Source organism: Streptomyces sp. NPDC002742, from assembly GCF_042888885.1.
Taxonomy (GTDB): domain Bacteria; phylum Actinomycetota; class Actinomycetes; order Streptomycetales; family Streptomycetaceae; genus Streptomyces.
This window is the reverse complement of the sequence record NZ_JBIAQF010000021.1, coordinates 56,267-112,490: the sequence shown is the minus strand read 5'-3', so window position 1 is coordinate 112,490 and position 56,224 is coordinate 56,267. Positions and strand designations below refer to the sequence as shown.

Below are 56,224 nucleotides of genomic sequence, written 5' to 3'. Positions count from 1 at the left end.
GTTCTCCTCACGGTGGATATGGCCCGGCGCCAGCCTACGGGGTACGACCGGGCCGCCTCCGCCACCCGGTCCTGCCCCCTCACCCGGACCCGCGGGCCCCGTCGGGGGGACCTTGAGTCTGGCCCCGTCCGGTCCTTGAGTCTGGCCCCGTCCGGTCCTTGAGTCTGGCCCCGTCCGGTCCTTGAGTCTGGCCCCGTCCGGTCCTTGAGCCGGGCCCCGTTCGGACCCTGAGCCTGGCCCCGTCCGGGCATCCGCCGGGTCCCCCTCGGTGACCCCTCGGAGGGTCGCCCGGCCCCCCGCCAGGGGGACCCGTTGGGGGCCTGCCCCGCCGGGCCCGCCGGGACCGGCCGGCCGCCGTGCCCGGCGGTATCGGCAGCCCCCGGCACGCCCGCCGGGCGTGTTCAATGGTCGCCCCCGGCCGCCCCGCTCGGCGTGCTCAACCGTTGACCCCGGCCTACGCTCGACCCATGCCTCGCCGTCACGTCCGCGTCACCGGTGCCCCGGAGGCCCCGCTGCGAGCCGCCCTCGGCGCGTTGCGGGTCGCGCTCGGTGTGCCCGGGAGCTTCCCCGCCGAGGTCCTCGCGGAGGCCGGGCGGCCACCCCGCCTGCCCTCGGACGACGCGACGGACATCCCCCTCTTCACCATCGACCCGCCGACGTCCGACGACCTCGACCAGGCGATGCACCTGTCACGCCGCGAGAGGGGCGGCTACCGCGTCCAGTACGCCATCGCCGACGTCGCAGCCTTCGTGACGCCCGGCGGAGCCCTGGACGCCGAGGCGCACCGGCGCGTGACGACCCTCTATTTCCCGGACGGCAAGGTCCCCGTCCACCCGCCCCAGCTCTCGGAGGGCACCGCGAGCCTCCTCCCGGACCAGACCTGTCCGGCCGTCCTGTGGACGATCGACCTCGACCCGGACGGCCGTACGGAGACGACCGGCGTCCGCCGCGCCCTGGTCCGCAGCCGAGCGAAGCTGGACTACGCGGGGGTGCAGGGGCAGATCGACGCGGGCACGGCGGAGGAACCGCTCGCCCTGCTCAAGGTCATCGGCGAACTGCGCGAGGCCCTGGAGGTCGAACGCGGCGGCATCTCGCTCAACGTGCCCGAGCAGGAGATCGTCGAGAAGGACGGGACGTACGAACTCGCCTACCGGGCCCCGCTGCCCGCCGAGGGCTGGAACGCGCAGATCTCCCTGCTCACCGGGATGGCCGCGGCCGACCTGATGCTCGCGCACGGCACGGGAGTACTGCGGACGCTGCCCGCCGCGCCGGACGGGGCGGTCGGGCGGCTGCGCCGCACCGCGCGGGCCCTGCGCATCGACTGGCCGCACCACGTCTCGTACGCGCAGCTCATCCGCTCCCTCGACCCGCACCGGCCGCACCACGCCGCCTTCCTCCAGGAGTGCACGACGCTGCTGCGCGGCGCCGGGTACACCGTCTTCCGGGACGGGGTGCTCCCCGAGGTCACCGCGCACGCCGCCGTCGCCGCGCCCTACGCCCACTGCACGGCCCCGCTGCGCCGCCTCGTCGACCGCTACGTCTCGGAGATCTGCCTCGCGGCCGCCGCCGGTGGGCCGTCCCCCGAGTGGGTCCTCGCGGCTCTCGACGCCCTGCCCAAGGAGATGGCGGAGGGCAGCCGGCGCGCGGGCACCGTCGAGCGCGAGTGCGTCGACCTCGTCGAGGCCGCGCTGCTCAAGGACCGGGTAGGCGACCTCTTCGAGGCCTACGTGGTGGACGTACAGGAGCACGAACCCACGGTCGGCACCGTGCAGTTGGAGTCCCCGGCGGTCTTCGCCCGGATCGCGGGCGGCACGACGGAGCTGCCCCTGGGCGAACGCCTCCGGGTCCGGCTCACCCAGGCGGACCCCGGAACGGCGAAGGTGCAGTTCGCACCCGCTTGATCCCGGGAGCGAACGCAGGCATGGAAACGGGGGACGCGCGTGTTCACCTCCTGGGAGCGACCGCACAAACGCGGCGGCGAGGGGGAGAGGCGGCCATGGCCGGACGGGGAGAGACGACCGCGACCGTACGGCGGGGGCCGACGGCGTCCGTGCCGCACGGGCCGACCGTGTCAGCGAAGGCACACGCGGGAGCACCCGTGAAGGAACCGGCAGAAACAGCAGTGAAGGAACCGGCAAAAACACCCGTGAAGGAAGAGGCCCGCTGGACCCGGGCCATCCTCGGCCGGGACGGCCGGCCCCTGGATCTGCTGACCGCCCGCTTCGACCGGCACCGCTACGCCCCGCACACCCACGACGAGTTCACCATCGGCGTCTGCGTCGGCGGCTCGGAGATCATCGACTACCGGGGCGGCCACATCCGGACCGGCCCGGGGTCCATCGTCGTGCTGGCCCCCGGCGAGATGCACACCGGCGGTCCCGCAGAATGCGACGGCTACGCCTACCGGGCCCTGTACGCGGAGCCGTCCCTGCTCTCCGAGGGCGCCGTCGGCGGCCTCCCGCACTTCCGCGAGCCCCTGCTCGACGACCCCGAACTCGCCGCCGCGCTGCGCGCCGCGCACACCGAACTGAGCGCCTGCCCCGACCCGTTGGAAGCCGAGTCCCGTTTCCCGTGGCTGCTCGCCGCGCTCGCCCGGCGCCACTCCACGGCACGCCCGGACCGCGACGAGATCCCGGGCGCCGCGCACATAGCCGACGCGGTACGGGAGCGCCTCGCCGACGAACTCCAGGACCCGCCCTCCCTCGCCTCCCTCGCCACGGACCTCGGCCTGTCCCGCTACCAGCTCCTGCGTGCCTTCCGTACGGCCATGGGGATACCGCCGTACGCCTGGCTGGCCCAGCACCGGGTGAACCGGGCCCGCCGTCTCCTGGAGTCCGGACTGCGCCCCGCCGAGGTCGCCGGGATCGTGGGCTTCGCGGACCAGGCGCATCTGACCCGCTGGTTCCGCCGGGTGCTCGGGGTGACACCGGCGGCGTACCGCGCGAGCGTGTTCCGGTCGCGGTGAGGCAGACGGTCAGTCGCCGTCGTCGGCGCGCAACAGCGTTCAAGACGCCCCACCCGACCGTGACCCAGACTGCCGCCATGACTGCACGCGGCTGGTTTCTGTTCTCCCTGATGGGAGTGATCTGGGGCATCCCCTATCTGATGATCAAAGTGGCGGTGGACGAGGTGTCCCCGTCGGTGGTGGTGTTCACGCGCTGTGCGGTCGGCGCGCTGCTGCTGCTCCCCTTCGCGATCCGCCAGGGCGGCCTGACCCGGACCGTACGGGCCCACTGGCGCCCGATGCTGGCCTTCGCGATCATCGAGATCATGGTCCCCTGGTGGACCCTGACGGACGCCGAACGCCACCTCTCCAGCTCCACCGCGGGCCTGCTGATCGCCGGGGTGCCGATCGTCGGCGTGGCCGCGGCCCGCCTCTTCGGCGACACGGAACGCCTCGGCACCCGGCGCGTCGCGGGCCTCGCGCTCGGCCTGACCGGCGTCGCGGTCCTCACGGCCCCGCACCTGACCGGCGGCGACGCCCGATCGCTCGTAGAGGTGCTGCTGACGGTCGTCGGCTACGCCACCGCGCCGGTCATCGCCGCCCGCCACCTCAAGGACGTGCCGTCGCTCCACCTCACCGCCCCCTGCCTGGCCCTGGCGGCGCTGGTCTACGCCCCGGCGGCGGCGGCCACCCGGCCGGAAGCGATACCGTCCGGACAGGTCCTGGCCGCCCTCGCCGGCCTGGGTGTCGTCTGCACCGCCGTCGCCTTCGTGGCCTTCCTGGAACTGATCAAGGAGGCGGGTCCGACCCGGGCGACGGTGATCACGTACGTCAACCCGGCGGTCGCGGTCGCGGCGGGAGCCGTCTTCCTCGACGAACGCCTGACCCCCGGAATCCTCGCCGCCTTCGCCCTCATCCTGGCGGGCTCGGTCCTGGCCACGGCGACCGCCGGTCCTCGGCGTCCGGTCCGCCCGGTACCATGGTCGACACGGCAGACGAGCCGGGCGGACGGCCGCGTGGAGGTTCTTGTGGACCTTCCCGAGGAACGTCCGGGCTCCACAGGGCAGGGTGGTGGCTAACGGCCACCCGGGGTGACCCGCGGGACAGTGCCACAGAAAGTAAACCGCCGAGAACTCCGGTTCCCGGTAAGGGTGAAACGGTGGTGTAAGAGACCACCAGCGCCTGAGGCGACTCAGGCGGCTAGGTAAACCCCACCCGGAGCAAGGTCAAGAGGAGCCGCTCTCCCGGAAGAGAAGGCGGCTCTGCGCGGACGTTCGAGGGCTGCCCGCCCGAGTCCGCGGGTAGACCGCACGAGGCCGGCGGCAACGCCGGCCCTAGATGGATGGCCGTCTCCCCGGCCGCCGCGAGGCGACCGGGCGACAGAACCCGGCGTACAGCCCGACTCGTCTGCCCTCAGGGCTCCGACCTGGTCCTATGACCTGGGTCGGGGCCCTTCGGCATGTCTGGGGGTTTCCTGGCTCCTGGCCGGCAGACGGACTTCCCCTCGGGTGCCGCCGCTTCCTCAGTTCGTGACCGTGAACCAGGTGGCCCGGGACTTCTTCCACTCGGCGTGGGTGAGGTCCTTGGCCTCCGTGCCGTCGCCGTACAGATCGGCGGAGCCGTCGTCGGTGATCAGCTGGGCGCGGGCGCCGGAGACGGTGAGGTCGGGGACGTCGACGATCGCCTCCCAGCCGCCGGGGTCCGAGGTGGGCAGGTCCAGGCGCTTGACCGGCGCGTGCGCCGGGTCGCCGTCCCAGGAGTAGAGGGCGTACGGGTCCGAGTTGTCGTCGGCGGCCCAGGAACCGGCCACGATCAGGTACTGGTTCGACGCGTTCTTGCGGATGTCGCGGATCGCCAGACCGCCGAGGTCGAGCTCGATCGGCGTGCCGAAGGTGGCCGCCGTGCCGCTGCTCAGCACCTTGTCGAAGTTGGTGACCGGCACGATGAGGGCCTTGCCGCCGGTCACCGCGGGGGCCAGCGGGGCGCGGAAGCCGACGTAGGCCGTGGTCGTCGAGCCCGGCGCGAACTCCAGGCCCTCCACGTTGAACCCGTTGATCTCCTTCGGGATCTCGCCGTCCGCGGTGCCCGCCGCGAAGCCGTAGCGGTTGTTGTTCGCCTTGTCCCAGGCGACGAGGTTGTCCCGCAGCTTCTTGTACGAACGGCCGTACGTCAGGGCGGTCGAGGCGCCGGAGCCGGTCACCGTCGTGGTGAAGACCGTGTTGCGGTCCGCCTTGTACTCGCCGTCCTTGTTGTTGCCGAGCGAGCCCGTCCAGTAGATCGTGTTGCCGACGCGGGTGGCGGCCTCGATGTCGATCTCCTTGGAGGCGCCGATGTTCGAGGAGAAGTCCCAGGTCTTGACCGGAGCGCCCGACGCGGAACGGTCGTACAGACGAAGGACGTTGGACTCGTCGTCCGCGACGACCGTGTAGCCGCCGCCCGCGTCGACGGCCGCCGAGGCGTCGCTGGAACCTGTGAAGTACCGGCTTTCGGAGGCGAGTTGGACGGCGGCCGACGCGGCGTAGTGCAGGGTCTTGGTGGCCGTCTGGCCGTCGACCCCGGTCACCTTCACGGTGAGGTCGGTGTAGCCCTCGCCGCGCGCGGCGACGACGACCTTGCGGGTGGCGCCCGTGCCGGTGACGCTGACGTCCGCCGTGGTCGCCACCGCGGTCTTGCTGCTCTTGGTCACCGTGACGGTGAGCGCGGCGGCGTCCGCCCCGCTCTGTGCGACGGTCACGTTCACGGCCGGATCGCCGGTCGCGCCCACCGCGCCCGACAGATACGTGGCCGACAGCGAAAGGCTCGGCGTGCCGTAACTCGCCGCCTGTGCCTGGCTTCCCAGACCCACGGCCGTGAGCGTCAGCACACCACCGATCATGGCGACTGTCCTGCGGCCTGTGGTGAAAACGTAGTCCTGCACGGGGACCCTTTCGTCGGCTCTGCGTCGACGAGAAGGCTGAGCTGTGATCGCCAACTCCACACCGCGCGTACGCATCCGCGGAGTGAACACTTCCGGTCACCGCAGACACGGCGCCGAACCGGTCCGGCGAGTCCCTTTTCCCGTCAGGGAGTCGGGGGAGTCGGGGGAGCCGGAGGCGTACCGAGCGAGCGGTCGGCGAGACGGACGCCAGGTGGGCGTTGAAGACCTCGCGCGCGTCCGGCACGAGCGCGCGCAGGGGACTCCTACTCGTCGAACAGGGCTTCCTGTTCCCCCTCGCGCGCCTTGCGCACCCGGTTGTTCCGGGTGCCCACGACGACCGCGGTGACCGCCGCCGTCGTACCGAGGGCGATCGGCACCATCCAGCCGCGGTTCACCGCGTGGCCCAGCAGATGGTCGAGGGACAGCCGGCCCGGACCCGTCACCGCGAGGCCCGCCGCGGCCAGGCCGAGCGACGCCGTGTACTCGTAGCCGCCGTTCATTGCGAAGAACCCGTTCGGTACGTGCACCGCCGCCGCGCCCGCCATCGCGCCGGCCGCCGCGGCGCCCGCCGCGGGTGTGGCGAGGCCCAGCGCCAGCAGCGTGCCGCCGCCCGCCTCCGCGAGGCCCGCCGCCCTGGCACTGGTCTTCCCCGGCGAGTAGCCCATGGCCTCCATGGCCGCTCCGGTGCCTTCGATGCCGCCTCCGCCGAACCAGCCGAACAGCTTCTGCGCTCCGTGCGCGGCCAGTACGCCGCCCGTGCTCAGACGGAGCAGCAGCAGTCCCAGATCACGCCGGTCGATACAGGTCACGGTGACTCCCAGTGCAGACAGCGGCAACGGTTCCCTCCCCGGTGACCACCGTCGCACCGATCGGACGGACCCGGCGTGCCCGCGCGGCTGTTCGGGTGGCGGGCGTCCGGGACCGGTGTGAGTCTGGCTCCCATGACAATCCAGGTAGCGAAGCTCAGTGACCCGGCCGTCCGGGCCTTCGTCTCCGCGGTGAACGCCCATGACCGGAACGCCTTCGAGGCGCTTCTCGCGCCCGGCGCCACCATGTCCGACGACGGTTCCGACCGTGATCTCACCGACTGGACCGACCGGGAGATCTTCTCCTCCCGCGGCTACATGGACGTCGACAACGAGTCCAACGGCGGGCGTTCCCTCCTCGTGCGGTACAGCAACGACACCTGGGGCGAGATGAAGACGAAGTGGAGCTTCATCGTCGACGACGGCGGCAGGATCAGCCGCTTCGAGACCGGCCAGGCGTAACCGTCCGCCGTACCGGCGAGGCGCCGGTACGGGCTTCCGCCCGGTTGCGTGGTCGCCCGGTCGCCCAGGCCGAGGAGAACGCGGGGGGCGATCGCCGAGGGCCGCTCACTGCCGCGCGGTTGACCGAGGTCGACGGCGTGCTCGGACGGTGAGCGGCCCGGGGGCGTACGGAGGACGCGTCGGGCGTACAGGAGGCGCGCGGAGCGTACGGAGGCGCGTGTTGGAGGCGCGGGGCGTACGGAGGGCGCGTGCTGGAGGTGCGTGACGGCGGCCGGGGGGCGGGGCTCGGTGGCCCTGGGCCGGCCGCTGTCCCGGGTCTCAGTAGCCCTGAGCGGCACCGAACTGCTGCGCGTACTGCTGCTGTTCCGGCGCCTGGGCGGACGGTCCGGGGGTGGCCCGGCGGGCGCCGCCCTGCTCGGTCAGGCTGATCTGCCCGGCCTTGATGGTCGCGAGGCGCGGGGCGCGGCGGGCGATGGAGGAGTCGTGGGTGACCATGATGAAGGTCAGCCCGTACTCGTGCCACAGCCCTTCGAGCAGGCCCATGATGTCGTCGCGGGTGCCTTCGTCGAGGTTGCCGGTCGGCTCGTCGGCGAGCAGCACCTTCGGCTTCTTGACCAGTGCCCGGGCGATGGCGACCCGCTGCTGCTGACCGCCTGACAGCTCGGTCGGGACGTGTGTGAGCCGTTCGCCGAGGCCGACCGAGCGGAGCGCCTCGGCGGCCCGCTCGCGCCGCTCGGCGGGCTTCACGCCGAGCGGGACGAGGGCGGTCTCGACGTTCTCCTGAGAGGTCAGCGTCGGGATGAGGTTGAACGACTGGAAGATGATGCCGATCTTCTCGGCCCGCAGCCGGGTCAGCTTGGCCTCGCTGATGGAGGCGAGGTCCACGCCGTCCAGCTCGACGCTGCCTGCGGTCGGCCGGTCGAGTCCGCCGATCATCTGGAGCAGCGTCGACTTGCCGCCGCCGGTGGGGCCCTGGATGACGAGCTGGTCGCCGTCCTCGATGGTGAGGTCGACGCCGCGCAGCGCCTCGACCGTCTCCTTGCCCCGCGTGTAGCGCTTGGTGACGCCGGTGAGCTTGTACATGAGGTTCTCCGAGGATGAAGGGGAGGGGCGCCGCGGCCCGGGGGGAGTGGACGCGGCGCCCCGGCTCAAAAGGGGGTGGCCCGGGGGCGGGTTACGCGACGCTGCGGAGCGCGTCCGCCGGGCGCATCCGGGAGGCGCGCCAGCCGCCCATCGCGCCGGCGATCAGACCGCCGGTGATGGCCAGGCCCGCGGCGAGCGCGATGGTGGTCATCGAGACCGGCGCGGTGAGGGCGATGTCGATGGTGTTCTTGGCCGCGGAGGCCGCCTGCTGGCCGGGGCCGCCGCCACCGGGGCCGCCGCCCATGCCGCCACCGCCGCCGGTGGAGCCGAGCTCAGCCGTCAGCTTCGGGCTGATCGCGGTGACGGTGCAGGCCGCGCCGAGGCCCAGCGCGATGCCGAGCGCGCCGCCGAGCAGTCCGTTCACGATCGACTCGCCGACGACCTGCCGGGTGACCTTGCGGGACGGCCAGCCGAGCGCCTTCAGGGTGCCGAACTCGCGCACCCGGCGGGAGACGGCGGAGGAGGTGAGCAGCGCCGCCACCAGGAACGCGGCGATCAGGACCGCGACGGACAGCCACTTGCCCACGCTCGTCGCGAGGTTGGAGGCGGTCGACAGCGAGCCGGAGACGGTGTCCGCGAGGTCGGCGGAGGTGGTGACCGTCGTCCCGGAGATGTTCTTCTGGATGGCCGCCTTGACCGTGGCGATCTGCTTCGAGTCGGTCGCCTTGACGTAGATCGTGGTGACCTGGTTCTTGGCGTCACCGAGCGTCTGGGCCTGCTTCAGCGGCAGGTAGACGTCGGTGGTCGACTCGCTGCTGTCGGGCGTCGCGATACCGATGACCGTGTACTTCGTGCCGGAGATCTTGAAGGTCTTGCCGACCGTGTACTTGTTCTGCTTGGCGTACGACTTGCTGAGCACCGCGACCTTCGCGGAGGTCTGCGCGGCCGTGAACGTCTTACCCGTGGTGATCTTCGAGGTGGCCAGCGGGCCGAGGTCCTGGTGGGTCACGTCGACGCCCGCGACGGAGTACGAGTTCACGTCGAAGGAGGCACCGCCGCCCTGCACCTGCGGCGCACCGGTGCCGCCGCCGTTCTGGCCGCCGGGGCCGCCCTGCTGACCGGAGTTCGACGTCGAGGACTTCGCCTTGCCCTGGGTGAAGGAGCCGTTGACCTTGGTGACGTTCAGGCTCAGCGCGCCCACCGCGCTCGCGACCCCCTTCTGCGCGGCGACCTCGGTGACGAGCGAGGACTTCAGGGACTGTCCGCCCTGGGTCATCACCCGGTCCGAGCTCTGTGTCGTGCTGCTGTCCGACTTGGCGTCGAAGTCGAACTTCGGGCGGCCCGAGGAGCCGCTCGTCGGTGCCGTCCGGGCCTTGGTGACCGTCATGTCCGTGCCGAGCCCGTACAGCGACTTCAGGACCTTGTCCTGGGCCTGCTGCATGCCGGCCGACACCGAGTTGACGGTGATGACCAGCGCGATACCGAGCGCCAGACCCAGGGCGATCACCAGCGCCGCCTTCTTGCGCCGGCTCAGCTCACGCTTGAGATAGATGCCAAACATCCCGTTCCTCAAAGGTTCTTGGCGCCCCAGTGGGCGCGGCCAAAAGCTATGGAGGAACCTTTGAGCCGGGCTGAGTAAGAGATGTGTGAAGGCTGAGAATCCGGACCTCGGAATCAATATTGGGTCAGACAGCCCATTCCCAGGCTTTCAAGGGCTGATTGCCAGGAAGGGCCTGTTGAGTGGCCCCGCGGTGGAGATCGGCGGGCCCGCCTCACGTGTGTCTCCCGGTGGGACGGCGGACGGTGCCGAGGGGCGGGTCCGCGCCAGGTCCGCCCCCGCGTGCCCTGTTTTTGCCGCCGCTTTGGAATCGGCGTTCCCTGTCTTTGACACCCCGCCGTCAGGCTTCTCGGAGAGACTTTGTACGGTCCCGGGATGCGTGATTCTTCCGGGCTATCCCGTCGTGCCGCTCTGGGCCTCGCCGCCGCCGTACCCCTGGCCGCCGCGACGGCCACGACCGCGTACGCCACCACGACGATCGGCGGCGCGAGACTGGCCCGCGCCGGGATCCAGGCGAGCGGCGGGTCGGGGCTGCCCAAGAGGCTCACCGCCCGCTCCTGGCTGGTGGCCGACCACACGAGCGGCGAGGTGCTCGCCTCCTACAACGCGCACGTGCGTCTCCCGCCCGCCTCCACCCTGAAGATGCTCTTCGCGGACGCCGTGCTGAAGAAGTTCGAGCGCGCCCGAACGTACAAGGTGGTCGACGCCGACCTCGCCGACGTCCCCTCCGGTTCCAGCATGGTCGGCGTGAAGCCCGGCATCACCTACACCGTCGAGCAGTTGTGGCAGGGCGTCTTCCTGCGCTCCGGCAACGACGCGGTGCATGTGCTCAGCCACATGAACGGCGGCATGGCGGCCACCGTCGCCGAGATGCAGGCCCTGGCGAAGGACCTGCAGGCCCTGGACACCCATGTGGTCAGCCCCGACGGCTTCGACCACCCGGGCCAGCTGTCGTCAGCGTACGACCTGACGCTCTTCGCCCGGCACGGCCTCGCGGACGCCGACTTCCGCGGCTACTGCTCGACGAAGACCGCGGACTTCCCGGCCGGGGGCAAGAAGACCTTCCAGATCCAGAACACCGACCGCCTGCTGACGGGCGCCTGGGGCGTGCGGCCGTACGACGGCCTGATAGGAGTGAAGAACGGCTACACCAGCCACGCCGGCAACACCTTCACCGGCGCGGCGACCCGTGACGGACGGACCCTGCTCGTCACCGTGATGCACCCGAAGAGCGGCGGAAGCGGCGTCTACGAGGAGACGGCCCAGCTGCTCGACTGGGGTTTCGGCAAGGGGGCGCACGCCGAGCCGGTCGGCACGCTGGTCGATCCGCTCAGTGAGGGCGGCGCGAGCGCGGCGCCCACCCGGAAGGCGGCCAAGCCCGCGGCGGGTGCTCCGGCCGCGGCCACGACGTCGGACGGCACGCCGTGGGGACTGGTCGGCGGGGCCGGGGCGGCGGCGGTCGCGCTGCTCGCGGGCGGCGCGTTCGCGCTGCGCGGCCGCAGGCGCCGGTCCGGCGAGGAGCCGGCCGAGGCGGAAGGCGGCCGTCGGCGCCGATGACGGGACAGCCGCTTCGCGGTCCGGCGCACACCTCGCGGTCCCGCGCGAGGTCCGCCCCCACCCGGGCCGCGGAGCGACTGCCACCTCCCCCCTCGGTGTGGACCGTGGTCGTACCGAAGTCCTGTGCTTCAAGTGTGAAGCTCTGGTGGGGGAGATGCTGAGCATAAGCGCACTAACGTCTTATATGGTCCGGAGGTTCTGCCTCCGTTTGTGTGGATCGAGTCGTTGACTGTTTCTTGGTGAACCGCCGACGCTCGCCCTACGTGGGAGGGAGCCGCGCCAACGTAGGTGCCAGCCCCGTCCGACGTAGGGCATGGCCGTCGCCGGCACCGTCGCGAACTGCACGTTCGCCTCCAGCGGCCGCTCGGCCGTGTGCCGGGCCGTGCGCGCCACGTCGGCCGCATCGGCCACATCCATCACCGGTTCGACCGCCGGTTCGACCGCCGGTTCGAGTGCCACCGACCAGCCGGTGCGCGGCAGTTCGGCGGCCACCGCGCGCCCGGTGCGGGCGCCCGCCCCGGCCCGTCCTAGGCGTTCGCCTCGCCGGGGTAGCGGACGCCGATGCGGTCCCGGATCGTGTCGAGCGTGCGCATCACGGCGAGGGTGCCGTCGAGCGGGACGAGCGGGGACTCGGTCTCGCCCGCGCGCAGGGCACGCATCACCTCGGCGGCCTCGTGCTTGAGGCTGTTGCGGGGGCCCGACGCGGGGTCGGCGCGGAAGACCTCCGGCTCGCGGCCGTCGCGGTGCAGGACGAAGTGGTCCGGGAAGAAGAAGCCGTCCGGGACGTCGATGCGGCCCGCGGAGCCGGTGACGGAGGCGGCGACGGGGGTGCCGCCGTTGATGGAGCAGTGCACCGAAGCCAGAGCGCCGCTCTCCCAGGAGAGCAGTGCACCCGTCTGGAGATCGACGCCCTCGTCGGAGAGCACCGCTCTCGCGACGATGTCCGAGGGCTCCCCGAGCAGCAGTTGCGCGAACGACACCGGATAGACGCCGAGATCGAGCAGCGCACCGCCGCCCTGCGCCGGGTCCCGCAGCCGGTGCGAGGGCGGGAACGGGCCCGCGAGCCCGAAGTCGGCCTGCACCGTGCGCACTTCACCGATCACGCCGTCGTCGACGAGCGCCTTCAGCCGCCCGACCAGCGGATTGCAGTACATCCACATGGCCTCCATCAGGAAGCGGTCGTGCCGCCCGGCGAGCGCGACCAGCTCCGCGGCCTCGCGCGCGTTCAGCGTGAACGCCTTCTCGCACAGCACATGGCGCCCCGCCTCCAGACACATTCCGGCGGCCACCCGGTGCGCCGAGTGCGGCGTGGCGACGTACACGACGTCCACGTCCTCGTCGGCGGCGAGCGACGCCCAGTCCCCGTACGCCCGCGGGATCCCGAAGCGTTCCGCGAACGCCTTCGCCGAGGAGTCCGTCCGTGAGGCGACGGCCACCACCTCCGCGTCCGGCATGTCGACCAGGTCCGCCGTGAACGCCGCGGCGATCCCGCCGGTCGCAAGAATTCCCCACCGCACGCGTTCGCGCTCGCCCGTCATGCCAGCCCCTTGATCCGTGACCCCGAACACGCTGTTCGAACTGAGAGCATAGGGCTCGCATCTTTCGGAGAAGGGGGGCACATGCCCGAGCGTGGCCGCGTCACGCGGGACCAGGAAGGCCCGCGAGGGCACATACCGAACGCGGAGGGCGCCGACACCCCGGCGGTCGCCGAGGCCGCCCGCCCGGTCGCCGAACCGGCGTCCGGCTCCGTGCCACGTCAGGCGTCCGGCGCCCGGTCGCGGACGGCCACCGGCCCCGGCGCCGCGGGCCGCACCGGACTCCTCGTCACCCTGATCCTCGGCGGTCTCACCGCCACACCCCCGCTCGCGATGGACATGTACCTCCCCTCGCTGCCGCAGGTCACCCGGTCGATGCACGCCCCGGCCTCCACCGTGCAGCTCACGCTCACCGCCTGCCTCGCGGGCATGGCGCTCGGGCAGCTCGTCGTCGGGCCGATGAGCGACCGATGGGGCCGCAGGCGCCCGTTGCTCGCCGGCCTCGCCGTCTACGTCGTCGCCACCGTGCTGTGCGCCCTCGCGCCCGGCATCGGCCCGCTGGTCGCCCTCCGTCTCCTCCAGGGCCTCGCTGGCGCGGCCGGGATCGTCATCGCCCGTGCCGTGGTCCGCGACCTCTACGACGGCGTGGCGATGGCCCGCTTCTTCTCCACCCTCATGCTGATCTCCGGCGTCGCCCCGGTCGTCGCTCCGCTCATCGGCGGACAGACCCTGCGCGTCACCGACTGGCGGGGCGTGTTCGTCGTCCTCACCGTCGTCGGCCTCGCGCTGACGGCCCTCGTCTGGGCGAAACTGCCCGAGACCCTCCAGCCGGCGGACCGGCACGGCGGCGGCGTCGGCGAGGCGCTGCGCGCCATGCGCGGACTGCTCGCCGACCGCGCCTTCGCCGGGTACATGCTCGCCGGCGGCTTCACCTTCGCGGCCCTCTTCGCCTACATCTCCGCGTCCCCGTTCGTGATCCAGGACCTCTACGGCGCCTCCCCGCAGACCTTCAGCCTGCTCTTCGGCGTGAACTCCGTCGGCCTGGTGATCGCCGGGCAGATCAACGGCAAGCTGCTGGTCGGCCGGGTCGCCCTGGAGAAGGTCCTCGCCACCGGCCTCGCGCTCGTCGTCCTCGCCGCGGCCGCGCTGCTGCTCATGTCCACCGGTGTCCTCGGCCCGGTCGGGCTCGCGCCGGTGGCCGCCGCGCTGTTCGTGCTGATGTCCGCCATGGGCCTCGCTCTGCCCAACACCCAGGCGCTCGCCCTCATGCGCGTGCGGCACGCGGCCGGTTCCGCCTCCGCGCTGCTCGGCACCTGCTCCTTCCTCGTCGGAGCGGTCGCCTCACCGCTCGTCGGCATCGCGGGAGAGCACACCGCCGTCCCGATGGCCGTCGTCCAGCTGACGGCGGCACTGGTGGCCGTCGCCTGCTTCGTGGGACTGTGCCGTCCCCGGCGGACGGGACGCCCTGCGAACGGAAAGGCGGCGAAGAACTGAGCGCGCCAAGACTGCGGACCGGCACACCCGAGCGGGCCGGTCTCGACGCCGCTGAACTGCGTCGGCTCGTCCACGAGGTCCGCGCCCTCACCCGCGGGACCGACCCCTGGGCGGCGGGCGTCGTGGTGGTCGCGGGGCGGGGCCCGGTCATCGCCGTCGAGGAGGCGGCGGGGTGGGCGGTTCGCTACGCGGCCCACGACGAGGAGAAGGGCGCCGGGGTCGAGCTGCCGCCGGGAGCGAGTGTGCCGATGACCGTGCACACGCCCTTCGACCTGGCTTCCCTCACCAAGCTGTTCACGGCGGTCGCCGCCGTGCAGCAGCTTGAGCGGGGCACGCTCGGCATCGAGGCACTGGTCGGCGCGTATCTGCCGGAGTTCCGCGCGGCCCGCGACCACGGCATCACCGTACGGCAGCTGCTCACCCACACCTCCGGGCTGCGCCCCGAACTCCCGCTCCACGACTGCCCGGACGCCGCGGCACGGCTGGCGCTGCTGAGGGCGGAGGCGCCGTCCTCCGAACCGGGCGAGTACCGGTACTCCGACGTCAACCTGATCCTCCTGCAGTACGTGCTGGAACGCGTCACCGGCCGGGGGCTCGACGTCCTCGTCCGGGACGGCATCACCCGCCCGCTCGGGATGAACGCCACCGCCTTCGGACCCTGCCCCGGCGCGGCGGCCACGGAGGACCAGCGGCGGCCGTGGGCCAAGGCGGACCGGGGCATGCTGCGGGGCGTGGTGCACGACGAGAACGCCTGGGCGCTCGGCGGGGTGGCCGGTCACGCCGGTCTCTTCTCCACCGCGCGCGATCTGGCCGTGTTCTGCCGCACCCTGCTCGCGGGCGGCTCGTACGGTCCCGCCCGCATCCTCGGCCCCGACTTCGTCGAACTCCTCCTCACCCCGCCCGGACTCGGGTTCGCCATCGACCAGCCCTGGTTCATGGGCGCCCTCGCGGGCCACGGCGCGGCCGGCCACACCGGGTTCACCGGGACGTCCCTCGCGCTGGACCCGGCGACGGACACGTTCCTGGTACTGCTCGCCAACACGGTCCACCCCCGGCGCCGCCCGGCGGACAACGCGCCCCGGGCGGCGGCGGCCACCCGGCTTCGGCGGGCGGTGCGGGGCACCTGAGGGGATCGCCCGTCCGGCGGGGGCGGGCGAGGGCCGTCTGAAGGTTCGACCGGCGGGCGCGCGCAGGTGGGCACCTGAGGGATCGCCCGCCCGGCGCGGACGGTCCGAGGCATCTGCGGGGTCGCCCGGCGGGCGCGGGCGGTCCGAGGCATCTGCGGGGTCGCCCGGCGGGCGCGGGCGGTGCGGGGCACCTGAGAGAATCGGGCCGTGAACGCCCCCGTACCCCCCGCCGACACCCTGCGCAGTTCCCTCGCAGGGCTCCTCGACGGTCTGCCGCCGAAGGCCGCCGCGCAGGCGGTCGAGCGGCTGATCGCGAACTACCGGGGGGCCACCCCGACCCACGCGCCGATCCTGCGGGACCGCTCGGACGTGGCCGCGTACGCCGCGTACCGGATGCCGGCGACGTTCGAGGCGGTGTGCGCCGCCCTGGAGGCCTTCGCGGACGCGGTGCCGGACTGGGCGCCGGGGAGCCACGTGGACGTCGGCGGTGGCACTGGCGCGGCCACCTGGGCGGTGAACGCGACCTGGGAGGGCACCCGCCCGGTGACCGTGCTCGACTGGGCCGAGCCCGCCCTCGCGCTCGGCCGGGAGATCGCCGCCGCCAACCCGGAGCTGGCGGGTGCCGCGTGGCAGCGCTCTCGTATCGGAGCGGCGCTCACCATCGAGAGCACTGATCTCGTCACCGTCTCCTACGTTCTCGGCGAGCTCACCGAAGCCGACCGCGCCTCGGTCGTGGACGCCGCCGCGAGCGCCGCCCGGGCCGTCGTGATCATCGAGCCCGGCACCCCCGACGGCTACACCCGGGTCCTCGCCGCCCGCGAGCGTCTGATCGGCGCCGGATTCCACGTCGCCGCGCCCTGCCCGCACAGCGCGGCCTGCCCCATCGTCCCCGGCCAGGACTGGTGCCACTTCTCCGCACGGGTCGCCCGTTCCTCCCTGCACCGCCAGGTCAAGGGCGGGTCCCTGCCCTACGAGGACGAGAAGTTCAGCTACGTCGCCGCGACCCGCTTCCCGCCCGCCCCGGCGCCCGCCCGCATCGTGCGCAAGCCGCAGATCCGCAAGGGGCAGGTCCTGCTCGACCTGTGCGAGCCGGACGAGGCCCTGCGCCGGGAGACGGTGACCAAGCGCCACGGACCGCTGTACAAGGCGGCCCGCGACGCGGAGTGGGGCGACGCCTGGCCGCCGCCCGAGGACACGCCCCGGCCCGCGCCCTAGCCCTGTGCCACCCGCCTGGGCACCCGCCCCCGGCCATCTCGCTCCCGCCGATCGGTGAAGAAATCTCCTCATGTCATGTAATAGCAGCTGATCAGGGCCAGGCGAACGCATCGTCCCACCTACCCCGCTTGTCGGCTCCGGCCACCCGGGGCGCAGGATGGTGGGACCATGGGGCAAGGACGAGTGCACTACGGCGAGGCGAGGGGATAGATGAGCGCAGAGTTCGGCCGCCGCTCCGGCACGCAGGGCAGGATCTCGAAGTGGCTGCGCGGACGCCGGCCCAAAGCCCCCGCGGAGACATCCGCCGACGGGCGTGAGGCCCTGCTGCTCGCCGCCGCCGCCGCGGGGCTGCCGCTCGCGCAGGCCGCGTACCCCTCCGGCTACCGCTGTTCCTGTGACCGCGTCGGCTGCCCCACCCCGGCGCGCCACCCCGTCTCCTTCGCCTGGCAGACGCAGTCGACGACCGACCGCGCGCAGATCGAGCGCTGGGCCCGGCACCAGCCGAAGGCGAACTTCATCACCGCGACCGGCATGGTCCACGACGTCCTGGACGTGCCGCTGGACGCCGGACGCGAGGCGCTGGCGCGGATACTGGCCGCCGACATCGAGGTCGGACCCGTCGCGGAGACCGGCGACGGACGCATGCTCTTCTTCACCCTCACCCGCGGCACGCCCGAGGACGAGGACGAGTGGTGGCCCTGTGAGCTGGACTGCCACCCCGAGACGATGGACGAGCACCCCGGCTTCCGCTGGCACTGCCGCGGTTCGTACGTCCTCGTGCCGCCGGCCCAGCTGCCCGGCGGTCTGAGCGTGGACTGGGTGCGCGGCCCCGAGCATCCGCTGCCGGAGCCGCTCACGCTCCTGGAGATCCTGACCGACGAATGCGCCCGCTACGCCGGGGAGAACGGCGCGGACCAGCTCGCCGCCTGGCCCCACGGGGGCTGAGAAACCCGCCCGGCAGGCTCGCGAGAGCCGGGCCGCGCGCGCCGGGTGTGGGGGCGTGGGTGTGTGGGTGTGGGTGTGCGGGCGCGCGCCGGGCTATTCGCCCTCGGCTCCCGTCAGCCCCTCGATCCGTCCGAGGACGGACACCTGTCCCCCGCCCGAGCCCTTCAGCGGGTCCAGGACGACCTGGTTGGACACGAACTCCAGGGTCAGGGACTGCTTGATCTCACCGGTCGTCAAGGCCTGCACTTCGGGGCCGGGAGAGGGAATCCCGGTGCCCGCGGCGGCGGTCTCCTTCTCGTAGCGGTGCGTGGCGAAGAACACCAGCGCTCCGCCGTCCGCGGTGCGCAGACCCACCGGCGCGTAGTCGCCCGAGACCAGCGCCTGGTCGATGTACTGCGTGGCGAGGCCGGGTCTGCTGGCCAGCTTCTCGCGCTGGGCCCGCCACTGCGAGGTGTGGACACCCGCGGCGAAGGCGTCGCCGCCGGCCTTCAGATAGGTCGCGTACGACCGGCCGAGCCGCTGCGGCTCGATCGCGAGCGCCGCGTCGTCGGCCGTGACCGGCTGCGCCCAGCCGCCCTCGTCCTTCGCGAACTTCGGTACGTCACCGGCTCCGAGGACCGTCAGATACGAGGCCTGCCACAGTTCGTCGGCTTTGCCCCGGGTGAAGACGAGCAGCCAACGGCTGCCCGGCACACCCTTGTTGGCCGTCGCGTTGGCCACGAACCAGCGCGGCCAGCCCGCCTTCGCGGGGATCGAGAACTCGGCGTCGCCGAACTCCAGCGCCGAATGCGACGGATTCCCGGCCGGGTTGTTCGTGCGCCCGGCCTTCAGCTTGGCGCCGTCGATGTCCGCGAGCGGACCGGCCACCCGGTCCACGTCGTCGGAACGGTCGTACGTCGCGTCCGCCCTGTTGTAGGCGACGGTGAAGTCCTTGAGCGCGCGGGCGGCCTCGGCGCGGGTCGCGGCCGGCACGACCTCACGCTCGCCGTGCACCACCACGCAGCCGCCGGCCGCCGAGGACAGGACGGTCACAGTCGCCGCCGCCAGGGCGAAACGGCTCAGCGCGAAACGGCCGAGACTACGAGGCCTTCGTGGGCTGCGACCCGTGCGATCCCTGCTCATCAGGTGCCTTCACCTTCCCCTTCCCGGAGGCGAACCCTACCGGGGCGAGGAAGATCGTGAGGGTCGGGACCAAGTACAGCGCCCACACCGTGACCTGAAGGACGGTCGGGTCGGGCTGGAAGTTGAAGACGCCCTTCAGCAGGGTGCCGTACCAGCTCGTCGGGTCGACCGTGCCACTGATGTCGAAGGCCAGGTTCCTCAGGCCCGGGACGAAGTCGGCTTCCTGAAGGTCGTGGACGCCGTACGCGAGCACGCCCGCGGCGACGACGACCAGCATGCCGCCGGTCCAGGTGAAGAACTTGGCGAGGTTGATCTTGAGCGCGCCACGGTAGAAGAGCCAGCCGAGCAGGACCGCGGTGGCCAGGCCCAGCGCCACGCCGATCAGCGGGCGCGGCGTGCCGTCACTGGCCGCGTGCACCGACGCCCATACGAACAGGGCCGTCTCCAGGCCCTCCCGGCCGACCGCCAGGAACGCGGTCGCGACCAGCGCGCCCGTTCCCATGGCGAGGGCCGCGTCCAGCCTGCCGTGCAGCTCGGACTTCAGGTGCCGGGCCGTACGCCGCATCCAGAAGACCATCCACGTCACCAGGCCCACGGCGAGGACCGACAGCGAACCGCCGAGCCCCTCCTGCGCCTGGAACGTCATCTCCTGGGAGCCGAATTCGAGGGCGCAGCCGAAACCGAGCGCCACGGTGATCGCGACGCCGATGCCGATCCAGATCGGCTTCAGGGCGTCCCTGCGGTCCGTCTTCACCAGGTAGGCGATGAGGATGCAGACCACGAGGCTGGCTTCCAGCCCCTCGCGGAGGCCGATCAGGTAGTTGCTGAACACGGCTATGCCTCCTTGGAGAACAGCGTCCGGCCCCACCAGTCGTCCTTGTCCCGGACGCCGGGCGGGACGGCGAAGACCGCCGAACTCACGTGCTGGATGTACTCGTTGAGCGCGTCGGAGCGCGACAGGTTGCGCTGCACGGGGATGAACCCCTTGCGCACGTCCCGCTGGTACGCGAGGAAGAACAGGCCCGCTTCGAGCCGGCCGAGACCGTCGGTGCCGTCCGTGAAGGAGTAGCCGCGGCGCAGGATCGTCACCCCGTGGTTGGCCTCGGGGTGTGCGAGCCGGACGTGCGCGTCGGGCTTCATCGCCTTCAGGAACGGCTTGTCGTGCTCCTTCGCCTTGCCTGCGGGGGCGCCCTCGCCCTTGTCGCGGCCGAAGACGTCCTCCTGCTCCTGGAGCGACGTGCGGTCCCACGACTCGATGTCCATCCGGATGCGCCGGGCGACGAGGTAGGAACCGCCCGTCATCCAGGACGAGTTCGTGCCGCCGTCCTTCTTGTCGACCCAGACGAACTTGTCCAGCCGCGCGGTCTCGGTGCCCGCGATGTTGCGGGTGCCGTCCTTGAAACCCATCAGGTTGCGCGGGGTCTGCGCGTCCGGGGTGGTCGACGACGTCTTGCCGAAGCCGAGCTGCGACCAGCGGATGGCGACCTTGCCGAAGCCGATACGGGCGAGGTTGCGGATGGCGTGCACCGCCACCTGCGGGTCGTCCGCGCAGGCCTGGACGCACAGGTCGCCGTCGCTGCGGGCCTTGTCCAGGTTGTCGCCCGAGAACGCCGGCAGATCGACGAGTGCCTCCGGCCGCCGGTCCGCCAGATCGAACTTCTCGAACAGCGACGGACCGAAGCCGATGGTCAGCGTCAGCCGCGAGGGCTTGAGCCCCAGGGCCTCGCCGGTGTCGTCCGGCGGGGCCTCGGCCAGACCGCCGTACGCGCCCTCACCGACCGTGTGTCCGGCGGTCATCCGGGCGGCCGCCCGCGTCCAGTCCTTGAGGAGCTGGACGAACTCGGCGCGGTCGTCCGTCTTCACGTCGAACGCGGCGAAGTGGAGCCGGTCCTGTACCGGAGTGGCGATGCCCGCCTGGTGCGCGCCGTGGAAGGCGACCGCGGCGCCGGTGTCGGCGGCGGCCGGATCGACGTCGTTGCCGACCCGGGTCATGGCGACGGCGCCGCCGGCCGCGGCGGCACCGAGCGCGAGCCCGGCACCGCCCCAGCCGATCAGCGAACGCCTGGTCGGCGCCGCGCCGTTGCCGACGGGCTCGGCGGCCCGCGTTTCGGCGGTGCCCTCGGCGCTGTCCGTGCCGACCTGGATGTCCGTGCTGTTCGTGTTGTTCGACTTGTCCGTCATGGCGTTGCTCCTACTTCACGACGGCGGCGGCGAGCTTGGAAAGGGGCTCGGCGAGCGCGTTGACCGCGTCCGAGAGCTCCTTGCGGTCGGCCTTGCCGACCTTGTCGTACGACACGAAGCCGTCCGAGGTCTTGTCCGACCGGTACTTGTCGAGCAGCTTGTTCAGCGCGGGGAACTGCTTGTCGAGCTCCGCCGCCAGCGCCGCGTGGTTCTCCGCAGCGACCGGCTTGAGCAGCTCGTACGCCTTCTGCGCGCCGTCGACGTTGGCCTTGAAGTCACTGAGGTCGGTGTGCGAGTAGCGGTCCTCCTCGCCGGTGACCTTGTTCTTGGCGACCTCGTCGAGCAGCTCCTTGGCGCCGTTGGCCATGGAGGTCGGGGTGATCTCGGCCTTGCCGATGCGCTTCTGCCAGTCGGTCAGGTCGGTGACGAGCTGGTCGGCGAGGGTCTTCTGCTCGGCGCCGATCTTCTTGTCCTGCCAGAGGGCCTTCTCCAGCGCGTGCCAGCCGGTCCACTTCTGGCCCTTCTCCAGGCCGTCCGCGCGAGTGTCGGTCTTGGGGTCGATGTCACCGAACGACTCGGCGATCGGCTCGGTGCTCTCCCAGCCGAGGCGCGAGGGCGCGTACGCCTTCTTGGCGGCTTCGAGGTCGCCGGCCTTGACGGCGTCGGCGAACGTCTTCACCTTCGGGATCGTGGCGTCGGCCTCGCCCTGAGCCCACGCGCGGTAGTCGGCGACGGCCTTGTCGAGGCGCGGGTCGCGCTTGGCGACCTTTCCGCCGGTGACCTTGACCGCCTCGCGGATGCCCTTGCCCTTCATGCCGGGCTTGCAGACGAGCGTGTACGCGCCGGCCTTCACCTCCGCGGTGACCTGCTGCTTGGTGCCGGGACCTATGTTCTCGCGCTCGCTGACGATCCGGTCGTCCGGGAACAGCAGGTAGACCTCGGTGACCTTGGAGCCCTTGTTCTCGATGTCGAACTGGACGTGCCCCGCGGGGAACTCCTTCGTGGAAACCTTGCACGCGGTGTCGCTGGCCGTCACCTCGATCGCGCCGCCGTTCTTCGCGTCGCTCTTCTGGGTGCAACCCGTGACAGCGGCCAGAGCGGCCGCGGTGGCGGCAGCGGTGACAACGGAGAGTCGGACGGCTCGCATTCAGGCTCCAAAAGAAGTCGGACAAGCCGCACGGCGGGGCCCGTTCGGCATGGTGAGGCTGGCCTAACTTATCTGAGGCTTGCCTCACTGATACCCACCCGTGTGGTGATTCAGCTCTCACAGATGCCGTACAGGAACGGCTTGATCGCGATGACTCAAAACAAACGTCATGGGGAGGTCAAGGGAAGGTCAAGCATCCCGTTTCGGGGTGATGGGCGCGGCGCCGGTCCTGGGGTGCGGGAACACGTCGACCGGCTGCCGGTGGACATCGGTCAGTAGCGCGTCGGTGAAAACCTCCGCCGGCCGGCCGTGGGCCGCGACACGACCGGCGCACAGAAGCGCGCTCCGGTGCGCGTATGCCGCCCCGGACCCGGATCGTGCGACACCACGACCACGCCGTCACCGGCGTGCGCCCTTTCCCGGCACACCTGCGGCACCAACTCCTGGTGCCGCAGGCCGAGTGCGCCGCCGGACGCCCGTGGAGCCGTAGGGCCCCTTCGGCGGCGCGCTCATCGGCCGTCGGCGCCGACAGCAGGGTCGGCTTCCCCGCCCCGTCGGGTCCGGCCGGCGCCGGCACCTCGCCCGCGCGGGCGGCGACGTCGACACCGCGCAGCACCTCGTCAGCTCCCCCGACGCCGTTCCCCATGAACAGGGATCTTTCGGGGGAGGGCGGCCCGGTCCCACAGGTCGCCGATCGCGCGGATGGTGTTTGAATGCCGGAGTGACTGACTACGACGTGCTGCGGGTCTTCTGCGGACCAGGCGGCGGGTATGGCAATGAGCTCGGTGTCGTGCGCGAGGGTTCGGTGATGCCGGACCGCGCGGAGCGGCAGGAGTTCGCCGCGAAGCTCGGCTTCAGTGAGACCGTGTTCGTCGACGACCCCGAGCGCGGGGTCATCGACATCTACACCCCCGCGCTGCGGCTGCCCTTCGCGGGGCACCCGTGCGTCGGGGTGGGCTGGCTGCTCGACGTGCCCGAACTGGTCACGCCCGCCGGTGTCGTGGGGGTCCGGCTGGACGGCGAGTTCAGCTGGATCGAGGCGCGGGCGGAGTGGGCGCCGCCGCGCACGCTCCGGCGGTACGGGTCCGCCGCCGAGGTCGACGCGCTGGCCGTGCCGCCGTCGGGGGAGTGGATCTACGCCTGGGCCTGGCAGGACGAGGCCGGCGGCCGGGTGCGGGCGCGTGCCTTCCCCGGGCGGAACGACGGCATCGAGGAGGACGAGGCCACCGGGGCGGCGGCGCTGCTGCTGACCCAGGAACTCGGCCGGGCCCTCAACATCACCCAGGGGGTCGGCTCCCAGATCCTGACGGCCCCCCAGCCGCACGACTGGGTCGAGGTGGGCGGCCGGGTCCACCTGGAACGCTGAGGGCCCGGTCGGCGCCACGGGGGCGAGTCACGGGCCCCGTAGGGGCGCGGGGAACCGTGCGGCCGGTCGCCACCGGGCTCGCGCCGCGTACCGCGCGCTGCCCTCCCGGAGGGCGACGGAACCGGGGCCCAGCGGTGAACCCCGGGCCGCCCGGGAGCTGATGATCACGCGGTCAGCGGGAACTCCTCGCCGAGAGCGCGGAACACCCCGGTGTTCAGGGCGAACGCCCTCTTGCACTCCGTCACGATCCGCTGCTTCTCCAGGTCGTCGGCCAGGACCCCGTCCAGCAGCTCGCGATAACTCCGCTTGAACGCGGCCGGGTTGGGGATGTCCTCGAAGACGTAGAAGCGGACGCCGTCGCCCTTGCGGCTGAAACCCCAGGTCTGCTCCGCCTTGCCGCGGATGATCTGGCCGCCGGAGAGGTCGCCCAGGTAACGCGTGTAATGGTGGGCGACATAGCCTCCGGGCCACTCTCGGGCGCACCGCGTGACCCGGTCCGCGTAGACGCGGGTCGCGGGCAGCGCGGTGAGCGTGCCGCGCCAGTCCGGGCCCCGGAGGTGGGCGAGGTCGCGCTCGAGAGCGGTGCGGCGCGGCAACTCGGGCCGCAGGAATGGCCCGGCCACCGCATCGGCGGCCAGCCGCTCGGTCTCCGCCTCCAACGCCTCGTACACGAACCACAGTTGCTCGGTGTAGCGCGCGTACGCCTCGACGCCGAGCCGGCCACCGAGCAGGTCGCTCATGAACGTGGAGGTCTCCGCCTCGGTGTGCTGCTCGTGGGACGCGGTGCGGATGAGCGTCGAGAAAGGTGTGCCCGCGGGGCCCGTGGTGTCCGTCGTGCTCATCGTGACCGACGTGACCGACGTGTCCGACGCGTTCATGAGGCCTCCGGAGCCGATGAGGAAGGGCGAGTGCCGTTGCGGGGCCAGTCGCATCTTCTATGGTTAGGCTTACCTAAGTCAACAACCTTCCCGACATCCTGTCGGTAAAACCGTACCCCGATTCCGGATGTCTTCCACATGAGAGAACCCGCCCTGTGGACAGGGCGGGTTCAGGGGTCCGAGAAGGCTCGGTGAGCTCGGAGGACTCGGCGGGCTCGGCGGGCTCGGCGGATTCGGGAGCTCCGGACGGTTACGGCAGGGTGAGGATCTCCGCGCCGCTCTCGGTGACGACGAGGGTGTGCTCGAACTGCGCCGTGCGCCTGCGGTCCTTCGTCACGACGGTCCACCCGTCGTCCCACATGTCGTACTCGTGCGTGCCGAGCGTGAGCATGGGCTCGATGGTGAAGGTCATCCCGGGCTGGATGACGGTGGTCGCGTTCGGGTTGTCGTAGTGCGGGACGATCAGCCCGGAGTGGAACGAGGAGTTGATCCCGTGCCCGGTGAAGTCCCGGACGACCCCGTACCCGAAGCGTTTCGCGTACGACTCGATGACGCGTCCGATGATGTTGATCTGACGCCCCGGCCTGACCGCCTTGATCGCGCGGTCGAGGGACTCGCGGGTCCGCTCCACGAGGAGCCGCGACTCCTCGTCCACGTCACCGACCAGGTAGGTCGCGTTGTTGTCGCCGTGCACACCGCCGATGTACGCCGTGACGTCGAGGTTGACGATGTCACCGTCGCGCAGCACCGTGGAGTCGGGGATGCCGTGGCAGATGACCTCGTTGACCGAGGTGCACAGCGACTTGGGGAAACCGCGGTAGCCGAGGGTCGACGGGTAGGCGCCGTGGTCGCACATGTACGCGTGCGCCACCCGGTCCAGCTCGTCGGTCGTCACACCCGGCGCGATGAGCTTCGCGGCCTCGGCCATCGCCTGCGCGGCGATCCGCCCGGCGATCCGCATCGCCTCGATCGTCTCGGGCGTCTGCACCTCCGGTCCGGTGTACGGCGTGGGGGCGGGCTTTCCCACGTACTCGGGGCGCCTGATGTTTCCCGGCACGGGACGGGTGGGAGAAAGCTCCCCTGGTACGAGCAGCGACTGGCCAGACATGGCAGCGAGTCTAACCAGCGGGCATGGGGGAACATGTCCCTGGCGAAAGGAGCTGGTGATGGCCCTGTTCAAGAAGCGGACGGTCGGCAAGCCCGGCGAGTGGTACTACTGCCTGGAGCACAAGAAGGTCGAGGAGGGCCCCGACTGCCCGGGCAAGGACCGCTTCGGCCCGTACGCCAGCCGCGAGGAGGCCGAACACGCGATGGACATCGCGCGGGAGCGGAACCTCGAATGGGAGACGGACCCGAAGTGGCACGACGCCTCGGGCAAGGCACCGGGCGCCGAGGACGACTGAGGCGCCGGGCGTCGAGGACGACCGGGACACCGGGCGCCGAGGACAACCGGGACACCGGGCGCCGGGAGGGCCGAGGTGCCCGGCTCCGGGGGTGACGGTGGGTGCCCCGGGCCCGGGTCGTCCGCCGAGTGGCTGTGTACCGGTCGCCTCAGGACGCGGTCACCGGGGGAGCGGGAGGGGCGCTCTCCGCTCGCGCGGAGCGCATCCGCAGCGCGTGCTCGTTCGTGCGGTCGTCGTAGGACATCAGCTTCGGGAGACCGACGGCGAGCAGCCCCACCGCTCCGACGCAGAGCGCGCCGCCGGCCCAGACCGATGCCCGTACGCTCGTCAGCGCGGCCATGCCGCCGGAGCGCACCTGGCCGAGCTGGGGCCCGACGGAGTACGACAGCAGCTCGATCCCGGCGAGCCGTCCGCGCAGCTCGTCCGGGATCGTCCGGTTCCAGATGGCAGCACGGAAGATTCCGCTGATCATGTCGCAGGCGCCCGCGAGGACGAGGAAGAGCAGCACCAGCCGGACGTCGTGCACCAGGCCGGCGCCGGCCACCGCGAGCCCCCAGCAGGCCGCCGCGAGCGCCACCATCCGTCCGTGCCGGTGCACGCGTGAGGTCCACCCGCTGGTGAGGCTGACGAGCAGCGAGCCGGCGGGGACGGTCGCGTACATCAGCCCCAGCGACCAGGCGGCGTGCAGGTCGTCCGCGAGGAACGGCAGCACCGCGAGCGGCATCGCGAAGAACATCGCCGCGAGGTCGACCGCGTACGTACCGAGGAGTTCCTTGCGGCTCCACGCGTAGCGCGCGCCCTCGGCGATGGACCGCAGCGACGGTTTCGCCGCCTCGTGCGAGGCGGGCGACGCCGCGATCCCCGCCATGATGGCCACCGACACGGCGAACGTCACCAGGTCGACGGCGTAGGCCCAGCCCAGTCCGGCGTACGCCACGACCACGCCCGCCAGCGCCGGGCCGGCGACTCCGCCCACCGTCCAGCGCAGCGAGTTGAGCGCGCCCGCGGCCGTCAGGTGTTCGTGCGCCACGATCCGCGGGGTGAGCGAGTCCATCGCGGGCCGCTGGACCGAGCTGAGCGCGGCGGAGAGCGCTGCGACCACGTACAGGGGCCACACCGCGGGGTGCGGCACCGTCGCGTCGACGAGCAGGGCGGCGCACAGCAGGCCCTGCCCGGTCTCCGTCCACACGATCAGCTTCCGCTTGTCCAGGGCGTCGGCGAGTGCCCCGCCGTACAGTCCGAAGACCACCATCGGGATCAGTTCCACGGCGCCGATCGCGCCGACCGCCGCCGCCGACCCGGTGAGCACCTTCAGCTGCACGGGCAGAGCGACGAACGTCAGGAAGCTCCCGAAGTTGGTGACGAGCCCCGCCACCCACAGCCGCCGGAAGTCGGCGGAGGTCCGCCAGGGCGCGAGATCGGGCAGCAGTCCGCGCAGCCGGGAGGGGGGAAGGCCGTCAGTCACGTCGGGCCATGTTCGGCGGACCGAGCAGGCGGGGCAACTGTTTTACGGCGCCGACACCCGTACCGGACCCGGTTTCGGACACCACCGGGGGAGACCTCCCCCGCTGCCGCCGCTGCCGCCGCTGCCGCCGCTACCAGCGGTACGACGGTGGGGACGTCAGTTGGTCCGCGATGCGGGACAGGCGGTCGCGGAAGCGGTGGCGGCCCCGGGGGGAGGGCAGCGCGTTCTCCCCGGCCGCCGCGCTGACCAGATGCTGCACGGTGTCGAGGTCGAGCTCGGGATCCGGCGGCACCGCGAGCGACTCGTGCGCCAGCGCCGGCAGCTCGCCGTCCCCCCGGGACAGGGCCAGTACCGTCGCCCCGGCCCGCCGGGCGTCGTGCACCCGCTCCAGCAGCGCGGCCCCGGGTGCGTCCGGGGCCACCACGAGCAGCGTCTCCCCGCGCCGGGCCGCCTCGATCCGGCCGAGCCCCACCGCCAGATGCGCCGGATCGGACTCCCGCGCCCCGTGCCGCACCAGCGTCGGCGACAGCTCCGGCGTCCCCGACCAGGCCGCCTCGTCCACCAGATGCGCCGCGAGGTGCCAGGGCTCGTACTCCTCGGAACCGACCAGCAGCAAACCGCCGCCGTACGACACCACGGATCCCCGCAGCGTTCCGCCGAACCGCCGTGTCGCACCCAGCCATTCGGTCCCGGCAAGCACTTCGCGCAGCAACGCGACCCGTACGGCGTCCATGGCCGCATCCTGCCGCAACCAGCCACTCGTGACCCGGAGTTCACCACGAATTCGCCCAAGTTGGGCAGAAGTCCACACCACTGACCCCACCAGCAACCGCAGCAGGGAGCCCGGCCATGACACAGTCGAGCGCGGAACCCGGCACCGACACCGGCACCGGCACGGAGACGGAGACGGAGACGGAGACGGGCACGGGCACGGAGACGGGCACGGGAGCCGTGGTGAGCGTTCCCTTCCGTGCCGGGCACGAGGGCTACGCCAGCTTCCGGATCCCCGCCGTCGTGGCCACCCGGACCGGTACGCTGCTGGCCTTCTGCGAGGGCAGGGTCGGCTCCGCGAGCGACCACGGACACATCGACATCGTGCTCAAGCGGTCCCTGGACGGCGGCCGGACCTGGGGGCCGCTCCAGGTCGTCGCGAACAACGGGGTCGACCTCGCCGGCAACCCCGCGCCCGTCACCCTCGACACCGGCCGCGTCCTGCTCGTCCACGTCCGCAGCGCGGCCGGAGCCTCCGAGGACGCCCTGCTGCGCGGCAAGGTGAAGGCGGCCGACGGGCGGCGCGTGTGGAGGCAGCACAGCGACGACGACGGGCTCACCTGGTCGGGCCCGAAGGAGATCACCGCGCAGGTGAAGAAGGCGGGCTGGCGGTGGTACGCCACCACCCCCGGGCACGCCATCCAGCTCGGCTCCGGCCGGGTGGTGGTACCCGGCAACCACACCCTGCCGCCCACCGGTACGGACAACGGCACCGAGGCGAAGTACAACAGCGGCCACTGCCTGCTCAGCGACGACCGCGGCGCGACCTGGTACCTCGGATACGTCGACGAGAACACCAACGGCTATGTCAACGTCAACGAGACCACCGCCGCCGAACTCCCCGACGGCCGCGTCTACTTCAGCACCCGCAACGACTCCCCGTCGCCCGGGAACCGGGCCGACGCCCACTCCCGCGACGGCGGCAGAACCCTGGTCAAGCCGTTCCGCCCGCAGGCCGGCCTCGTCACCCCCGCCGTCCAGGGCAGCCTCCTCCAGCTCCGGGACCCCGACCTGCTCCTGTACTCCGGGCCCGCGGACCCGGCGTTCCGCGCCCTGATGACCATTCGTGCCTCGGCCGACGGCGGCACCACCTGGCGGCCCGTCCACACGGTGGACGGGCTGCCCGCCGCGTACTCCGATCTCGTCCGCGTCGACACCGCGACCGTCGGACTCCTCTACGAGACGGGCGACTTCGGCGCGTACGAGACGATCACCTTCCGGCGCGTTCCGGTGACCGCGCTCGGGTGACCGTACTCACCCGGGGTGCTCGGCCGTCCGAGGCGCGTGGCCGTGACCCGCGCACGTAAGGTCGGCCCATGACCTCTACTGACAGTGCACAGAAGGCCCCCGCCAAGGACCCCTGGGACCTGCCCGACGTGTCCGGGCTCGTCGTCGGCGTGCTCGGCGGCACCGGTCCCCAGGGCAAGGGCCTCGCCTACCGCCTCGCCAGGGCGGGACAGAAGGTGATCATCGGCTCGCGCGCGGCCGACCGCGCGACGAGCGCCGCCGAGGAGCTCGGCAACGGGGTGGAGGGAGCCGACAACGCGGAGACCGCGCGGCGCAGCGACATCGTGATCGTCGCCGTGCCGTGGGAGGGCCACGGCAAGACCCTCGAATCGCTGCGCGAGGAACTGGCCGGGAAGCTGGTCGTCGACTGCGTCAACCCGCTCGGCTTCGACAAGCAGGGCGCGTACGCGCTCAAGCCGGAGGAGGGCAGTGCCGCCGAACAGGCCGCCGCCCTGCTGCCCGGCTCGCGCGTCACCGCGGCCTTCCACCACCTCTCCGCCGTGCTGCTCGCGGACCCGGAGATCGAGGAGATCGACACCGATGTGATGGTCCTCGGCGAGGAGCGGGCCGACGTCGAGATCGTCCAGGCCCTCGCGGGCCGCATCCCCGGTATGCGGGGCGTGTTCTCCGGCCGGCTGCGCAACGCCCATCAGGTCGAGGCCCTGGTCGCCAACCTGATCTCGGTGAACCGCCGCTACAAGGCACACGCGGGCCTGCGGGTGACAGACGTATAGGGCGTGTGGGGGACACTGGTGGAAAGCAGTGTCCCCCCGACAGGAGCCGACCCCATGCCCCGCCTCGCTCTCTACGCCCTCGCCGTCTGTGTCCTCTCCGTGGCCGCGGCCGTCGTCTCGTTCGTCCAGGGAAACTGGCTCGGCGTCGTGTGGGTGCTGCTGGCGGGTCTGTCGTCGAACATGACCTGGTATTACGCGCGGCGGGGCAGGTCCGTCAGCTGACCGTGCAGAACTCGTTGGTGCCCTGCCAGAAGCGGTAGAACTCCTGGCCGCAGTACGTCTGGACCTCGTTGATCCCCAGGCTGTTCAGGATCGAGTGGATCACGTCGAAGAACGCCGTGTTCACCGACGGGATCCACAGCACCGCGAACACGGCGAGCAGACCGAACGGAGCGAAGGGCTCCACCTGGCGCTTGACGTTGTACGACAGCCAGGGCTCGATCACGCCGTAGCCGTCCAGGCCCGGGACCGGCAGGAAGTTCAGGATCGCGGCCGTGACCTGGAGCAGCGCGAGGAACGCCAGCGCGAACTGGAAGTCCCGCGGCACCCCGTCCAGCGCGTGCAGCCAGAACGGGGCCGTGCACACGACGGCGAACAGGACGTTCGTCAGCGGGCCCGCCGCCGAGATCAGGCTGTGCTTCCAGCGGCCCTGGATGCGGTTCCGCTCGATGAAGACCGCGCCGCCCGGCAGACCGATCCCGCCCATGATCACGAAGATCACCGGCAGCACGATGCTCAGCAGCGCGTGCGTGTACTTCAGCGGGTTCAGGGTCAGATAGCCCTTGGCGCCGATCGAGATGTCGCCGCTGTGCAGCGCGGTGCGCGCGTGCGCGTACTCGTGGAGGCAGAGGGAGACGATCCAGGCCGCCGTGACGAACAGGAAGACGGCCACGCCGGGCTGCTCGGCGAAGCCGCTCCACGTCGCCCAGCCGGTCACCGCCGTCACGGCCACGATCCCGACGAAGACGGGGCTGATCCTCCGGTCGCTGCGGCGGGTCGCGGCGGTGGTCATGGGGCTCCCTGGACTGGCTGGGCTGATTCCTGCGTGCTCGGGCCTGCCCGACCGTACCGGGCTCATTCCTGCCCGACCGTACCGGGGCGCATGCCGACCCGACCGTACCGGGCTCATGCCGAAAACGTCTCGCCATCGGGCATTGGTTCCGGGGAGGGTGGGGGGATGGGGCGATGGTGGGTGTTCTACGCGGACTGGCAGATGGAGTGCTGCGGCACCCCGTTCTCGGTGGGGGACGAGGTGAGCTGGCCGCTTCTGCTGGGAGACGCGGACGACGTGCTCGGAGGGGGCTGGTCCGAGGAGCTCAGCGAGATCGCGGCGACGGTGGAACCGGTGTCTTACGAGGACGGGGTGATCCGGATGCTGCGCGCGGACGACGGCCTGATCGTGGCACTCCCCGGTGATTCCGGCGATCCCGGTGAGCTCGGTGAGCTCGGGAAGGGGGGCGGGAACGTGGATACCGGCTGGGACGCGGATGCAGGCGGGGACGTGGACGAGCACGGGGACGGTGCCGGAACCGGCCCGGGACGACGGGTCGGGAGGACCGGCCTGCTCACCGTCGAACGGCACGGTGCCCAGTGGTCCGAGACGACCGGTACGGTCCGTACGATCCACGTGGTGCACCAGGATCTCGCGGAGACCGTCACCGGCTCGCGCGGCTGGGGACCGGGGACGGCGGCGCGGTCGCTGGAGGCCGTCCACCGCAGCCCCAAGTGGTTCGGCGAGGGCCGGGCCGGAGTCCTTGCCGAGCTCGAGCTACCCGCCCCCGGCACCTGACGTCACCGGAGACAATGGACCCCGTGCGCTATCGCATCCTCGGCACCACCCAGGCACTCCGCCCCGACGGTACGGCCGTCCCGGTCGGCGGGGCGCGGCTGCGTGCCCTGCTGACCGTTCTCGCGCTGCGGCCCGGACGGACCGTCTCCGCCGCCGTCCTGGTCGACGAGGTGTGGGACGGCGACCCGCCGGCGGACGCGCCCGGCGCGCTGCAGGCGCTGGTCGGGCGGCTGCGCAGGGCGCTCGGCGCGGACGCGGTGGAGTCGGTCGAGGGCGGCTACCGGCTGGCGGCGTCGTCCGACGACGTCGACCTGCACCGTTTCGAGCGGCTCGCGGGGGAGGGCACCCGCGCCCTCGTCGACGGCGACCCCGCGAAGGCGGCCGCCGCCCTGGACGACGCGCTCGCCCTGTGGCACGGCCCGGCCCTCGCCGATCTCCCGGACCGCGCCGCCGAGTCGGCCCGCTGGGAGACCCGCCGTCTCGACGTCCGGCGGGCCCGCCTCACCGCGGGCGTCGCCCTCGGCCACGCCGATCAGGCCCTGCCCGAGCTCACGGCCCTCTGCGATCTGCACCCGCTCGACGAGCCGCTGCACCTCCTGCGGCTGCGGGCGCTGCGTGACGCGGGCCGGCCCGCCGAGGCCCTCGCCGCCTACGAGTCCGTACGCGCGCTCCTCGCCGACCGCCTGGGCTCGGACCCGGGTCCCGAGCTGCGTTCCCTGCACGCGGAACTGCTGGCCGGACCCCGGGACCGGGCCGGAGTCCGCGACGGGGTGGGTGTGCGTTCCGGCACCGCAAGGCACACCGGCCCGGTCACGGGACCCACGTCCGCCCCGGTCCCGGACCCAGCCGCAACCTCGACCCCGGCCCCGGCCCCGGCTCCCGCCCACCCCTCCGTGTCCGCCTCCGCCGAGGGCGCCCCCGCTCCGGGCGCGCACACCGCAGCCCCGGCCGGGGGCGGGGGCGCCGGCGTCGGCACCGGCATCAACACCGGCGTCTCGGATGCCGCCGTCGTACGCGCGGGCGCCGGGCGGCCGGTCCAAGTCGACGGCCGCCACTCCCCGGACGTCACCGCCCCCGCCGAAGGCGAGGCCACCCACGCCCCCGGGCCGTCGTCCGGCACCCGTACCCGCCCCGCGTCACCGCCGCCCGGCAACCTCCGTGCCCGGCTCACGTCCTTCGTGGGACGGGAGAAGGACATCGATGCCATCCGGGGCGATCTCGCGGCGGCCCGGCTCGTGACCCTGCTCGGGCCCGGCGGGGCGGGCAAGACACGGTTGTCGCAGGAGGCGGCCGAGGCGCTGGCCCCCACCCTTCCGGACGGGGTGTGGCTGGCCGAACTGGCCCCGGTGGACGACCCGAAGGCCGTGCCCGAGGCCGTGCTGACCGCCGTCGGCGCCCGCGAGACCGTGCTGCGCGGAGCCGGTGCCGAGGAGATGCGGGCCGTGGCCGACCGGCACGACGACCCGCTCACCCGGCTCGCCGAACACTGCGCCAAGCGCCGGATGCTGATCGTCCTCGACAACTGCGAACATGTCGTCGACGCCGCCGCGCACCTCGCCGAGGCCCTCCTGGAACGCTGTCCCGGTGTGACCGTGCTCGCCACCAGCCGTGAACCCCTCGGCATACCGGGGGAGTTGCTGCGCCCGGTGGATCCGCTGCCGGAGCCCGTCGCGCTGCGGCTGCTCGCCGACCGGGGTTCCGCGGCCCGGCCCGGTTTCCGTGTCGAGGACGACCCCGAGGCGGCCGCCGAGATCTGCCGACGCCTCGACGGCCTCCCGCTCGCCATCGAACTCGCCGCCGCCCGGCTGCGGATGCTCACCCCGCGCCAGATCGCCGACCGGCTCGACGACCGGTTCCGGCTGCTGACCTCGGGCAGCCGTACCGTGCTGCCCCGGCAGCAGACCCTGCGCGCCGTCGTCGACTGGTCCTGGGACCTGCTCGACGAGGCCGAACGGGACGCTCTCGGGCGGCTGTCGGTGTTCGCGGGCGGCTGCGACCTCGCCGCCGCCGAGGCCGTCTTCGGTCCGGCCGCGCTGGACGTCCTCGGCTCGCTCGTCGACAAGTCCCTTGTCGTCGCCGCCCCTTCGGGCGAAGCGGACCTGGAGATGCGCTACCGGCTGCTGGAGACCGTCGCCGAGTACGCGGGCGAACGCCTGGACGAGTCCGGCGCCCGCGAGGCCACCGAGCGCGCCCATCTCACGTACTACCGCGAACTCGCCCGCACCACCGACGCCTTGCTGCGCGGCCCAGGACAGCGTGCCGCGATCGACCTCATCGAGCGCGAGTACGAGAACCTGCGCACCGCCCTGCGGCACGCCGTCGCCGAACGCGACGAGCAGGAGGCGCTGTGCATGGTCCTCTCGCTGGCCTGGTACTGGCAGATCCGAGACCAGCGCGTCGACGCCCGCGCCTGGTCCAAGGAGGTGATGGGCCTCGGCCCCGACCCCTTCGCACCGCCCGTGCGCCCGGCCGTCCCGCTGTACGAGCGCTGCACGGACTCGCCGCCGCCGATGCGCGAGGAGGTCCTCGAAGAGGCCCGGCGCGGCGTCCACCTCGTCCATCTCGCCTATATGGACATGGACATGGGGGCCTGGCAGACCCCGGAGGCCCAGGAGAAGCTCCGTACCATCAGCGTGACCTACGAGCCCGGGATGCCGCAGACCTGCCGTACCCCCGGCTACCTCTGGTTCTACGCCGTGCTGCTCACCGGCACGATGGAGCGGTTCACCGAGGTGATCAACAAGACGGTCAGCACCTGCCGCGAACTCGGCTACGACTGGGAACTGGCCACCGCCCTCCAGATGCGCGCCAACGTCCTCGCCAACCGCGCCGACATGGCGGGCGACGCCACCGTGGACGCGGACGAGGCACTGGAGCTCTTCGGACGCATCGGTGACGCCTGGGGCGCCGCCGAATCCCTCTCCGCGCGTGGGGAGGCGCATGAACGCAAGGGCGACTTCCGGGCCGCGGCCGCGGACTACGCGGAGGCGGGGAAGTACGCCGAGCGTCTGGGCGCGCGCGCCCAGAGTGCGGTGCTCAGCGTCCGGCTCGGCGGCATGTACATCGAGTTGGGGGACCCCGAGCAGGGCGAGCGGATGATCCGCGAGGTCCTGGCGAACGGACACGGTGCCCACAACGAGGCCTTGCCGGCGGCCCACCTCTTCCTCGCGACCTGGCTCGGCCGCAGCGGCCGGGTCGCCGAGGCGCGCGAGCAGATACGGCTGCTCCGTCAGGACTTCGCAGCCGGCTCCTTCGTCGTCTTCGACGGGTTCATGCTCGGAATCGAGGCCTGGCTGGACGCGATCGACGGGCGCAGCGAAAGCGCCCTGGACAAGGCGCGGCTGGCGATGGAGCGGTCCACCGACCGGCTGTCGCGGATGATCGCGCCGCACATGCCTTCCGCCCATCTGACCACGGCCGCGATAGCTCTCACCGGTCTGGACGGCGGCAGTCGAGCCCGGGACGCGGCCCGCCTGCTGGGCGCCGCGGACGCACTGCTGCCGCCGGGCCACGTCGCCGGTCCCATGGAGGTCGGGGTGCGCGAGCAGGCCGAGACGGGGGCGCGGGCGCTGCTCGGCGACGCGGCGTACGAGGCGGCACACGCGGAGGGCGGCGGCCTCTCCGAGGAGGAGGCCACCGCCCTCATCTGAGGCGCGGACGCGAACCGGCGCGCCCCGGCCCCGGTGACGGGGCCGGGTCCGTGCGTCGGACGTCAGCTCTTGGTGCGGAACTTGTGGATGGCGATGGGCGCCATCACCAGGGTGATGGCAGCCGACCAGCCGAGGGTCAGCCACAGGTCGTGCGCGACCGGTCCGCCCACCATCAGACCCCGAGCGGTGTCCGCGAGGTTGGACAGCGGGTTGTAGTCGGTGAAGGTCTGCAGCCAGCCGGGCATGGTCCCGGTCGGTGTGAAGATCGACGAGCCGAACTGCAGCGGGAACAGCACCAGGAAGCCCATCGCCTGGACGGACTGGGCGTTCTTCATCGTCACCCCGAGGACCAGGAAGATCCACATCAGGGCCGAGGAGAACAGGGCGGCGAGCCCCACGGAGGCGAACAGGCCCGGCCAGTTCGTGATGTGGAAGCCCACCAGTACGCCCACGATCATGAGGACCGTGGTGGCGACGATCATCCGCATCAGCTCCACGACGATCTTGGCGAAGAGCACGGAGCCCCGGCCGATCGGCAGGGTGCGGAAGCGGTCCATCACCCCCTTGTGGAAGTCCTCGTTGAAGCCGGTGCCGACGGCTGTCGCCATGTTCATGGTCGTCATCGCCATCAGGCCGGGGATCACGTACTGCACGTACACGTCCTGGCCGCCGCCCAGCGACTGCCCGATGGAGCCGCCGAAGACGTACACGAACAGCAGGGTGAAGATGATCGGCATCAGGACGGCGTCGAACATCGACTCGGGGTCCTGGCGGATCCACAGCAGATTGCGGCGGATCAGGGCGCCGATGTGGCGGGCGTGCGCACGCGGCGAGATGCGGGCGTCGGCCTCGACGGCGAGGGGGGCTTCGGCGGTGGCGGTGACGGTGGCGGTGCTCATGCGGAGACCTCCTCGTAGGCGCGGGCGGGGTTCTCGTCCTGCGGGGCACTGGCCTTGTGGCCGGTGAGGGAGAGGAACACCTCGTCCAGAGTGGGCAGTTCGGTGGAGATGGAGGCGATCGTGATGCCGCGCGCGGTGACCGCGCCGACCACGGCGGTGAGCTGCTCGTCGCTGAGGATCGGGACCAGCACGCTGTCGGTCTCGCTGTCCACCATCGTGGTGGCGAGGCCGGTGAGTCCCAGCTCGTCGAACATGGTGGCCAGCGGGCGCAGTTGCAGCGGGTCCGCCGGGCGGATCCGCAGCGTCCGTCCGCCGACGCGGGCCTTCAGCTCGTCGATCCGGCCGCCGGCGATGACCTTGCCGCGGTCGATGACCGTCAGCTCGGAGGCGAGCTGCTCGGCCTCCTCCATGTACTGCGTGGTGAGCAGCACGGTGACGCCGTCGGCGACCATGCGCTTGACCTCCTGCCACACCTCGTTGCGGGTGCGCGGGTCGAGGCCGGTCGTCGGCTCGTCCAGGTACAGCACGGCCGGGCTGCCGATCATCGAGGCGGCGAGGTCGAGCCGGCGGCGCATACCGCCGGAGTACGTCGACGCCGGGCGCTTGGCGGCCTCGGTGAGGGAGAAGCGCTCCAGGAGCTCGTCGGCGCGGCGGCGGGCCTCCTTGCGGGGCAGGTCGAGCAGCCGCCCGATCATGTAGAGGTTCTCCCAGCCGGGGAGCTTCTCGTCGACCGAGGCGTACTGGCCGGTGAGGCCTATCACCCGGCGCAGCTGCCGGGGCTGCTTCAGCACGTCGAAGCCTGCGACCGTGGCCGTTCCGGCGTCGGGGGTGATGAGGGTGGACAGGCAGCGGACGAGGGTGGTCTTGCCGGCGCCGTTGGGGCCGAGGACTCCGAGGACGGTGCCCTCGCGCACGTCCAGGTCGATCCCGTCCAGCGCCTTGGTCTCGCCGTAGTGCTTGACCAGCCCCCGTACGGTGACGGCGCTGCGGCCGTCCGCGGCTTGTCGGGGCGTGTTGTCGATTCGCGTCATGTCCATCAAGGTGCCAGTCCCCACCGACAAACGACCGACAGGATGCCGACAGGTTCGGGTCGTTACCGATAGGTCGCCGACAGCCGACCGACAGTCGACCGACAGGACCCGGAAGGGGTGCGGAAGGGACGTGGAGAGCACGCGGAGAGGGCGCGGAAAGGCGACAACCCGCCGACGGGGGAAGATCGGCGGGTTGTCTCTCGTGCCGCAGTGGCTCAGGGGCCTCGGTGGTCGCGCGTTCCCGCGGGGGCCTCGGACGGACGGAGGCGAGGGCCGGCGTACGCGAGGGTTGGCGTACGCGAGGGCTAGCGGACGGAGTGCTCCTCCAGCGGGAACGTCCCGCCGACCACGTCCTCGGCGAACGCCTTCGCCGCGTCGCCCATGATGCCGCGCAGGTCGGCGTACTGCTTGACGAACTTCGGCATCTTGCCGCCGGTCAGGCCGAGCATGTCGGTCCACACCAGGACCTGCGCGTCGGTCTCGGGGCCCGCGCCGATGCCGACGGTCGGGATGTGCAGGGTGCGCGTGACCTCGGCGGCGAGCTCGGCCGGGACCAGTTCGAGGACGACGGCGAACGCGCCCGCGTCCTGGACGGCCTTGGCGTCCCGCAGCAGTTGCTGCGCGGCTTCCTCGCCCCGGCCCTGGACGCGGTAGCCCATGGCGTTCACGGACTGCGGGGTCAGGCCGATGTGCGCCATCACCGGGATGCCGGACTCCACCAGCAGCTCGATCTGGCGGTGCGATCGCTCTCCGCCCTCCAGCTTCACTGCGCCCACCCCGGCCTCCTTGACCAGGCGGGTCGCCGAGCGCAGGGCCTGCACCGGACCCTCCTGGTAGGACCCGAAGGGCAGGTCGCCGACGATCAGGGCGCGGCTGGTGCCCCGTACGACCGCGGCGGACAGCATGGTCATCTCGTCCATGGTGACGGGGACGGTCGTCTCGTACCCCAGGTGGCAGTTGCCCGCCGAGTCGCCGACGAGCATGACCGGGATGCCGGCCTCGTCGAAGACCGACGCGGTCATCGCGTCGTAGGCGGTGAGCATGGGCCACTTCTCGCCGCGCTCCTTGGCGGCGGTGATGTCGCGCACCGTGATACGGCGGGTGGTCTTGCCTCCGTACAGCGCCTTGCTGCTGTCGGTGGCCTTGAGGGCACCCTCCGCAGGCTGCTTCTGGGCAGCAGAGAGCTGCGTCATCGCAACGGCTCCTTCTGTCATCTCGAGGCACCCTGACGGCGTCCCCGGATCACCTCCATGGTGGCACCTCGTGCTACGCGCGGCTAGACCGGGCTCACCGGACTCGATGTCGTTCACACCACGCCCGCTCCCGGCCGCCTCGCCCGCCATGCCGCACCCGCTGCCGACCACGCCCGCTCCCGGCCGGCCGCCCGTCTCCGGCCAAGGGCCTAGGTCCCTCACGGGTGGCCCAGGTCTCTTCGTAAGTTCTGCGTAAAGCATTTCCGATACGAGACGGTGTCGTATCGAATTACCCCTAGGGTGGTTGCCATGACAACTTCCGCTCCTCCGCTCGAACGACGGGTACCCGAGGCGGTGCACCGGCGCCGCTGGGCCATCCTCGGCGCGCTCATGCTGAGCCTGCTGATCGTGGTGCTCGACAACTCCATCCTGAACGTCGCGATCAAGACGATCTCGACCCCGGCGCCCACCGGGCTCGGCGCCACGCAGGGTGAGCTGGAGTGGGCCATCAACGCCTACACCCTCGTCTTCGCCGGACTCCTGTTCACCTCGGGCCTCCTCGGTGACCGGCTCGGCCGCAAGAAGGTGCTGCTCGCCGGTCTCACCGTCTTCGGTATCGGTTCCGCGCTCGCGGCCGAGTCCGGCTCGCCGGTCCAGCTCATCGCGTTCCGCGCGCTGATGGGTCTCGGCGCCGCCTTCGTGATGCCCGCCACCCTCGCCGTCCTGATGAACGTCTTCGAGCGCGACGAGCAGCCCAAGGCCATCGGCATCTGGGCCGGCGGCGTCGGCCTCGCCATCGCGATCGGGCCGATCACCGGCGGTGTGCTGCTCGACCACTTCTGGTGGGGCTCGGTCTTCCTCATCAACGTGCCGATCGTGATCCTCGCGATCGGTCTGATGGTCTGGCTGGTCCCCGACTCCCGCGACCCGAACCCGGGCCGCCTCGACCCGGTCGGCGTCGTCCTCTCCGTCATCGGCCTCGTCCTGCTCGTCTACGGCATCATCAAGGGCGGCCAGCTCGCCGACTTCACCGACGCGCGCGTCCTCGCGACCATCGGCGCCGGTCTTGCCGTCCTCGTCGCCTTCGTGGTGTTCGAGAAGCGCAGCGACCACCCGTCCATCGATGTCACGTACTTCAAGAACAAGGTCTTCTCGGCCGCGATGTCGGCCATAGCCCTGGTCTTCTTCGCGCTCATGGGCGTGACCTTCTTCTCGGTCTTCTACACCCAGAGCGTGCGGGGTTACTCGCCGCTGCAGACCGGCCTGTTGATGCTGCCGCTGGCCGTGGCCCAGCTCATCTTCGCCCCGCGCGCCCGGCTGGTCGTGGACCGCTTCGGCAACCGCGTCACCTGCACGGCGGGCCTGGTGATCATCGCCGCGACGCTGACCGCGTTCGCCACCCTGGAGGCGGACACCCCGATCTGGCTCCTCGAAGTCATCTTCTTCCTGATGGGCGCCGGCATGGCGCACATCATGACCCCGACCAGCGTCGTCATCATGCAGGCGCTGCCGCGCGAGAAGGCCGGTTCCGCTTCCGCGCTGAGCAACACCTTCCGTCAGGTCGGCGGCGCCCTCGGTATCGCGGTCCTCGGCTCCGTGCTCTCCACGGCCTACCGCAACGGCATCGAGGGCAAGCTCGACCACGTCCCGGCCCCCCTGCGGCACACCGCGGGAGAGTCCATCGAGGCCACCCTCGGCGTCGCCGCGAAGCTCGGCCCGCAGGGCAAGGCGCTGGTCACCCCGGCCCACGACGCGTTCCTGCACGCCATGCACGTCACCGCCCTGTGCGGCGCCGGTGTCGCGGTCATCGGCGCGGTGGTCGTCGCCCTGTTCCTGCCGGGCCGTCCCGAGGCCCCGCAGGCGGGCGAGGGCGAGGGCGAGTTGGTGACGGCCGACCTCGGACAGGACTGACGCCGGCGTACGCGACCGTGGGCACCCCGGGCCGGGGTGCCCGCCGTCGTCGTACACGGGAGAGAATGACACCCGGTCAACGATTGAACGGAGTTCGACGTGAGCCTCGCGGACAGCCGAGACAGGCAAGGGTGCCCCGGCCGGGGACGTCCCCGCAGCGAGGCGGTGGAGCGCGCCATCGTCGAGGGCGTGATGAAGCTCCTGGAGGACGGGGTCCCGCTCGCGGACATCTCCATCGAACGCCTCGCGCGCACCGCCGGCGTCGGCAAGGCGACGATCTACCGCCGCTGGAGCGGGAGGGAAGAGCTCTTCGTCGACGTACTGCGCGGCGCCGAGCCCGCGGACCCCGAACTGCCCGGCGTCTCCATGCGCGATGACCTCGTCGTCCTGCTGGAGTCGCTGCGCCGGCGCGGCCTGGTCAGCCGCTCGTCGGCGATCCTGCACAACGTCTACGCGCAGATGAAGAGCAGCCCCAAACTGTGGGCCGCGTACGACGCCACGGTCGTAGCCCCCAGACGCCAGCTGGGCTACGAGGTGCTGCGCCGCGGCCAGGAGAACGGCGAACTCCGCGACGACGTCGACATCGAACTGCTCAACGACATGTTCGTCGGCCCGATGCTCGTCCGCTCCGTCATGCGTCCGGACACCGAACTTCCCGAGGGTCTCGCCGAACGGATCGTCGACACGCTGCTGGAGGGCCTGCGCCCCGCCCGGCCGTGACACGACCTGTTTCTGACGGGGTGAATGTGCGCGTTTCGTCACAGAGCGCGCATCGTGTGCCCGTATGCGGAACTCCGGGCGGGAAGTTGAACGTCACCTTGCCTGTACGGCCGTCATGGACGGCGAGAACGACACCGAACATCCCCTAGGGTCGTAGTCGAGGGGCAGATGGTGCGCACGGCAGTTTGTGAGGCGACGGTATGGCGCAGGCGTATATGACGGAGACGGGCAGCGACGGTCGGGGGCCGGAGCGCAGAGAGTCCCGGCTTCGGCGCCTGCTCGACGGCTGGCGCGGTGACCGCGGCATCTGGCGGCGCGGGCTGGTCCTCGGCGCCCTCGCGCTGCTGCTCGCCCTCGTGATGCTGACGCACGGGCGGATCCCGAACCGGATCGGCAACCTCGGCAGCCTCACGGAGACCTTCCTGCCGTGGCTCGGGGTGTTCATCCCGGTCCTGCTGGTCCTCGCCTTCGTGCGGAAGTCGGCCAGTGCCCTGATCGCCGTGCTGCTGACCGGCGTGGTCTGGCTGAACCTCTTCGGTGGACTGCTCACCGACAAGACCGGCGGCGGCGGCGATCTGACCGTCGCCACCCACAACGTCAACGCCGACAACCCGGACCCGTCCGGCACCGCCCGTGACGTGGCCGCCTCGGGTGCCGACGTGCTCGCGCTGGAGGAACTGACGGCCTCGGCGGTCCCGGTGTACGAGAAGGCGCTCGCCCCGACCTACAAGTACCACTCGGTGCAGGGCACCGTCGGGCTGTGGAGCAAGTACCCGCTCAGTGATATCCGGCCGGTGGACATCAAGCTGGGCTGGACGCGTGCCATGCGGGCCACCGTGTCGGCGCCGGCCGGCCGGGTCGCGGTGTACGTGGCCCATCTGCCCTCGGTGCGGGTGAAGATGAAGGCCGGGTTCACCGCCCGGCAGCGCGACAAGAGCGCGAACGCGCTGGGCGAGGCGATCGCCGACGAGCCGGTCGAGCGGGTCGTCCTGCTCGGTGACCTGAACGGCACGATGAACGACCGGGCCCTGAACGCGGTCACCGCGCAGATGCGTTCCACGCAGGGCGCGGTGGGCAGCGGCTTCGGGTTCAGCTGGCCGGCGTCGTTCCCGATGGCCCGGATCGACCAGATCATGGTCAAGGGCATCGAGCCGGTGACCTCCTGGACCCTGCCCGCGACGGGCAGCGACCACCTCCCGGTCGCCGCCCGCGTCAAGGTGGACGCAAGCGCGTCTTGACCTCCTTGAATCGCGTCTTCCATCAGGACCTAGCGAGGGGACCCGCGCCTCCAGGGATGGGGGAATCGCTTCTCAGTGCTGCTCTGACCTCAACTTTGTTCACGGATCTGCACGATCGGCCTCGGGTTGCCGGTATCGGCAGATACTAGACACGTGCCGTGCACATATTGGCGATTGTGGCTGTGACTCGGAAGGTCCGCCGGTATTCCGGCGGCGTGTACGACTTGGGACTGCATGTCGTGTGGTGCCCGAAGTACCGCCGCCGGGTCGCGGTCCGACTGCGTGAGTTGATCGAAGCGAAGGCGGTGGAGAAGGGCTGGGAGATCATCGCCCTGGAGGTGATGCCCGACCACGTCCATCTCTTCGTCAAGCACGAGCCGAAGGCCTCCGCGTCCTACGTTGCGAACCAGTTCAAGGGCTTCACTTCCCGCGTCCTGCGCGAGGAGTTTCCGCACCTGAAGTCGCGGATGCCTACCCTGTGGTCGTCGTCGTTCTTCGTTGCCTCGGTCGGCGCGGACACGGTCGAGCAGTACATCAACACCCAGTGGGAACGCCCCTGGACCAACAAGCGGAAGAAGGAAGAGGAGGGGACCGTGCACCGCGCGTATAAGTTCCTCCTCCGTCCCACGGTGCGCCAGGAGCAGGCGCTGGGCGAGATGCTGCGGGATCACTGCTCGCTCTACAACGGGGCGCTACAGGAGCGCCAGGACGCCTATCGGCATGTCTCGAAGACCTCGGTGAAGTACGGCGACCAGTCGGCCCAGCTCAAGGACATCCGGGCGTTCGACCCCGAGCGTCAGGGACGCTGGTCGTTCTCCTCCCAGCAGGCCACGCTGCGCCGTCTGGACAAGGCGATGCAGGCGTTCTTCCGCCGTGTCAAAGCCGGCGAGAAGCCGGGCTACCCCCGCTTCCGGGGCGTGAACTGGTTTGACACCGTTCAGTTCCCGAAGGACGGTGATGGGTGCCGCTGGGATTCCACCCCCCACGACTCGGTCACCCGGGTACGCCTCCAGGGCGTCGGGCACATCCGCGTGCACCGGCACCGCGCGGTCAAGGGCCGAGTCAAGACGGTCAGCGTGAAGCGTGAGGGCCGGCAGTGGTACGTCGTCCTGGCCTGCGACGAGGTCCCCGCCGAGCCGCTGCCCGCGACGGGCGCGGTGACCGGCATCGATCTGGGCGTTGCCCACTTCCTGACCACCTCCGAGGGTGAGTACGTCGCCAACCCCCGCCACGGCAAGCGCAACGCCGCAGCCCTGGCCAACGCCCAGCGCGCCCTTGAGGCGTTCCCCCGAAGGAAGCGGGACAACCGGTCGGCCAAGCACCGCCGGACCGTGGAGAAAGTCGCCCAACTGCACCGCAAGGTCAAGCGGCAGCGCGCCGACCACGCCCACAAGACCGCCCTCACGATGGTCCGCACCTACGATGTGATCGCGCACGAACGCCTGAGCATCGCGAACATGGTCCGCGCCCCCAAGGCCAAGCCCGATCCCGACGCCCCCGGCGCCTTCCTGCCCAACGGCACGGCGGCCAAGGCCGGGCTGAACAAGAGCATCCACGACGCGGGTTGGGGGGTGTTCCTGGGCATCCTCGCGCACAAGGCTGAAAGCGCCGGTCGCATGCTGGTTCCCGTGGACCCCCGCAACACCTCCCGCACGTGCCCCCAATGCGGGCACGTGTCCGGCGAGAACCGCGCCACACAGGAGAAGTTTGAGTGCGTGAAGTGCGGGCACACCGCCAACGCCGACATGGTCGGCGCACTCAACGTCGCTGTCAGGGCCGGGCTGGTCCTTCCCGACGTGGCCTAGCCACCGACAGGAGAAGCCCCCCGGATTTATCCAGTGGGGAGGAGTCACCTCCTGGAATACTGGGCCTGGGGCGTAGAGGCGGCCCGGGTCGGGTCTAGGTTCCGCAGTTCGGAGCGCTACGACCTCCCCATGAAGATCGTGCTGAGACGGCGGTCAGCCAGCCGTGCCCGCAGCGTCGGCGGCCACGTCTCGATCGCTTCGCGGTCCTGATCACAGAGGTCGCCTCCGCGCACGATCGACTCGCCGAGGCGCCGGTTCGGGCCCTGGAGCTGCCGACGTTGCTACTGCTCGGTAGCGTCGCGATCACCCTCTCCGGCTCGTCGGGCGCAGTTTGATCGGCTGCGCCAGGCTCTTGATCCGCCGAGCGCCGGGTGACCATCTCCACCGGGGGCGGGTCGGGGGCCGGGAGGTTTCGACTTCGCAGCGCCTCGGACGCGTTGGCGGCAGCTCACCGGCCGTGGGTCTTGCGTTCCAGGGAGTTGAGCCGGTCGATAGCGATCTCGACGTCGATCTGAGCTGTGTGGGCCACTTCTGTCATCTTGCTGAACTTCTCACGATCGCTTGCAGCGCGGCAGGCGTCCTGCTGGCGATAGCGGGTCTCTTCGATCCCGCCGAGGAACCGCACCCGTGTCCGGTCAGTAGGTGCAAGTGTGAAGATCTCTTTCCATGCGTCGGCCACGCGTGTCATGGCGAGCTTGAGTGTCTCGTCATCGCGACGCGCAGCGGAATCGCTCAAAGCGCGGCCAACCCCACGCTGGTCATCGTGCCGGAACCAGTCGGCGTACTTAGGGCCCGAGGTCACGTCTTCCAGCAGGGAGCGGAACTGGACGAGCTGTGTGCGGAGTGCCTCGGCCTCGGGGCCAAGAGCGATCTTGAAGCGCTTCCGCACCCACCACCTCCAAGCACCAGTCGTAAGCGTGAGTGCGAACGCAGCCCATCCCGCCAGCTTGGGCCAGTCGGCCCACCATGACGGGTCAGTGCAGGAAGCAGCAGCCATGTACGAGATTCTGGGGCCAATGGCGTTGGCGCTGTGCCCGTCCTGGTGGATTTGCCTTCGTCGGCTCGACGTAACCGCCGGCTCGCGGACTCCGCTGCTCAGGCGACGTGCCTCAGCGCGTACGTGTCAGGTGACGTTGAGGTCCCGGCGCGCACGGCTGATCAGGTTCTGGGCGTCGGTGCCGAAGACGGCTGACTCGCGGAGGGTGCGCCAGACCTTGAGGTGAGTCGCGACGCTGTCGGCGTCGTCGAGCCAGAGCTCGGCGTGCCAGTTCTCTACGACGACCTGATGTTCGTCGTAGACCCAGAAGCCCCCGCCCGGCGGGATCTTCAGAGACGCGCCGAGGGGCACGATCCCAAGCTCCACGGTGTCCAGGCCGATCACGCCGGAGAGCCGGTCGAGCTGTGCGGCCAGCACTGAGGGCGGGCAGATCAACGCGCGCAGCACGGGCTCCCAGAGGAGGACGTGATACTTCCGGCCCGCGCTGTAGAGGCCCTCCTGGCGCTTCATGCGGGAGCGCACAGCCGTCTCGATATCCCGCACTGAGCCGTGCAGTTCGGTGAATCTGCTGAGAATCGCCCGTGCATAGTCGGGCGTCTGGAGCACGCCGACGATCCACGACGACTCCCAGGCGTGGAGCACCGCCGATCGCGCTTGAGCCTCGTTGTGTGCGTCCTGGACGGCCTTGTGACCCGAGGCCAGTTGGCGCCGCCAACTGCGGATGTGGGACTCAAGTCCACGGAGACGGGCGAGGAGTTCCCCGTCCGCCTCCGGGTGGCCGGTGGCCGAGGCCCAGGCACTGAGCTCGTCGGCCGTGGCCGTCTGCTTGCCGTTCTCCAGCTTGCTGATCTTCGACTGGGGCCACCCCAGCCGCTCTGCCAGGATCGTGCCGGTGAGCCGACCGCCGGGGGCAGACTCGCGCAGCTCCCGGAGTCGCTCACCGAGAGCCGCTCGTGCCTGCTGGAAGTCGGTGCTCACCGGATGGACTCACTGCTCCCTGGTGCCCATGTCGGCTGCGAAGTCCTCGTACGGGACAGCGTGATGCATGGCCGCGTCCCGGACCATGGCGTACCTGATCACCTCGGCGGGCTCGGTGATCAACTCGACGTCGGTGAAGTTGTCGTCGGCGTCGAACCGGAGGAGCGCCACCAGCCGGGAGTCGAAGATCCAGAAGTCCTCTGCGGGGAGGCCCAAGCGATCGGCCTCGGCGCGCGAGAGGCTGCGGATGTCCTCGCCCAAGGCGGTGTTCTTCTCGGCGTACGCGAGCAGGTAGCGCTGTCCCTCGGTCGCCGGGTCGTCAACCAGTCGCACGCGGCCGACCCTCGCGCCGCCCGTTGTCTTCTCGCGGATCGTCACGGACCACGGGGTGGTCAGGTCCCACGCAGGCGCCTCGCCCCGGACGAACTGCGCCCACGTGTCGGTTGCCTCGTCAGAGGCGTACCGGCGCCGGGTCTCCAGCCGCCAGGCGGTGTGCTCGAACCGCTCGAAGAGCTGTCCGAACACGTTCAGGTCGATGATCCTCGCGGCGCGCGTCACCTCCTTGGGCCCCCAGTCCACGATCAGTTCACGAGGCACGACGATCGGTACCTCTCCCTCTCCGAGGTGCCGGAGCTGTGCGATGTCCCCGGGGTCGCTGAGCGGCGGCCCGTGAACGATGACCTCGCCGCTGTCCACGTCCTCGTGCACGGACGGGCAGCCGCCCTCTCCGCTGCCAGTGCCGTTGAAGCGCAGTCGCCTCATGATCATGCCCCTCTCGTCGAGTGTGGATCACTGCGTGCCTTCAGATCAGCTTTGCGTCGCGTCTTGCTCGTCGGCTACGCCTTCGGTGAGGGCACGAGAGGAAGTCTGCGCATAAGTCATCGCGACCCCAGAATATCCGTGAATATCTGGTAGCGCCTCAACTGGCGGGTCTCAACGCTTAGGTCATGACCATTGCACAGAAGTCGGGCACGACCGAAGCCGCCGATGCGGTTGAGGTGCTGCGTGGAGCATTGGCGACGGCCGGGATCGTCCTGCAGTCCCTGGGAGCCGACATGGCCTCCCCTGCCTTGAATCTGATCAACCTGGGGCGAGTGCGCGCCGACGTTGCGCTGAAACTTGCCGATGCTCTGCGCCGGGGTTGCGCGTGAGCGCCCCGACCACCGGCGAGGTGACCCTGTCCGCCGAATGCACGCTGGCGAAGCGGCCGGGCTACGACGATCTGCACCGCGAGTGCAGGCAGATCACGGACGTGCCGATGCCGCACTCGAACGGCCTGCTGCTGATCAAGCGATGCGGCTGCGGGTGTCACCGCCCCGGTGGTGGTCAGGCATGAGTGTCCACGTCTGCCGCGCCTGCGACGAGGTGATTACCGATCCTGCCGATGGTGTGATCATCATGTACGAGCTCGGCAACTCGGGGCCTGGCCGTGACGTCTGGGCGCACCGCGAGCACGCCGACGATGTCGAGCTGATCGACCCTGACCTGCTCAGGATCATGACCCGCATCTGGGTCGCGCAGGAGGCAGCACAGTAGCCCCGCTTCAACAGGGCGGCCAGGATGATCAGTTCATCCTGGCCGCTTGACGTTCACGCCCTTCCGTTGTCAGCGGCGCCTGCCACAATTCCGTCCATGAGTGACGAGCTGGCCTCGCCCGACATGTCCATCGCCTTGGACGCGCCGCAGAACATCCCCGTCGTCAGTGAGTGGCTGCTGGGCACGAGCGCGCTCCTTATGCAGCATCAGGGAGTCCCGGAAATTGCCGAGTTGATCGCTGACGTGACCTCGCTGGAGGTCAGGCTGTGGAACACGCAGTTCGACGAAGAGGGCTACAGGATCGTGCTCATGGTGCAGCCTCACCTATACCCCCGATACGACGAGGCAGCGCTGAAGGGCATCGAGAGGGCCATGGGCATGGTGCTCGGGCCGGCGGGCAAGGACATCGATGAGTTCCACGTCCGCCCGGAGATTCCTCGACTTGCTGCTCGCTGGCGGGAGCAGGTGAAGACCGCGAACGGCCCGAAGCCCAGCAATCAAGGCCGCAAGGTCCGGCTTGAGCCTGATCACCGGGTGGAGGACCAGCTTTACTTCACGAATCAGTACGAGCTTGAGCTGTACCAGACTCTCAAGAAGCGACAAGCCTCCCTGCCGGACAACGAGACCATCGGGATCATGCCGCTCGGTGGGATGCGGGTCCGCAGGCGTGTCCTCGAACCCGATTTCCTGATCACGTATCGCGGACGCGTTGCCGTCATCGAGCTCGACGGTCCGCATCACAGGGACCGGGCCGCTTCCGATCACAGCCGCGACCGGCAGCTCCGCCATGCCGGAGTGGCGTTCGTCGAGCGCCTCAACGTGGAAGAAGTGAAAACCCTGCACGAGGTGGAGAAGTTTGTGGACGACTTCCTGGCTCAGCTCAAGCGATAGACACCACGGAGCCCGGTTGCGGCAGACGTAGATCTCCGAGCCGTCGGCGAAAGGTGATGGACGACGGTCATCGGGCCGCCGCAGATGCCGCACCTGATCGACATCGAGAACTCGTGCTTCGGCCGCCGCCCGGGTTTGTCCGGCGCTCCGGGTCGCTGAGGATCGACTGCACCTCGTTGAAGAGATCAATGGCACTGCGCCGCTGAACGGTCAGCCCTCCGACCCCGGGGGGTCGAAGCGGGCCAGGTCGCGCAGCCAGACACGGGCCGAACTGTCGGACGGCGCGCGCCAGTCGCCGCGCGGCGAGAGCGAACCACCGGCCGAGACCTTCGGCCCGTTCGGCATGGCCGAGCGCTTGAACTGCGCGAACCCGAAGAAGCGGCGGCAGAACACCTCGAGCCAGCGCCGGATCTCCGGCAGGTCGTACGCGACCCGCTCGGCCTCGGGGAAGCCGGGCGGCCAGGCACCCGCGTCCGGGTCGTGCCACGCGTGCCAGGCCAGGAAGGCGATCTTCGACGGCCGGAAGCCGTAGCGCAGTACGTGGAAGAGGGTGAAGTCGTGCAAGGCGTACGGGCCGATCTTCGACTCGGTGGACTGCATCTCCTCGCCCGGCACCAGCTCCGGGCTGATCTCCGTGTCGAGGATCGCGGCGAGCGTCCGGTCGGTGTCCTCGCCGAACTGGTGGCTGCCGATGACCCAGCGGATCAGATGCTGGATCAGCGTCTTCGGCACACCCGAGTTGACGTTGTAGTGGCTCATCTGGTCGCCCACGCCGTACGTGGACCAGCCGAGCGCCAGCTCCGACAGGTCACCGGTCCCGAGCACGATGCCGCCGCGCTGGTTGGCGAGCCGGAACAGGTAGTCGGTGCGCAGTCCGGCCTGCACGTTCTCGAAGGTGACGTCGTACACCGGCTCGCCGGAGGCGAAGGGGTGGCCCATCTCGTCCAGCATCAGCCGGGCGGTCGGTGTGATGTCCAGCTCGGCCGCGGTGACGCCGAGGGAGCGCATCAGCTCGTGCGCGTTGCCCTTGGTGTGGTCGCTGGTGGCGAAGCCGGGCAGGGTGAAGGCGAGGATGTCGCCGCGCGGGCGGCCCGCCCGGTCCATCGCGCGGGCGGCGACGATCAGCGCGTGCGTGGAGTCCAGACCCCCGGACACCCCGATGACCACCTTCGGGCCGCCGATCGCCGCGAGCCGCTGCTGGAGCCCCGCGACCTGGATGTTGTACGCCTCGTAGCAGTCCTGGGCCAGCCGGTCGGGGTCCGCGGGCACGAACGGGAAGCGCTCGATACGGCGCCGCAGCCCCAGGTCGCCGGCCGGCGGGTCGAGCCGGAACGACAGCGTGCGGAAATCGGCGGTGCGGGCGGCGTGGGTGCGCCGGTTGTCGTCGAAGCTGCCCGTCCGGCTCCGCTCCTGCCGCAGCAGGTCGAGATCGACGTCCGCCACGGCGAACTGGTCGTCGAGGGGGAAGCGGTCGGACTCGGCCAGCAGCGCCCCGTTCTCGTAGATCATGGTCTGGCCGTCCCAGGACAGGTCGGTGGTCGACTCGCCGAGGCCGGCCGCCGCGTAGACGTAGGCGGCGATACCGCGTGAGGACGCCGAACGGCACATCAGCTTGCGGTCCTCGGCCCGGCCCACGGTGATCGGGCTGCCGGAGAGGTTGGCGAGGACGGTGGCGCCCGCCAGGGCCGCCTCGGCGCTCGGCGGCACCGGCACCCACATGTCCTCGCAGATCTCCGTGTGCAGCACCAGGCCCGGTACGTCCTCGGCGGCGAACAGCAGGTCCACGCCGAACGGCACGGACTCCCCGCCGACCCGGATCGCGCCGCCGCGCTCGTCGTCGCCCGCGGCGATCTGCCGGCGCTCGTAGAACTCCCGGTAGTTCGGCGGGTACGACTTGGGTACGACACCGAGGACCCGGCCCCGGTGCACCACCACCGCGCAGTTGTAGACCCGGTTGCGGTGGCGCAGCGGGGCGCCCACGACCAGGACCGGCAGGAGCTGCGCCGACCCCGCCACCACCGCCCGGAGCGCCTCCTCGACCTCGTCGAGCAGCGCGTCCTGGAGCAGCAGGTCCTCGATCGAGTAGCCGCACAGTCCCATCTCCGGGAAGACGGCGACGGCGACACCCTCGTCGGCGCAACGGCGCGCCTGGCGCAGGACCGCCTCGGCGTTGGCGTGCGGGTCCGCGATGACGGTGTGGCCCGTGCAGGCGGCGACGCGTGCGAAGCCGTGCTGATAGAGCGACCGGAAGTTCAGAGGAGGCACCCGGCCAGTGTAATCGTCAGAGCGACGCGATGTGGCGCGGGGTGTGCGGCGGACCACCGTCCACGGCGGACGGCGGACGGCGGACGCCGGGTGCCGGGGACACCGGGTGCGGTCTGCCGCGATCCCGGCGTGACGAGAAGGGCGCCTTGCGCCGAACGTGCCCACGGCGGGCGCGGATCCCGGAGAACGCGCGATGCGCCCGCCTCCACTGGGGAAGCGGGCGCATCGTCCGTCGAACGCCGGTCAGCGCCGGCTGAACGAGTCGACGTAGCCCGGGGCGGGGGAACCCACACCGGTGACGTCGTCGTAGCCCTTCACGGCCTTCAGCGAGCTGTCCTTGCCGAGGCTGCGGACCGAGGTGGCCACACCGTCGGCCGCGTCGAAGCCGTTGACGAAGTCGACACGGGCGACGGCGTACTGCTTGCCGCCGGGCGTGTCGGTCACGTCGTGGTACGCCTTCGAGCCGAACTTGGAGTAGATCGACGGGTTGGCGAAACCGATCGCCTTGCCGCCGCGCGCCTCCTGTGCGAGCGCCTGGACCGCCGCGATCACCGGAGCGGCCAGCGAGGTGCCGCCGATCCGGTACTCGCTGTACTGCTCCGACCCGTCCGGGAAGGTCTGCGTCTGGCCGACCTTGAAACCGGTGTTGGGGTCGGCGATCGCCGAGATGTCCGGGACGACCCGGTTACCCGCGGCGTTGTTGGCCTTGGCCAGCGCGTTCGGGACGACACCCTTCTGGTAGAAGGGCTCCGCCACGGTCTTGCTGGTGCCACCGCCCGCACCCGAGGTGAACGCGCCCGGGAACCCGGTCCAGCTCTTGCCGTCCGTGGACAGCGTGGCCTTCTCGGTGCCCCAGCCGGTCTCCCACAGGTACTTGTCGCCCTTGCCGACCGCCAGCGAGGTACCGCCGACCGCCGTCACCCACGCCGAGTTGGCCGGGGTGTCGACCTGCTTCGTCCCGGTGTTGGCGACCTCGTCGCCGTTGTCACCGGAGGAGAAGTAGAAGCCGATGCCCTCGACCGCGCCGAACTGGAAGGTCTGGTCGTAGGCGGCAGCCAGGTCCGGGGTCTGGCTGGCCTCGATGTCGCCCCACGAGTTGGAGACGATGTCGGCCAGGTGCCCGTCGACGATCTTGTTGAGCGAGGCGAGCAGATCGTCGTCGTAGCAGGAGGCGGCACCCACGTACGTGATGCTCGCGCCCGGCGCGACCGCGTGCACGGCCTCGACGTCGAGGGTCTCCTCGCCGTACCAGCCGGCCGCCCCGCACTCCTCGGTCTTCGTGTACGTCGCGGGCAGCACCTGACGGAGCTGGCCGCTGGTGTACGCGGCGTCGCCGTGCTTACCGGCGTACGTGGCGGCGTCGAACGCGATGGTCGGCGAGGCGTACGCGTCGGTGATGGCGACCCGCACGTTCTTGCCGGTGCGCTTGCCCGCTCCGTACGCCGCACGGAGCTGCTTGCCGGTGTACCCCTGGATCGCGTACGGGATCTTCTTCCCGTACGCGTCCGGCAGGGTGCTCGCGGTGTTCGAGCCGTAGTACGAGGAGAACGGCCCGGAGTTCTTGAACACCGCGTCCGGACCCGGCAGTTGATCAGCGTGCTGCGCCTTGTGCGGAGCGTTGTCCAGGCCGGTGACGGTCAGGACGGCGCCGTTCAGGGCGGCGGGCGCGGAAGCCGTCTTCGACGGCGCCCGGTAAGTCTTCTTGCCCTTGGTGTAGTTGTGCAGCTGGGTACCGAACGCCTTTTCGGCGGCGGCGACATCGCCGGTCACCGAGACGTAGTGCTGCGTCGTTCCGGTGACCTTCAGGCCCGCCGACTTGAGCCAGTCGGTCACCGCGGTGACCTGGGCCTTGGTGGCGCCGAAACGTGCCTGCGCCTTCTTGGCGCTGAGGTATTTCCCGTACGAAGCCGAGTGCGGGTCGGACACGGACCTGGCGTACGCCGCCAGACCCTTGGCGTCCCGGCCGGCGAAGTACACCCGGGCCGAGAGCTGGGAGCTGTCGGACGCCGCTCCCTTGTCCGCCTTCGCTGTCGCCCACGCGGGCCTGGTGCCCGCGAGGGTGTCCCGGCTCGGGCCGTCCGTGGCGTGTGCCGCGGGTATGCCGAGCGCCAGCGCACCGGCGAGCAGAGGCAGTGTCGCCGCCAAGCTCACTCCGGCGCGCGCGGTGGCGCGGTTGGATCTCATAGAACCCCCTGCGATGCGGTTCGTCGCATGTAGTGGTTGGTCGGTGATCCACGCGAGAGCCTCACGCCCTGTCAGAGCGTGAGGAATGGATCACAGATGGGGGTCACTCTTTCGGTGAACTGTTCATGCCAGGGGAATGAAAAAGCCAAGGAAAGACCAAGTGGCCGCGATTGACGATCATTTGGGGCGGTTTGGAAGGGGCCCTTGCTCATAGTCAAGGGTTTTCCCTCGGTTCCGTTCCGAGCGCTGTAAAGAGGTGCCCGGCTTCTGTAAGCGGATCGAGTCCCCGCGGCGTGTTGGGGGTGTGAAGCAGCTGGAGTTCGAAGAGTTCTACCGGAGCGGGCGGGACGTCTGCCTGCGGGCGGTGCTCGCCGCGGTGGGCGACCGTCAGCTGGCCGAGGACCTCGTGGCCGAGGCGTTCGCCAGGGCCTGGGCGGCCTGGCCCCGGGTCCGCGGCCATCCCGCCCCCCGCGCGTGGATCGTCCGCACCGCGCTCAACACCCGTGTCTCGTGGTGGCGTCGGCGCCGGCACGAGGTCGCGCTCGGCGACCACGACGGCCGGGACGGCGCGGCGGCGGAGTCCGGCGGCGCCGGGCTCGACCCCGCGTTACTGGCCCTGCTGCGCGAACTGCCGCGCAGACAACGGGAGGTCGTCGCCCTGCGGGTCTTCCTCGACCTCGACACGGCGACCACGGCGAAGGCGCTCGGGATCGCTCCCGGAACCGTCACCGCCCATCTGGCACGGGCCGTCGGGACACTCCGCGGCCACCTCGTCACCCTCGACACACCGGAGGCAGGACCATGAACGGAACCGACGACGACAAGGATGTCCTGGACGCCCTGAGGGGCTCCCTCGACGACATCACCATGGCGGTGCCCGTCGAACGGATCGTGGCCGAGGGCCGCGCGGTACGGCGGCGGCGCAGGCGCGCGGCCGTGGCGGCGGTGGGTGCCACGGCGGCCGTGGGCCTCGCGCTCGGCGCGCCGGGTTACGGCCACCCGTCCACCGCGCCGCCCACGGGCGGGAACACCGAGGCCGTGGCGTTCACCGTCGCCAAGCGCCCGGACGGCACGGTCGCGGTGACCTGGACCAAGGACCAGTACTTCAAGAACCCGGCGGGACTCCAGAAGGCGCTGCGCAAGGCGGGATTCCCCGTCCTCGTGAAGACCGGGGTGTTCTGCAAGGGCCCGGACGACCACGCACGGGTCGACAAGCACGGCTCGGGAGCGGGGGTCGACAAGGTCGTGAAGCGGGAGCGGCGCGGCGACGGCACCGTCGTCTTCATCTACGACCCGGCGGCCATGCCCGCCCACACCCAGCTCTTCATCGGCTACCTGAACAAGGCCCAGCTCGCCGTCACCCACGGCCGGCCCGGCTCGATGGAACGGCTCGTACCGACCGACGTCGCCCTGAAGTGCGGTACGGACTGGCGCGGTTGACCATGCGGCGCAGGGGGTGAACGGGTCCGGGGCGCTGCCCCGGACCCGTTCCGCACACCTGCCGGCGAGGCGGACGCACCCCCGGGAACCGGTTCAGGAACCGGCCCAGGAACCGGCCCAGGAACCGGTTCAGGAGGTGTCCGGCTGGACAGCGCCTAGTCGCGCGCCTTCGCGCCCCGCTCCTTCAGCATGTCCGCCATCAGTCTGATCTCCGACTGCTGGGCGTCGACCATGCCCTGCGCGAGCCGCTTCTCCACGCCGACGGTGCACTTGGCGACACAGCCCTCGGCCATGTGGATACCGCCCTTGTGATGGTCGGTCATCAGCTGGAGGTAGAAGACCTCGGCCTGCTTCCCGTTGAGCGTGCCGAGCCGCTTCATCTCGGTGTCGGTGGCCATGCCCGGCATCAGGGAGCCGTCCTGGCCGGAGGCCATGTCACCCATGCCCATCCAGGTCATCGGCGCGTCCGGGGACACCTTCGGCAGCTCCCACAGATCGAGCCAGCCGAGCAGCATGCCGCGCTGATTGGCCTGCGTCTGCGCGATGTCGTACGCGAGACGCCGTACCTCCACGTCCTTGGTGTGGTCCCGCACGATGTACGACATCTCGACGGCCTGCTGGTGGTGGACCGCCATGTCCCGGGCGAAACCCGCGTCCGCCGAGTCCGCGGCGGGCGCCCGGGTCCCGGAGCCGTGGCCGCCGGCGTCATCGCCGGCGGCGACCGCGTACGTGATCGCCCCGGCCGCGATCAGCGCGGCGGCCGCGGCGCCCGCGATCCATCCGACGTGCCTCACTGGGACAGACCGTTGGTGCAGGCCGCGCCGGGCTCGGGCGTCTGCTTGCCCTGCACGAACTCCGCGAAGAACGCGTCGACGTTCTTGTCGCCCGCGCCGGTCACCGTGCGCTGCTTGCCCCAGGCGCTCAGCATGATCGGGTCCTTCTGGTCCTCGACCGGGCTCATCAGCGTGTACGGGGTCTTCTTGACCTTCGCCGCGAGCGCCTTGACGTCGGCGTCGGACGCCTTGCTGTTGTACGTCACCCAGACCGCGCCGTGCTCCAGGGAGTGCACGGCGTTCATGTTGTTGACCGCCTTGGCGTAGACGTCGCCGTTGCAGTTCATCCAGACCTGGTTGTGGTCACCGCCGACCGGCGGCTCCATCGGGTACGTCACCGTCTTCGCGACATGGTTGCGCGCCAGCGTGCCCTGCCAGGTCTTCACCCCGTCAGCGCCCGTGACGAAGTGCCCCGACGCCGCCTTCGAGTCGCTCGCCGTGTCCTTCTTGCCGTTGTCCGACTGCGAGCGGACGAGCACGACACCACCGACGACGAGACCGGCGACGACGACCGTACTGGCCGCGATCACGAGGATCCGGTTACGCCGTTCACGGGCGCGCTCGGCACGGCGCAGCTCCTCGATGCGCGCCTTGCGCGATCCGGTGCTGGTGTTCTTGGCGGAACCCATGGTGAGTCCTTATCGGGATGGGACGGTCGGGTTCGCCGATCGTAATCGGGAAGGGAGGGGCGTCGGCAGGGAGGGCACGCGATTGGCCGAAGAAGAGGGTGGCGGCCGAGGGCAAGGTGCGCTCCGAGGGCGGTCGGCCGGAGCGGGTCCGACGCGGGTCGGCCGGAGCGTTGCCTACGGGGGTCGGCCAGGGCGTGTCCGGCTGGGGGCGGCCGGAGCATGTCCTACGGGGTCGGCC

The 56,224-nt window shown here is 71.0% G+C and carries 49 protein-coding genes, 1 other RNA gene and 4 pseudogenes; 28 read left to right on the top strand and 26 right to left on the bottom strand.

Going from position 1 to position 56,224, the window contains the following annotated elements:
- Positions 1-467: 467 nt before the first annotated feature.
- The 4 genes and pseudogenes from ACFYW8_RS31730 to rnpB all read left to right on the top strand — a co-directional run bounded on the left by ACFYW8_RS31730 (position 468) and on the right by rnpB (position 4,354).
- A complete protein-coding gene (locus ACFYW8_RS31730; RefSeq protein WP_389084901.1) occupies positions 468-1,901 on the top strand; it encodes an RNB domain-containing ribonuclease in 1,434 nt (477 codons plus the stop codon).
- Positions 1,902-2,146: 245 nt separating this feature from the next.
- Positions 2,147-2,965, top strand: coding sequence for an AraC family transcriptional regulator (locus ACFYW8_RS31725; protein WP_365873139.1), 819 nt, complete (start codon positions 2,147-2,149; stop codon positions 2,963-2,965).
- A gap of 77 nt (positions 2,966-3,042) precedes the next feature.
- Positions 3,043-3,870 (top strand): annotated as a pseudogene (locus ACFYW8_RS31720) (DMT family transporter); the annotation flags it as partial.
- A gap of 70 nt (positions 3,871-3,940) precedes the next feature.
- Positions 3,941-4,354: RNase P RNA component class A (gene rnpB / locus ACFYW8_RS31715), an RNA gene on the top strand.
- Between the two features lie 112 nt (positions 4,355-4,466).
- Here rnpB and ACFYW8_RS31710 read toward each other — a convergent pair.
- Both ACFYW8_RS31710 and ACFYW8_RS31705 read right to left on the bottom strand, forming a co-directional pair.
- Complete coding sequence (locus tag ACFYW8_RS31710; protein ID WP_389085105.1) at positions 4,467-5,819, bottom strand: hypothetical protein; 1,353 nt, start codon at positions 5,817-5,819, stop codon at positions 4,467-4,469.
- Positions 5,820-6,124: 305 nt separating this feature from the next.
- Positions 6,125-6,670 carry a DoxX family protein gene (locus tag ACFYW8_RS31705; protein ID WP_389084895.1) on the bottom strand — a complete coding sequence of 182 codons (546 nt, stop codon included), beginning with the start codon at positions 6,668-6,670 and terminating at the stop codon, positions 6,125-6,127.
- A 132-nt stretch (positions 6,671-6,802) separates the two neighbouring features.
- On the opposite strand from ACFYW8_RS31705, the gene ACFYW8_RS31700 reads away from it, so the two are divergent.
- Positions 6,803-7,129 carry a nuclear transport factor 2 family protein gene (locus tag ACFYW8_RS31700; protein ID WP_389084890.1) on the top strand — a complete coding sequence of 109 codons (327 nt, stop codon included), beginning with the start codon at positions 6,803-6,805 and terminating at the stop codon, positions 7,127-7,129.
- Positions 7,130-7,447: 318 nt separating this feature from the next.
- On the opposite strand, the gene ACFYW8_RS31695 is transcribed toward ACFYW8_RS31700, so the two are convergent.
- Both ACFYW8_RS31695 and ACFYW8_RS31690 read right to left on the bottom strand, forming a co-directional pair.
- Positions 7,448-8,212: an ABC transporter ATP-binding protein gene (locus ACFYW8_RS31695; protein ID WP_365872789.1), complete on the bottom strand. Its 765-nt coding sequence runs from the start codon at positions 8,210-8,212 to the stop codon at positions 7,448-7,450.
- 91 nt (positions 8,213-8,303) lie between these two features.
- Positions 8,304-9,773, bottom strand: coding sequence for an ABC transporter permease (locus ACFYW8_RS31690; RefSeq protein WP_389084883.1), 1,470 nt, complete (start codon positions 9,771-9,773; stop codon positions 8,304-8,306).
- A 372-nt stretch (positions 9,774-10,145) separates the two neighbouring features.
- Here ACFYW8_RS31690 and ACFYW8_RS31685 point away from each other — a divergent pair, with 372 nt between their 5' ends.
- Positions 10,146-11,327, top strand: coding sequence for a serine hydrolase (locus ACFYW8_RS31685; protein ID WP_365872785.1), 1,182 nt, complete (start codon positions 10,146-10,148; stop codon positions 11,325-11,327).
- Between the two features lie 294 nt (positions 11,328-11,621).
- Here the strand turns inward: ACFYW8_RS31685 and ACFYW8_RS31680 are convergent.
- Together ACFYW8_RS31680 and ACFYW8_RS31675 are read right to left on the bottom strand one after the other, a co-directional pair.
- Positions 11,622-11,759, bottom strand: a pseudogene (locus ACFYW8_RS31680) (3-oxoacyl-ACP reductase); the annotation flags it as partial.
- A gap of 95 nt (positions 11,760-11,854) precedes the next feature.
- Positions 11,855-12,865, bottom strand: a complete 1,011-nt coding sequence (locus tag ACFYW8_RS31675; protein WP_389084876.1) for a Gfo/Idh/MocA family protein — start codon at positions 12,863-12,865, stop codon at positions 11,855-11,857.
- A gap of 81 nt (positions 12,866-12,946) precedes the next feature.
- Between ACFYW8_RS31675 and ACFYW8_RS31670 the strand changes: the two genes are divergently transcribed.
- The 4 genes from ACFYW8_RS31670 to ACFYW8_RS31655 all read left to right on the top strand — a co-directional run bounded on the left by ACFYW8_RS31670 (position 12,947) and on the right by ACFYW8_RS31655 (position 17,643).
- Positions 12,947-14,356, top strand: coding sequence for a multidrug effflux MFS transporter (locus tag ACFYW8_RS31670; protein ID WP_389084871.1), 1,410 nt, complete (start codon positions 12,947-12,949; stop codon positions 14,354-14,356).
- Positions 14,302-15,483 carry a serine hydrolase domain-containing protein gene (locus ACFYW8_RS31665; protein ID WP_365872779.1) on the top strand — a complete coding sequence of 394 codons (1,182 nt, stop codon included), beginning with the start codon at positions 14,302-14,304 and terminating at the stop codon, positions 15,481-15,483. The genes ACFYW8_RS31670 and ACFYW8_RS31665 overlap by 55 nt, the downstream gene beginning before the upstream one ends.
- Positions 15,484-15,690: 207 nt before the next feature.
- Positions 15,691-16,698: a small ribosomal subunit Rsm22 family protein gene (locus tag ACFYW8_RS31660; RefSeq protein WP_389084864.1), complete on the top strand. Its 1,008-nt coding sequence runs from the start codon at positions 15,691-15,693 to the stop codon at positions 16,696-16,698.
- Positions 16,699-16,908: 210 nt separating this feature from the next.
- The gene (locus ACFYW8_RS31655; RefSeq protein WP_365872775.1) at positions 16,909-17,643 is read left to right on the top strand and encodes a bifunctional DNA primase/polymerase; all 735 of its coding nucleotides are present in this window, start codon (positions 16,909-16,911) and stop codon (positions 17,641-17,643) included.
- A gap of 93 nt (positions 17,644-17,736) precedes the next feature.
- On the opposite strand, the gene ACFYW8_RS31650 is transcribed toward ACFYW8_RS31655, so the two are convergent.
- The 5 genes and pseudogenes from ACFYW8_RS31650 to ACFYW8_RS31630 form a co-directional block, all read right to left on the bottom strand.
- Positions 17,737-18,765, bottom strand: coding sequence for a hypothetical protein (locus tag ACFYW8_RS31650; RefSeq protein ID WP_389084858.1), 1,029 nt, complete (start codon positions 18,763-18,765; stop codon positions 17,737-17,739).
- On the bottom strand, positions 18,722-19,597 hold the full coding sequence (gene efeU, locus ACFYW8_RS31645) for an iron uptake transporter permease EfeU (protein ID WP_389084854.1): 876 nt from the start codon (positions 19,595-19,597) through the stop codon (positions 18,722-18,724). Before efeU ends, ACFYW8_RS31650 begins: the two co-directional genes overlap by 44 nt.
- A gap of 2 nt (positions 19,598-19,599) precedes the next feature.
- Positions 19,600-20,946, bottom strand: coding sequence for an iron uptake transporter deferrochelatase/peroxidase subunit (gene efeB / locus ACFYW8_RS31640; protein ID WP_389084849.1), 1,347 nt, complete (start codon positions 20,944-20,946; stop codon positions 19,600-19,602).
- A 10-nt stretch (positions 20,947-20,956) separates the two neighbouring features.
- Positions 20,957-22,093: an iron uptake system protein EfeO gene (efeO, locus tag ACFYW8_RS31635; protein WP_365872767.1), complete on the bottom strand. Its 1,137-nt coding sequence runs from the start codon at positions 22,091-22,093 to the stop codon at positions 20,957-20,959.
- A gap of 189 nt (positions 22,094-22,282) precedes the next feature.
- Positions 22,283-22,739: pseudogene (locus tag ACFYW8_RS31630) on the bottom strand (hypothetical protein).
- A 75-nt stretch (positions 22,740-22,814) separates the two neighbouring features.
- Between ACFYW8_RS31630 and ACFYW8_RS31625 the strand changes: the two are divergent.
- Complete coding sequence (locus ACFYW8_RS31625; RefSeq protein WP_365872765.1) at positions 22,815-23,459, top strand: PhzF family phenazine biosynthesis protein; 645 nt, start codon at positions 22,815-22,817, stop codon at positions 23,457-23,459.
- A gap of 164 nt (positions 23,460-23,623) precedes the next feature.
- Here the strand turns inward: ACFYW8_RS31625 and ACFYW8_RS31620 are convergent, their stop codons facing one another.
- Entirely contained in the window at positions 23,624-24,301 is a 678-nt protein-coding gene (locus tag ACFYW8_RS31620) for a heme oxygenase (biliverdin-producing) (protein ID WP_389085100.1), read from the bottom strand.
- 286 nt (positions 24,302-24,587) lie between these two features.
- The gene (map, locus tag ACFYW8_RS31615) at positions 24,588-25,445 is read right to left on the bottom strand and encodes a type I methionyl aminopeptidase (protein ID WP_389084838.1); all 858 of its coding nucleotides are present in this window, start codon (positions 25,443-25,445) and stop codon (positions 24,588-24,590) included.
- A gap of 58 nt (positions 25,446-25,503) precedes the next feature.
- Here map and ACFYW8_RS31610 point away from each other — a divergent pair, with 58 nt between their 5' ends.
- The gene (locus ACFYW8_RS31610) at positions 25,504-25,740 is read left to right on the top strand and encodes a hypothetical protein (RefSeq protein ID WP_389084833.1); all 237 of its coding nucleotides are present in this window, start codon (positions 25,504-25,506) and stop codon (positions 25,738-25,740) included.
- A 148-nt stretch (positions 25,741-25,888) separates the two neighbouring features.
- On the opposite strand, the gene ACFYW8_RS31605 is transcribed toward ACFYW8_RS31610, so the two are convergent.
- Both ACFYW8_RS31605 and ACFYW8_RS31600 read right to left on the bottom strand, forming a co-directional pair.
- On the bottom strand, positions 25,889-27,205 hold the full coding sequence (locus ACFYW8_RS31605; protein WP_389084828.1) for an MFS transporter: 1,317 nt from the start codon (positions 27,203-27,205) through the stop codon (positions 25,889-25,891).
- 130 nt (positions 27,206-27,335) lie between these two features.
- A complete protein-coding gene (locus ACFYW8_RS31600; RefSeq protein WP_365872757.1) occupies positions 27,336-27,938 on the bottom strand; it encodes a hypothetical protein in 603 nt (200 codons plus the stop codon).
- A gap of 116 nt (positions 27,939-28,054) precedes the next feature.
- Between ACFYW8_RS31600 and ACFYW8_RS31595 the strand changes: the two genes are divergently transcribed.
- The 3 genes from ACFYW8_RS31595 (at position 28,055) to ACFYW8_RS31585 (ending at position 30,219) form a co-directional block, all read left to right on the top strand.
- Complete coding sequence (locus ACFYW8_RS31595) at positions 28,055-29,224, top strand: exo-alpha-sialidase (RefSeq protein WP_389084821.1); 1,170 nt, start codon at positions 28,055-28,057, stop codon at positions 29,222-29,224.
- Positions 29,225-29,292: 68 nt separating this feature from the next.
- Positions 29,293-29,997 carry an NADPH-dependent F420 reductase gene (npdG, locus tag ACFYW8_RS31590; protein ID WP_365872753.1) on the top strand — a complete coding sequence of 235 codons (705 nt, stop codon included), beginning with the start codon at positions 29,293-29,295 and terminating at the stop codon, positions 29,995-29,997.
- Between the two features lie 54 nt (positions 29,998-30,051).
- Positions 30,052-30,219: a hypothetical protein gene (locus ACFYW8_RS31585; RefSeq protein WP_261709336.1), complete on the top strand. Its 168-nt coding sequence runs from the start codon at positions 30,052-30,054 to the stop codon at positions 30,217-30,219.
- On the opposite strand, the gene ACFYW8_RS31580 is transcribed toward ACFYW8_RS31585, so the two are convergent.
- Positions 30,212-31,009: a site-2 protease family protein gene (locus ACFYW8_RS31580; protein WP_365872748.1), complete on the bottom strand. Its 798-nt coding sequence runs from the start codon at positions 31,007-31,009 to the stop codon at positions 30,212-30,214. The genes ACFYW8_RS31585 and ACFYW8_RS31580 overlap by 8 nt on opposite strands.
- Positions 31,010-31,174: 165 nt before the next feature.
- Here ACFYW8_RS31580 and ACFYW8_RS31575 point away from each other — a divergent pair, with 165 nt between their 5' ends.
- Complete coding sequence (locus tag ACFYW8_RS31575; protein ID WP_389084811.1) at positions 31,175-31,786, top strand: DUF6578 domain-containing protein; 612 nt, start codon at positions 31,175-31,177, stop codon at positions 31,784-31,786.
- Between the two features lie 14 nt (positions 31,787-31,800).
- Positions 31,801-35,436 (top strand): BTAD domain-containing putative transcriptional regulator, encoded by a 3,636-nt coding sequence (locus ACFYW8_RS31570; RefSeq protein WP_389084807.1) that lies wholly within the window; start codon positions 31,801-31,803, stop codon positions 35,434-35,436.
- Positions 35,437-35,498: 62 nt separating this feature from the next.
- Here the strand turns inward: ACFYW8_RS31570 and ACFYW8_RS31565 are convergent, their stop codons facing one another.
- The 3 genes from ACFYW8_RS31565 to panB all read right to left on the bottom strand — a co-directional run bounded on the left by ACFYW8_RS31565 (position 35,499) and on the right by panB (position 38,559).
- Positions 35,499-36,335 carry an ABC transporter permease gene (locus ACFYW8_RS31565; RefSeq protein WP_389084803.1) on the bottom strand — a complete coding sequence of 279 codons (837 nt, stop codon included), beginning with the start codon at positions 36,333-36,335 and terminating at the stop codon, positions 35,499-35,501.
- On the bottom strand, positions 36,332-37,366 hold the full coding sequence (locus ACFYW8_RS31560; RefSeq protein WP_389084799.1) for an ATP-binding cassette domain-containing protein: 1,035 nt from the start codon (positions 37,364-37,366) through the stop codon (positions 36,332-36,334). The genes ACFYW8_RS31565 and ACFYW8_RS31560 overlap by 4 nt, the downstream gene beginning before the upstream one ends.
- Positions 37,367-37,671: 305 nt before the next feature.
- The gene (gene panB, locus ACFYW8_RS31555) at positions 37,672-38,559 is read right to left on the bottom strand and encodes a 3-methyl-2-oxobutanoate hydroxymethyltransferase (RefSeq protein WP_389084794.1); all 888 of its coding nucleotides are present in this window, start codon (positions 38,557-38,559) and stop codon (positions 37,672-37,674) included.
- 309 nt (positions 38,560-38,868) lie between these two features.
- On the opposite strand from panB, the gene ACFYW8_RS31550 reads away from it, so the two are divergent.
- From ACFYW8_RS31550 to ACFYW8_RS31530, 5 genes and pseudogenes are all read left to right on the top strand, one after another.
- Positions 38,869-40,470, top strand: a complete 1,602-nt coding sequence (locus ACFYW8_RS31550) for an MFS transporter (protein WP_389084789.1) — start codon at positions 38,869-38,871, stop codon at positions 40,468-40,470.
- A 99-nt stretch (positions 40,471-40,569) separates the two neighbouring features.
- Entirely contained in the window at positions 40,570-41,190 is a 621-nt protein-coding gene (locus ACFYW8_RS31545; RefSeq protein ID WP_389084784.1) for a TetR/AcrR family transcriptional regulator, read from the top strand.
- 200 nt (positions 41,191-41,390) lie between these two features.
- Positions 41,391-42,428, top strand: a complete 1,038-nt coding sequence (locus tag ACFYW8_RS31540) for an endonuclease/exonuclease/phosphatase family protein (RefSeq protein ID WP_389084779.1) — start codon at positions 41,391-41,393, stop codon at positions 42,426-42,428.
- 176 nt (positions 42,429-42,604) lie between these two features.
- Positions 42,605-42,982, top strand: a pseudogene (gene tnpA / locus ACFYW8_RS31535) (IS200/IS605 family transposase); the annotation flags it as partial.
- A gap of 39 nt (positions 42,983-43,021) precedes the next feature.
- Positions 43,022-44,233, top strand: a complete 1,212-nt coding sequence (locus ACFYW8_RS31530) for an RNA-guided endonuclease InsQ/TnpB family protein (RefSeq protein ID WP_389085095.1) — start codon at positions 43,022-43,024, stop codon at positions 44,231-44,233.
- 448 nt (positions 44,234-44,681) lie between these two features.
- Here ACFYW8_RS31530 and ACFYW8_RS31525 read toward each other — a convergent pair whose 3' ends face one another.
- The 3 genes from ACFYW8_RS31525 to ACFYW8_RS31515 form a co-directional block, all read right to left on the bottom strand.
- Positions 44,682-45,122: a hypothetical protein gene (locus ACFYW8_RS31525; RefSeq protein WP_389084775.1), complete on the bottom strand. Its 441-nt coding sequence runs from the start codon at positions 45,120-45,122 to the stop codon at positions 44,682-44,684.
- Between the two features lie 234 nt (positions 45,123-45,356).
- On the bottom strand, positions 45,357-46,208 hold the full coding sequence (locus tag ACFYW8_RS31520; RefSeq protein WP_389084771.1) for a helix-turn-helix domain-containing protein: 852 nt from the start codon (positions 46,206-46,208) through the stop codon (positions 45,357-45,359).
- Positions 46,209-46,217: 9 nt separating this feature from the next.
- Positions 46,218-46,973 (bottom strand): DUF6879 family protein, encoded by a 756-nt coding sequence (locus ACFYW8_RS31515; RefSeq protein ID WP_389085090.1) that lies wholly within the window; start codon positions 46,971-46,973, stop codon positions 46,218-46,220.
- Between the two features lie 182 nt (positions 46,974-47,155).
- Here ACFYW8_RS31515 and ACFYW8_RS31510 point away from each other — a divergent pair, with 182 nt between their 5' ends.
- The 4 genes from ACFYW8_RS31510 to ACFYW8_RS31495 all read left to right on the top strand — a co-directional run bounded on the left by ACFYW8_RS31510 (position 47,156) and on the right by ACFYW8_RS31495 (position 48,635).
- On the top strand, positions 47,156-47,359 hold the full coding sequence (locus ACFYW8_RS31510; RefSeq protein ID WP_389084767.1) for a hypothetical protein: 204 nt from the start codon (positions 47,156-47,158) through the stop codon (positions 47,357-47,359).
- Complete coding sequence (locus ACFYW8_RS31505) at positions 47,356-47,544, top strand: hypothetical protein (protein ID WP_389084762.1); 189 nt, start codon at positions 47,356-47,358, stop codon at positions 47,542-47,544. Before ACFYW8_RS31510 ends, ACFYW8_RS31505 begins: the two co-directional genes overlap by 4 nt.
- Entirely contained in the window at positions 47,541-47,744 is a 204-nt protein-coding gene (locus tag ACFYW8_RS31500; RefSeq protein WP_389084757.1) for a hypothetical protein, read from the top strand. Before ACFYW8_RS31505 ends, ACFYW8_RS31500 begins: the two co-directional genes overlap by 4 nt.
- A gap of 96 nt (positions 47,745-47,840) precedes the next feature.
- Positions 47,841-48,635, top strand: coding sequence for a DUF559 domain-containing protein (locus ACFYW8_RS31495; protein WP_389084752.1), 795 nt, complete (start codon positions 47,841-47,843; stop codon positions 48,633-48,635).
- A 210-nt stretch (positions 48,636-48,845) separates the two neighbouring features.
- Here the strand turns inward: ACFYW8_RS31495 and ACFYW8_RS31490 are convergent, their stop codons facing one another.
- On the bottom strand, positions 48,846-50,891 hold the full coding sequence (locus ACFYW8_RS31490) for an NAD(+) synthase (protein WP_389085085.1): 2,046 nt from the start codon (positions 50,889-50,891) through the stop codon (positions 48,846-48,848).
- Positions 50,892-51,143: 252 nt separating this feature from the next.
- Entirely contained in the window at positions 51,144-53,084 is a 1,941-nt protein-coding gene (locus ACFYW8_RS31485) for a protease pro-enzyme activation domain-containing protein (RefSeq protein WP_389084747.1), read from the bottom strand.
- 304 nt (positions 53,085-53,388) lie between these two features.
- On the opposite strand from ACFYW8_RS31485, the gene ACFYW8_RS31480 reads away from it, so the two are divergent.
- Positions 53,389-53,889 (top strand): sigma-70 family RNA polymerase sigma factor, encoded by a 501-nt coding sequence (locus tag ACFYW8_RS31480; RefSeq protein ID WP_365872716.1) that lies wholly within the window; start codon positions 53,389-53,391, stop codon positions 53,887-53,889.
- Complete coding sequence (locus ACFYW8_RS31475; RefSeq protein ID WP_389084740.1) at positions 53,886-54,524, top strand: hypothetical protein; 639 nt, start codon at positions 53,886-53,888, stop codon at positions 54,522-54,524. Before ACFYW8_RS31480 ends, ACFYW8_RS31475 begins: the two co-directional genes overlap by 4 nt.
- A 155-nt stretch (positions 54,525-54,679) precedes the next feature.
- Here the strand turns inward: ACFYW8_RS31475 and ACFYW8_RS31470 are convergent, their stop codons facing one another.
- Both ACFYW8_RS31470 and ACFYW8_RS31465 read right to left on the bottom strand, forming a co-directional pair.
- A complete protein-coding gene (locus tag ACFYW8_RS31470) occupies positions 54,680-55,318 on the bottom strand; it encodes a DUF305 domain-containing protein (RefSeq protein ID WP_365872712.1) in 639 nt (212 codons plus the stop codon).
- Positions 55,315-55,986, bottom strand: a complete 672-nt coding sequence (locus ACFYW8_RS31465; protein WP_389084732.1) for a DUF3105 domain-containing protein — start codon at positions 55,984-55,986, stop codon at positions 55,315-55,317. Before ACFYW8_RS31465 ends, ACFYW8_RS31470 begins: the two co-directional genes overlap by 4 nt.
- Between the last annotated feature and the right edge of the window lie 238 nt (positions 55,987-56,224).

Excerpts from the sequence above, each read along its gene's own strand:
- ACFYW8_RS31730 (WP_389084901.1), top strand. The coding sequence starts at position 468 with ATGCCTCGCCGTCACGTCCGCGTCACCGGTGCCCCGGAGGCCCCGCTG.
- ACFYW8_RS31710 (WP_389085105.1), bottom strand. The coding sequence starts at position 5,819 with ATGATCGGTGGTGTGCTGACGCTCACGGCCGTGGGTCTGGGAAGCCAG.
- ACFYW8_RS31700 (WP_389084890.1), top strand. The coding sequence starts at position 6,803 with ATGACAATCCAGGTAGCGAAGCTCAGTGACCCGGCCGTCCGGGCCTTC.
- ACFYW8_RS31695 (WP_365872789.1), bottom strand. The coding sequence starts at position 8,212 with ATGTACAAGCTCACCGGCGTCACCAAGCGCTACACGCGGGGCAAGGAG.
- ACFYW8_RS31690 (WP_389084883.1), bottom strand. The coding sequence starts at position 9,773 with ATGTTTGGCATCTATCTCAAGCGTGAGCTGAGCCGGCGCAAGAAGGCG.
- ACFYW8_RS31685 (WP_365872785.1), top strand. The coding sequence starts at position 10,146 with ATGCGTGATTCTTCCGGGCTATCCCGTCGTGCCGCTCTGGGCCTCGCC.
- ACFYW8_RS31675 (WP_389084876.1), bottom strand. The coding sequence starts at position 12,865 with ATGACGGGCGAGCGCGAACGCGTGCGGTGGGGAATTCTTGCGACCGGC.
- ACFYW8_RS31670 (WP_389084871.1), top strand. The coding sequence starts at position 12,947 with ATGCCCGAGCGTGGCCGCGTCACGCGGGACCAGGAAGGCCCGCGAGGG.
- ACFYW8_RS31655 (WP_365872775.1), top strand. The coding sequence starts at position 16,909 with ATGAGCGCAGAGTTCGGCCGCCGCTCCGGCACGCAGGGCAGGATCTCG.
- ACFYW8_RS31650 (WP_389084858.1), bottom strand. The coding sequence starts at position 18,765 with ATGAGCAGGGATCGCACGGGTCGCAGCCCACGAAGGCCTCGTAGTCTC.
- efeB (WP_389084849.1), bottom strand. The coding sequence starts at position 20,946 with ATGACGGACAAGTCGAACAACACGAACAGCACGGACATCCAGGTCGGC.
- efeO (WP_365872767.1), bottom strand. The coding sequence starts at position 22,093 with ATGCGAGCCGTCCGACTCTCCGTTGTCACCGCTGCCGCCACCGCGGCC.
- ACFYW8_RS31620 (WP_389085100.1), bottom strand. The coding sequence starts at position 24,301 with ATGAGCACGACGGACACCACGGGCCCCGCGGGCACACCTTTCTCGACG.
- map (WP_389084838.1), bottom strand. The coding sequence starts at position 25,445 with ATGTCTGGCCAGTCGCTGCTCGTACCAGGGGAGCTTTCTCCCACCCGT.
- ACFYW8_RS31610 (WP_389084833.1), top strand. The coding sequence starts at position 25,504 with ATGGCCCTGTTCAAGAAGCGGACGGTCGGCAAGCCCGGCGAGTGGTAC.
- ACFYW8_RS31600 (WP_365872757.1), bottom strand. The coding sequence starts at position 27,938 with ATGGACGCCGTACGGGTCGCGTTGCTGCGCGAAGTGCTTGCCGGGACC.
- ACFYW8_RS31595 (WP_389084821.1), top strand. The coding sequence starts at position 28,055 with ATGACACAGTCGAGCGCGGAACCCGGCACCGACACCGGCACCGGCACG.
- npdG (WP_365872753.1), top strand. The coding sequence starts at position 29,293 with ATGACCTCTACTGACAGTGCACAGAAGGCCCCCGCCAAGGACCCCTGG.
- ACFYW8_RS31585 (WP_261709336.1), top strand. The coding sequence starts at position 30,052 with ATGCCCCGCCTCGCTCTCTACGCCCTCGCCGTCTGTGTCCTCTCCGTG.
- ACFYW8_RS31580 (WP_365872748.1), bottom strand. The coding sequence starts at position 31,009 with ATGACCACCGCCGCGACCCGCCGCAGCGACCGGAGGATCAGCCCCGTC.
- ACFYW8_RS31575 (WP_389084811.1), top strand. The coding sequence starts at position 31,175 with ATGGGGCGATGGTGGGTGTTCTACGCGGACTGGCAGATGGAGTGCTGC.
- ACFYW8_RS31570 (WP_389084807.1), top strand. The coding sequence starts at position 31,801 with ATGGACCCCGTGCGCTATCGCATCCTCGGCACCACCCAGGCACTCCGC.
- ACFYW8_RS31565 (WP_389084803.1), bottom strand. The coding sequence starts at position 36,335 with ATGAGCACCGCCACCGTCACCGCCACCGCCGAAGCCCCCCTCGCCGTC.
- ACFYW8_RS31560 (WP_389084799.1), bottom strand. The coding sequence starts at position 37,366 with ATGACGCGAATCGACAACACGCCCCGACAAGCCGCGGACGGCCGCAGC.
- panB (WP_389084794.1), bottom strand. The coding sequence starts at position 38,559 with ATGACGCAGCTCTCTGCTGCCCAGAAGCAGCCTGCGGAGGGTGCCCTC.
- ACFYW8_RS31550 (WP_389084789.1), top strand. The coding sequence starts at position 38,869 with ATGACAACTTCCGCTCCTCCGCTCGAACGACGGGTACCCGAGGCGGTG.
- ACFYW8_RS31540 (WP_389084779.1), top strand. The coding sequence starts at position 41,391 with ATGGCGCAGGCGTATATGACGGAGACGGGCAGCGACGGTCGGGGGCCG.
- ACFYW8_RS31510 (WP_389084767.1), top strand. The coding sequence starts at position 47,156 with ATGACCATTGCACAGAAGTCGGGCACGACCGAAGCCGCCGATGCGGTT.
- ACFYW8_RS31500 (WP_389084757.1), top strand. The coding sequence starts at position 47,541 with ATGAGTGTCCACGTCTGCCGCGCCTGCGACGAGGTGATTACCGATCCT.
- ACFYW8_RS31495 (WP_389084752.1), top strand. The coding sequence starts at position 47,841 with ATGAGTGACGAGCTGGCCTCGCCCGACATGTCCATCGCCTTGGACGCG.
- ACFYW8_RS31485 (WP_389084747.1), bottom strand. The coding sequence starts at position 53,084 with ATGAGATCCAACCGCGCCACCGCGCGCGCCGGAGTGAGCTTGGCGGCG.
- ACFYW8_RS31475 (WP_389084740.1), top strand. The coding sequence starts at position 53,886 with ATGAACGGAACCGACGACGACAAGGATGTCCTGGACGCCCTGAGGGGC.
- ACFYW8_RS31465 (WP_389084732.1), bottom strand. The coding sequence starts at position 55,986 with ATGGGTTCCGCCAAGAACACCAGCACCGGATCGCGCAAGGCGCGCATC.